Origin of the sequence: Micromonospora sp. NPDC005254 (assembly GCF_042872525.1) — a bacterium.
Classification (GTDB): Bacteria; Actinomycetota; Actinomycetes; order Mycobacteriales; family Micromonosporaceae; genus Micromonospora.
Window position 1 is genome coordinate 114,976 of sequence record NZ_JBIAKM010000012.1, and the last position, 56,025, is coordinate 171,000.

Here is a 56,025-nt window from a genome sequence, read left to right on the forward strand (position 1 = left end):
GGGTCGTCGAGTAGACGACTTTGTTCGCCGCCTTCCAGACGCTCGCGAAGTCGGCCGTGAGGTCAGACTGCGCGGCCAGAGCCGGGTTGGTCTCCCAGTGGGCCATCGATTCGTACAGGCGCCGGCCGTAGAGGAACGTGCCCACGGACCGCAGGAGGTCGGTGTAGAGCACGAATAGCTCATCGTCCATCGGCAACCAGTTGAACGCGCCGCTTTCGTCCTCGATGTAGCCGTCAAGCGATACGTTGTTCACGTAGATCAGCTTCGCCATGCCTCTACCCCTCAATGATCAGCTGCAAGGACCTGGACATTCGCCAACGCGGCGTCCAGCTTGGTGAACGCCTGGCGCCAACCCTCCTCGCTGGGCTGTGTCAGGTGCTCGGGCAGCCACTGGCGGATCTCCAGTCGCGTCCGCCCGTCGGATTCGTCGTGGAACTCGACCCGCAACCTCGTCTCGAACGGCTCGATGCCCTCCTGCAGCCGGCCACTGACGTGCATGACGCCTTCGAGCAGTTCGCCGTCGGCGACGTCGGTGAGGTCGACGTGGACGTGGACGCGAAGGTCGGGTGTGGCCGCATTGATCTCCGTCCACCGTTGAAAGCCCCCGGGGCGTACGTCGAACTCGATCTCGTCGCGCGGTAGTGAGTTGCCGATCGGGCCCCACCACGCCGCCAGGTGGTCAGGGTCGATGAAGGCTTGGTAGACGAGCTCCCGTGGCGCGTCGAACACGCGAGAGATGACGAGCTGCGGAGTTTCGGCGTTCATTCGAGCTCCCGGGAGTCGTCGGCCATCTGATCCGTTGCCCGTCCGGCGGCCTGCATCGCGGCAAGGTGGGCATCGAGGCGGCTGAGGGACGAGTCCCAGAACCGCCGGTAGTGCTCGATCCAGTCGGCCGCCTCGCGCAGCGGGGCAGCCTCGAGGCGGCTCTCGCGCCACTTGCCCGACCGCGATCGCGAGATGAGCGCGGCGCGTTCGAGCACCTTCAGGTGCCGGGACACCGCTGGCATCGAGATGGAGAAAGAAGCGGTCAGATCGGTGACCGTGGCGTCGCGTTCGGCCAGCTCGGCGAGGATCGCGCGTCGAGTCGGGTCGGCGAGCGCCGAGAACACCGCGCTGAGCTGATCGGTGCCACCCACCCGAACCGCCTCCCTTCACTTAACGAACCTGTTAAGCGTATTGAGGTGCCGATGATGTTGTCAACGGATTCGTTCGCCTGGGCCGGCCTCGGCTCCCGCCACCAGCGCTGACGTACGCCGGACGCGGACAGCCCCTTCAGTAGAGGTGGCGACTCCTGCGTGAGGATCAGCTGTCCGAGTTCCTGGGTGCATCGGGTGAGCGCGACGTAGAGGCCGTTCCAACCGCGCGGCTCAGCGGCGATGCCCTGGGGTCAATGAGGAGCGTCGCGTCCCATTCCAATCCCTTGGACTGGGTCGCGGTGAGCACTGGCACATCACTCAGCACGGCCAGGAGTTCGGCGATGCGGTCGGCGGGAGCGATGACGCCGACCGTGCCGCCGTGCCACCGCTGCTGCAGCTGCCGCACTGCTTCGGCGGCAGCACCAGCAAGATCAGCGGGTGCGACCGTGAGCTCCCAGGGGGCGATGCCGGAGGAGCGTACCGCCCGTGGCGGCCTGTTGTGGCTGCCAGCCTTCTTCAAGACCGGTTCGGTGAGGTCCATGACCTCGCGCGGGGTCCGGTAGCAGATGGTGAGTTCCGCGGCGGTCCAGCGTTTCCGAAAACGGCCCGCACCGCTTGTGCCCAGCTGGTGTGCCGGTGGGCTGCCTCCGCCTGGTCGATGTCACCGACGGCGGTGATGGAGCGGCTGGGACAGCGCCGCAGAACCATCTGCCACTGCATCTCGGACAGCTCCTGCGCCTCGTCGATGACGACGTGGCCGTACACCCAGCCACGCTGCCGGCGAGCGCGGTCGGCAACGAACTCGCCCTGTGGTTGCGGGGCGTCGACCTCGCCGAGCAGGTCGGCAATGGTGTCGAGCAGGGGAATGTCGCTTGATGCCCATCCGGCGGGCTCGGCCGCGACGGCGGTGATCTCCTCGGGGGACAGCTGCGGGGCGAACCGGGCCAGCAGGGTGCGGTCGGTCAGGAGATCACCCAGCAGGGTTTCCGGGTCGAGGGTGGGCCACCATGCCTCGATGAACCGGGCGATGGTGGCGTCCTCGGCGATACGACATCGCGCAACTGTTCGGTCTCCTCCTCGGAGAGCAACCCGTCGATGTCACTGCCGGTGGACGTCCGGGCGGAGTGGTGGTCATTCCCCATGTCCCTGTCGACGCGAGCGAGGATGTCCTCGAAGCCCTCCTCCATCTCGTCCATCAGCGCCTCGCGCTGCTCGGCGACGACATCGGCGAGTAGGTGATGCAACTGCTCGGCGAACGCCGCGCGGGCGCGGTGGTAGGGGCGTCCCTGCACCGCCGAGGCGAGGGCGTGCGCCACAGTTGTGGCTGCGATGACGTAGAACTCGCCCTCCCAGCGCAGCTTCAGCTCGCGGGGCCGGGGAAGCAGCGACGTGACGTAGTTTTCGAGCGCGGGCTGCCAGAGGGCGCGGCCCTTGATCTCGGCGAGAGGCCGGCTCTCGTCGCGGCCCACCTGAACGTCGGTCAGCAGGGTGTCGCAGGTCGCCGAGACGACGGCGGTCTCACCGAGCGCGGGTAGCACCTGGGCGATGTACTTGAGGAACCGCGGCGAGGGGCCCAGAACCAGGACCGCCTGGTCGGCCATCTTGCGGTGGGTGAACAGCAGGTACGCGACGCGGTGCAGGGCGACAACGGTCTTGCCGGTGCCGGGACCGCCCTGAACGATCAGTGGGCCGGTCGCCTCCGCCCGGACGATGTCGTCCTGTTCGCGTTGCAGCGTGGAGATCGCTGTCGACATGCGACCGGTGCGCCGCTGGTCGAGGGCGGCCAGGAGAGCGCCTTCGCCGACGAGTTCCGCCGTCGTGGTTCCGTCCAGAGGCTCGTCGTCCACGCCGACGACGACCGATCCCGTCGTACGGATGTGTCGGCGCCGTGCCTGACCCTGTGGGTCGACAGCCGTCGCGGTGTAGAACGGCCGAGCTGCGGGAGCGCGCCAGTCCACCAGCACTGGCTCGCTGCCCTCGCCGTCGTCGCGGAGACCGACACGGCCGACGTGGCGCACACGGTGCCGTCAAGACCGTCGAGGCGGCCGAAGACCAGCCCTTCCTCTGCTCGCTGGAGCTCGTCGAACTGCTGGCGGAGCATGCGCTGCCGGGCCAGCGCCAATGCGTCCAGCGCCTCCGACGAAAGCTCGACCTGTAGCTGGTCGACCAGCTTGTCGCGCCGGGCCGTGGCCACGTCGAGAAACGCCTGTTCCTCGCTATCGCGGATCGGCGCGCGACGCCCTCCGCGGTAGAGGTCGGTGGTTCGCTGACGCCAGCAGTGCCGTTGTTCAGAGCAGACTTCCGGCGCATTCGCAAGTCCTTGTATGGGTGTCCCTCGGCCCGGACGAGCCGCAGTGCGGTCGGCGGCAAGCATAGGTTTGTGTTTCCGTCATCGGCCAGGAAATCCGCCGGCAGGGAGGGGAATCTCAATACCTTGCAGTTCGGGTTCGCGTGTGCCCTCAATGAAGTGATCTCAGCAAAGGGTTGGACGGCACTGACGCTTCGCGAGCTGCTCGTCTTCGGGGCTGGTGGAGTCTGGCCGTGGGCCGGACTGGAGAGACGCTGCTGGTGACATCGGGCATGCTGTGGGTATGACTGAGGAACTGAGAGATCGTTCCGTGCCGTCCGGCGACACGGTGTCCGCTTCGCCATCAGTGATCTCTGTGATGCTGATCGTCCCGGATGCTGACGCTGCGGTCGCCTGGTACAAGGCTGCGCTGGGCGCGACAGAGCTGTGGAACCTTGGTGGCGTCGCCGGCCTTGAAATCAGTGGCGCGGCCTTCTTCCTCCATGAGGTCAATCCCGAGAACCCCACAGAGACCAGTCCCGGCCAGGCGGGGGTCACGAGCACCCGCATTGAGGTGTTCGGCGATGATCCCGACACCTTTATCGAGCGCGCCGTGGCCGCGGGCGCGATCGCCGGAGCGGGAATCGAGGATCACCACGTGCCCTGGGGGACGCACCGTCAAGGTGGCTTCACGGACCCGTTCGGCCACAAGTGGTCAGTAGGCGACAAGTCACCTCTGGGTCCGTTCCCACGCTGATTGGGCCGGCCCTTCGAATGCGACGCAGGATCGCGTACGGCGGCATGGCCTGCGGTCTGGCCAGCTCTTTAGCGAAGTGTCAATGCCGGAGCTGGAGTCCGGAAATGGGTCGACACGGAACCAACCGTCCAGAGCGGACGGTGCTGGACTCGGCGTGGAGTCCTCGGTAGAAGAAAGTCTGCCAAGATCTACTTCACCAGTCAGGACTCCACGTGATCGCTTATCGTGCCATGCTCGACGTCCCCAAGGGAACTCGTGCATCACCTTGCCCGGCTGCTGGCCACCGAACGCCGCGCCCGCGGCACCCGAAAGGGCACCAGGGCGATGACCTGCTTTCGTCAGGCGCTGATGGCGCTGGTCTGGTTCCGCAAAGGCGGGGACAAGACCCTGCTCGGCGCTGGATTCGCCGTGTCGAGGGCCACGGCGTACCGCTACATCGCCGAGGCCATCACGGTCCTGTCCGCTCAGGCCCCGGACCTACACACCGCCCTGCGGCGGGTCGCGGACGAGGGCTGGTCCCACGTGATCCTCGACGTCGGCGACATCGTCCGCGCCAGCCTCGTATTGACCCATTTCGAACACCGATACCTGCCCGATTCCCGCTGAGATCACCTCAATCAATCTCGATTCGTTCATTGACAGTCCGAGGGTCATCTGATCTCGCAGGAGTTTTACGGCACGGACGCCTTCGGCCGCAGCCTGGGCTACCTCAGCCAGCGGCCTGTGTAGCCACCGCGACCCACTCGGTACGGCCCGGCGGGTAGCCTGACACCGCAGCGCCCCTGTCCCTCGAAACGGGTCAAGCCCGTCAGCCGATCGTGGAAAGAACACTGGAGGTTCCGTGGCCAAGGGCTACTGGGTCAGTGCCTACCGCACCATTTCAGACCCTGAGAAGCTGACTGCCTACAACAAGCTGGCCGCTCCAGCCGTCCAGGCCGGGGGCGGGCGGGTCCTCTCCCGCGGCGGTCGAGTCGTCGCACACGACGCCGGAATCGCCGAGCGCACCGTCCTGATCGAGTTCGACAGCTTCGAACAGGCCGTCGCGGCACACGAGAGCGAGGCCTACCAGGAGGCGCTGGTCGCCCTCTCCGACGGCGTCGAGCGCGACTTCCGCATCATCGAAGGCATCGACTGACCGGGGCGACCGCGCCAACGCCAGCGATTTCACCTTTCTGAACGACTCCTGCGCTTGCCAGGCGTCGTTGCGGCGGGATGAGGGCTGACGCAACTCCTCTGGCGACCGGCTCGTTGGTGACACGGGGCGGACGGAGGCGGACGATGGCGGCGGGGCGGGGTGCCGAGCTGCTGCGCCCTCCCACCAGTTCGGGCCGTGCCACTTTCCTGGAGCTGTTCTTCGATCTGGCCTTCGTCGTTGCCCTCACCCGGGTCTCGCAACGATTCGCCACCTTGAGCGATGACACTGGCTGGGCGCTCGTCACCGGGTTCGGACGTACCCTGCTGCTCTTTCTGGCGCTCTGGCTGGTCTGGTCGCACACCGCCTGGATCACCAGTCGCTACGAACCAGAGCAACCGATCATTCAAGCCGTCGTGGTCGGCACCATGTTCGCCGGCCTGATCATGGCGGTGACGTTGCCACGCGCCATGGAGGAGCGAGCGCTCCCGTTCACGGCCGCGTACCTGATGGTGATGGTGGTGCGGCCAGTGGTGATCGCCGCCGCGCTGCGTGGCCACCCGCGACGGCTGGTGCCGATCCGACTTGCCGTGTGGGCCTCGGCGAGCGCGCCGCTGTGGCTGGCCGGCGCGCTGGGCCCGGACCGACTCCGCCTGCCGCTGTGGGCTGCCGCACTCGCCGTCGACTACCTCGCCTGGGCCCTGGGCTGGCCGCTGCCGTGGCTCGGGGTGTCGAAAGTAGGTCGGTGGCGGATCGAGGGGACCCATCTCGCGGACCGTTATCAACAGATGTTTCTCATCGCACTCGGTGAGTCGATTCTGGTTATCGGCGTGGTCTTCAGCGGCGCGGACTATTCCGCGGAGCGGGCCGCCGCCTTCGCGGTCGCGTTCGTCACCAGCGCGCTGCTCTGGCGGATCTACTTCTACCGCGCCGGTTTGCTGTTGACGCAGGCGTTCGGCCGAGCGGGTATGCCGGGCCGGCTGGGCGCGGTGTTGGAACGGACGCATCTGTTGATCGTGCTAAGCGTGCTCGTCACGGCGGTCGGCTACGAGCTGGTGATCGATCATCCGTTCGGGCAGCCGCGGCCCAGTTGGCTGCTGTTCGTGGTGGGCGGTCCGATGCTCTTCCTCGTCGCCCGTATGCGGCTGGAGTACGAGGTCTTCGGCCGGGTTTCCCGACCCCCCATGATCGGCTTGGTGGCCCTGCTGCTGTTCACGCCGGCGTTGGCCCGTTGGACGCCGATGGCCGGGCTGAGCGTGGTGGCCGGAGTGCTGGCCCTGGTCGCGCTACTCGACGCGCTGCGAAGCCGGGGGCAGCCGCTGGAGGGTCCCGCCTCGCCGATCGGACGGGAGACGTCCGGAGATCGCGACTCCGAGGCGTGACGCGGCGGTCCTGCGCACCTGCTGCGCGGGCGGAACCACGTGGCGAGGACGGCGGCTGACGCGATCTCCGTGTCCAACACCGCCACGGCCGAAGCGGAGGCGAGGCGGTCGATCGCCGCGATGACCCGTGTCGCCGGGTAATCGCCCGGCGTGGCACGCACCGGGCGCGGATGCCGCACCTGCGCTGCTGTCACGGGTAGTGGCGAGCCCCACTCGATCAATAGTGGCCAGATAGAACGGTCGGTCTTGACGGCGGAAGTGTCGGTCGGTACGGTTCTCAGGGACAGAACGTTCGTTCCACCTGGCGCAGCCGGGTGCGCGGCTGTCCCTGAAGGAGAGCGCCATGCCTACCAAGATCACCCTCGTTATCGGTAATCCCGCCGACCCTGCCGAGTTCGAGAAGGTCTACGCCGACGTGCGTCGGGCCGCGGAGACATTCCCGAAGGTTCAGCGGGTCGAGTCAGCCAAGGTGTGGCCGAAGAAGGACGGCACGCCTACTCCCGCGTACCGGACGCTCGACCTGTACTTCGCCAGCTACGAGGACGCCTCCGCCGCGGTCGCGACGCCCGCTGCCGGCGCCGTCTTCGGTGGGCTCCAGGGCGTGCAGGTGGAGATCACGGGGCTGTTCTCCAACATCGAGTAGCACCGCCGTCTTGTCCCGGCGGTGGCCCGCACCCGCTGGGCGTCCCTCCGCTCCGGAATCACCGAGAGGATGACCATGACCACCCTTGCCGTTCCCGGCATCTCGACGACGGCCGCTGCCTTGCGGCGGTTGTATTTCGGCCGCTTCGCCTTCGCAATCGTCTGGGCTGCCGTGACGTTTCCACTCGCCCAGCACCTCAACCCCCTCACCGTCGCGCTGCTCGTGCTCTACCCGCTGTTCGACGTGGCCGCCGCCATCGTCGATGTCCGCGCGTCGCGGGCCACCGGATCGCCCACCCTGCTGTACGTGAACGTCGCGATCAGCCTGCTCGCCGCGGTGGGCCTGGGCATCGCCGGCGCGTCCGGCATCCCGGCGGTCCTGCGTGTCTGGGGCGCCTGGGCGGTCGTGGCCGGGCTGGTTCAGCTGATCGTGGGCGTCACCCGCCGCAAGATGGGTGGCCAGTGGCCGATGATCATTAGCGGTGGCATCTCCGTCATTGCCGGTGGATCGTTCTTCGCGGCTGCCTCCGCGGACAACCCGGCGCTGACCAACGCGATCGGCTACGCCATCCCCGGCGCTATCTTCTTCCTCATCGCAGCCATCCGCCTCGGCCGCGCCGCGAAGGGGAACTGACGTGCAGAACGCCACGTACGACGTCATTGTCATCGGCGCGGAGCCGGTGGGGGAGAACGTCGCCGACCGCGTCGTGCGGGGCGGCCTGACCGCCGCGATCGTCGAGCGGGAACTGGTGGGTGGTGAGTGCTCGTACTGGGCCTGCATGCCGACCAAGGCGTTGCTGCGCAGCCAGACGGCGCTCCGGGCGGCTCGTCAGCTGCCCGGAGCGCGCGAGGCGGTGACCGGCGATCTGGACGCGGCGGCCGTGCTGCGCCGCCGGGACTCCTTCGCCTCGCACTGGAAGGACGACGGCCAGGTGTCCTGGCTGAATTCGGCGGGGATCGCGCTGTATCGGGGCCAGGGGCGGATCAGCTCCGACCGGTTCGTCGAGGTGACCGGCGCGGACGGCGCCCCGACCTCGCTCACCGCCCGACACGCGGTCGTCATCGCGACCGGAAGTAGCGCGCTGGTGCCGGACATCGCCGGCCTGCATGAGGCGGCGCCGTGGACCAGCCGTGAGGCCGCCGCCGCGAGCGAGGTTCCCGGCCGGCTCGCCATCATCGGTGGTGGCGTGGTGGCCGCGGAGATGGCGACGGCGTACGCCGGCCTCGGATCGTCGGTGACGGTCCTCGCGCGGGACGGAGTGCTCACGCTGGCGGAGCCGTTCGTCGGCGAGCGGGTCACGCAGTCCCTGCGAGAAGCCGGCGTGTCCGTCCAACTCGGTGCCGAGGCCACCTCGGTGAGCCGCGACGGCGACGGCACGGTGCACATCACGCTCACCGACGGCGACCAGGTCGAGGCCGACGAAATCCTCGTTGCGATCGGCCGTACGCCGAACACGCACGACGTCGGCCTCGACCGGATCGGCCTGAAGCCGGGCGCCTGGCTCACGGTCGACGACACCCTGCGAGTGGTCGACGGTGCCGGCGCGTTGATCGGCGACGGATGGCTGTACGCGGCCGGGGACGTCAACCGGCGGGTGCTCCTGACCCACCAGGGCAAGTACCAGGCTCGAGCGGTGGGCGACGTGATCGTGGCGCGGGCCAGGGGCGAAGCGCCAGACGAACGCCCGTGGGGTCGGCACGTCGCCACCGCCGACGCGCGCGCCGTGCCGCAGGTCGTCTTCACCGACCCGGAGGTCGCGTCGGTGGGGCTGACCGCAGCCGCCGCCGAGGCCGCCGGGCTGCGGACCCGGGTCGTCGACTACGACCTGGCCGCCGTCGCCGGGTCCGCGCTGCATGCCGACGGCTACCAGGGGCATGCCCGGATGGTCGTGGACGAGGACCGGCGGGTCATCGTCGGCTTCACCCTCGTCGGCCCGGACGTCGCGGAACTGCTCCATGCCGCGACGATCGCCGTCGTCGGTGAGGTCCCCCTGGAGCGGCTGTGGCACGCCGTTCCCGCGTACCCGACCGTCAGCGAGGTCTGGCTACGTCTGCTCGAGGCGTACGGCCGCTGACCCGAGCCGTTCGGCCGTGCTCGCCACCGCCGGCCGGGCACCCGTTGCGACGAGGCTCACGAACGGGCTCAACCGGTGGTGGCAACACGAAGGAGCTGGGTCATCCCCTCACCGGGGGTGGCCCAGCTCGACGTCGTGCGGCAACGGTCGCGCGAGGACTAGCGGGCCGACTCTGCCGACTGACGCTCCGAGTTGATCCTGAGGAGTCCTTCGACACCGCGCAGGAAGGTCTCGGACACCAACGTGGGGTCGGAAAGGCATCCGGCTGCCATGGCGCCGTCCCGGAGCATGACGAAGTGGCGTGCCGCGGGATCCGCCGTTTCTTCGTGGACCTGTGCCATGAGCATGGTGATGGTGTCCAGGAACCATTGCCGGTGGGCCGTGAGTTCTTGGTGCACGGGATGGTTCGTGTCGGGGTATTCCGCTGCGGCGTTCAGAAAGGCGCACCCGCGAAACCCGGGGGACTGGATGTTCTGAGCGATGGAACCCGCGATGGCCAGGAGTGGATCGACCGGCGATCGGTTGGCGGCGATGGCCTCGTCGACCATGCCGCGCTCCAGCTGATGCACCTTACGTAGGTAGGCCAGGATGAGGTCGTCCTTGCTGGGGAAGTGCCGGTAGAACGTGGCCCTGGTCACCTTCGCCTCGGCGATGATCCGGTCGACGCCGACGGAGTGAATGCCCTCCGCGTAGAAGATTCTGATCGCCGTGCGGAGAAGCCTGAGCCGTGCCTCAGAGGGCCGGGCATCGGGTTCGTCGCGCGTCATCCCACCATCTTAGCGACAGAACGTTCGGTCTGATCTGTGCCTGCGATATTGGACGAGGCCCTCCGTTCGTCGATCCCACTGACGGCGCCCTCGTCGATGCGGGATTCTGGATGCGGCAAGCCGGAGCCGGGATCGCGGGCTGACGCGTATTGCCGGGGAAATGCTCCGTTGACCGTCCTTGTCGGCCCGGTCTGCGTATCGCCGGCGGTGGGCAGTGCGGCCTCTCGTGGCTGGCGGTCTGGCACTCTGTGCGGATGCGACGGGTCACCGTGCTGGGCTCCTCTGGCGCCTTCCCCGAGCCGGGCCGTGCCTGTAGCGGTTTCGCGGTGGACTGGGACGGCTACCGCCTGGTGCTCGACCTGGGCTACGCCACGCTGCCGCGGCTGCTCGGGCACTGGCCAGACGGTGCGGTCGACGCTGTCGTCATCACCCATGAGCACCCCGATCACTGCGTCGACCTGCACGGACTGTTCCGGATGCGGTTCTACGGATCCTCTGCTGAACCACGGCTGGCGTTGTACTGCCCGCCGGGCGTGCTCGACCGGATCAGCGGCCTGGAGCCGGACGTCGACCTGCACGCGGTCTTCGACGTGCATCCGCTGCCCGGCACCTACCGGGTGGGACCCTTCGACCTGACCGGACTGTCCCTTCCGCACCACGTGCCCAATGCGGGCATTCGGATCGAGGCCGACGGGACAGCGGTGGCCTACTCCGGGGACACCGGCCCGACCCCCGTGCTGGCCGAGCTCGGCCGCGACGCCGATCTGTTCATCGTCGAGGCCACCGACCGCGACGGCGAGACCGACCGACCCACCCGCCATCTGATGACCTCCACCGAGGCCGGTCACTGGGCTCGCCGGGCGGGCGCCCGCCGCCTGCTGCTCACCCACTTCTGGCCGGGCAACGACCGGGCAGCCGCAGTGGCCGCCGCACAGCTGGAGTTCGACGGGCCTGTGCTGGCGGCCGAAGAAGGCCTCACCGTCCTGCTCGGCACACCAGATCCGGTGACGACCGGAAGCAGGTAGCCGGGATGAGTGCTCGTACGGTGGGATTCATCGGGCTCGGCATCATGGGCGTGCCCGTGGCGACGAACCTCGTCAACGCGGGCGTCGACGTGGTCGTCTGGGCACGTACGCCCGGGCCCGTCGCGGAGCTTGTCGCCGCCGGAGCGCGCGCGGCCGACGACCTTCCGGGAGTGTTCGACGCGGCTGGGACGGTCATCCGAGGTCGAGGGCGCGACAGCGCGTAGTTCGTCGCACCGTGAAAGGGGTCCGGCGCGCTGCGGGCTCGCCGAATAGGCTTTGGCCATGAGTGGCGTGCTGAACCCTCCGCGCGACGCGGTGAATCCCCTTCGTCAGTTCACGATCGACCAGCTCCGGCAACGGACGAGCCTCAAGTGGCGGGAGTACCCCGACGACGTGCTGCCGCTCTGGGTGGCCGAGATGGACGTGCCGTTGGCCGAGCCGGTCGCCACCGCGATCACCGACGCTGTCGCGCGCGGCGACACCGGTTACACCGCCGGCACGGCGTACCCGCAGGCGCTGGCGGAGTTCGCCCGGCGGCGGTGGGGTTGGGACGGGCTGGCGGTGGAACGTACGGCGCTGGTGCCCGACGTGATGCACGGCGTCGTCGAGGCGTTGGGGTTGGTCACCGAGCCGGGGGACGCGGTGGTCGTCAACTGCCCGGTCTACCCACCGTTCTACGAGTTCGTGGCGCACGCCGGCCGCCGGATCGTGGAGGCACCGCTCGGCGGGGACCTGCGGATCGACCTCGGCACGCTTCAGGACGCGTTCCGGCAGGCTCGTTCCGGTGGGCGGCCGGCGGCGTACCTGCTGTGCAGCCCGCACAACCCGACCGGCGTCCTGCACACCGCGGACGAGTTGGCCGCCGTCGCCCACCTGGCCGAGCGGCACGGGGTGCGGGTGATCGCCGACGAGATCCACGCTCCGGTGGTGCTCGGGGGAGCGCGCTTCGTGCCGTACCTCTCGGTGCCGGGCGCCGAGAACGGCCTGTCGCTGATGTCCGCCTCCAAGGGGTGGAACCTGGCCGGCCTGCGCGGTGCGCTGCTGATCGCCGGCCCGGCCGCGGCGGGAGACCTCGCCCGCGTTCCGTTCGGGGCCAGTGTCAGCACCAGCCACCTCGGCGTGATCGCTCACACCGCCGCCTTCCGCGACGGCGGCGAGTGGCTCGACGCCCTGTTGACCGGCCTGGACGACAACCGTCGGCTCCTCGCGGCGCTGCTCGCCGAGCATCTGCCCGCCATCGGCTACGAGCCCGGTCAGGCCACCTATCTCGCCTGGCTCGACTGCCGCGCGCTGGGCCTCGGTGACGACCCCGCGGCCGTGTTCCTCGACCGCGGCCGGGTGGCGCTCAACTCCGGTACGGCCTTCGGCACCGGGGGCGGCGGTCACGTCCGGCTGAATCTGGCCACCGCGCCGGAGTTGATCACCGAGGCGGTACGCCGAATGGCCCTCGCCGTCGCGGGATAGGCCACCCGCGACGCGGCCGACCGGAGGGTGCCCGTGCTACCGGCGGTTGCGGGCCTCGGCCTCGGTGTCGAGCAGGTCGTTGAGTGTCAGCGCGGAGTTGATCAGCGACAGGTGGCTGAACGCCTGGGGGTAGTTGCCGATCTGCTCCCCGGTCACGGCGATCTCCTCGGCGTAGAGGCCGAGGTGGTTGCTGAAGGTGAACATCTTCTCGAACGTGAGTCGGGCGTCGTCGAGGCGACCGGACCGGGCCAGCGCCTCGACGTACCAGAAGGTGCACATGTTGAAGGTGCCCTCATGGCCGGGGAGACCGTCGGGGGAGTGGACCGGGTCGTACCGGTGGACCAGGCTGTCGGAGACCAGTTCGCGTTCGATCGCCTCCAGGGTGGACTGCCACAGTGGGTCGCTCGGCGTGACGAAACCGACGGAGGGCATGGCGAGCAGCGCCGCGTCCAGCACGCTCTCGTCGTACGCCTGCACGAAGGTGCCGCGCTCCCGGTTGTATCCGCGGGCCATGACCTGGTCGTAGATCCGGTTGCGCTGCTCGGTCCAGCAGGTCATGTCCCCGGGCCGGCCGGTGCGGGTGGCGAGCCGGATGGCCCGGTCCAGCGCCACCCAGGACATCACCCGCCCGAAGGTGTAGTTGCGGGGGTGGTGGCGGCTCTCCCAGATGCCGGCGTCGCGCTGATCCCAGTTGTGGCAGAGCCAGTCGACGAGCCGGACGGTGCTCTTCCACACCTGGTGCGAGACGCGGATGCCCTGTTCGTCGGCGAGGTGCATGGCGTAGAGCGCCTCGCCGTGGATGTCGAGCTGAAGCTGGTCGGCGGCGCCGTTGCCGATCCGCACCGGCCGCGAGCCGCGGTAGCCCTCCAGATGCTCGAGAACCTCCTCGTGCAGGTCGGAGGAGCCGTCCACCCGGTACATGAGCTTCAGGGGATCCTGGTGGTCGCCGGCTTCGCGGATCCGCTCGTCCAGCCACGTCATGTACCGGCTGACCTCCTCGGTGAAACCGAGCCCGAGCAGCGCGTGCACCGAGAACGACGTGTCGCGTACCCAGGTGTAGCGGTAGTCCCAGTTGCGGGTTCCGCCGACCAGCTCGGGCAGCGCCGCCGTGGGCGCGGCGATCATCGCGCCGGTCGGGGCGTACGTCATGAGTTTCAGCGTGATGGCGGAGCGCTCGACCATCTCCCGCCACCGGCCGGTGTAGCGGGAGCGTTCGACCCAGCGCCGCCAGTAGTCCCGGGTCCACTCGAACACGCCCTGGATCTCCTCCGCCGGGATGACGCGCGGCTCGGTGCCGGCGGTCTCCAGGACCACGCCGCCGGTGTCGCCCTCGTTCAGGGTGCCGTACCCGACGAGGTCGTCGCCCTCAAGGCGGATCTCGCCGCGTTCGGAGATCAACCGGCCAGTGGGGTCCACCGGGTTGAACGTCAGCGTCGCCGACCGGCTGCGAAAGACGTAGCCGTTGCGGTAGCGCTCCAGCTGATGCGCTTCCCGGGCGTAGTCGAATCGCGGCCGGCACTCCACGCGGAAGCGCATGCTGCCGCGGACCATGGTGACGATGCGGACCAGGCGGTGCACGTCGGTGACCCGCTCGCCCGTCACCGGCATGAAGTCCATCACCTCGGCCACGCCGTCCGCGCTGATGAACCGGGTGATCAGGATGGGCGTGCCGGGGAGGTAGAGCTGTTTGGTGACGTACCGGACGTCGTGTGGCGCGATGCGGAAGTAGCCGCCCTTGTCCTTGTCCAGCAGGGCCGCGAAGATGCTCGGCGAGTCGAAGCGCGGCGCGCAGAACCAGTCGACCGTGCCGTCACACGTCACCAGCGCGGCGGTCTGCAGGTCGCCGATGAGTCCGTGATCCTCGATCGCCGGATAGCTGTCCACGTCTCTCCCCGGTTTGGCTGCGTCCTGCGCATCGAACCTAGGGGGAGAACTGTCGGCTCAGGCGAGATTCACGTTCAGCCACCCTGTCGTGCGGGCAGGGGATCTCGGGCCCTGGGACACGGGAAGCCACCCCTCTCGCCAGGGCGGCCTGACCCCCTGGGCGGCGGCGTGCTACTCAGGGGCGGGGTCGTGGTGCGGGCCGAGGTGGCTGATCTCGTACCCGTCGGGGTAGCTCCTGGCTCTCATGCCCTCGGCGAACAGCGGTGTCGTCCGTGGCGACCCGCACCACCGCTGCAGCCGCGAGCGCGTCTTCAGCGCCACGTGCAGGCCGGCCCGGACTGGCCACGGCGGCGCGTCGACCCGCGTCGCGCGTCGCAGCGGCGCGTCGTACATGGCGCTGACCAGCGCGTCTCCCAGCGGTGCGAGCAGCCGGGGGAGCCGCGTGAGCAGCAACATCCGGGTCGCCCGCTCGATGGCCGCCGCCTCGTCGTTGGGCTGCAGGTGAACCTCGTCGTGCGCGTCGAACCAGGACTCGAACTCGGCGTACGACCCGGGGATGTCCGTGATGCCCATCCGCCGGCCCAGCTCCCGGTAGAACAGATACGTCGCCTGCCGCTCGTGGCAGCAGGGCGGGCGCCAGCCGTACTCCTGCAACCAGCGCGTCGGAATCACGACCAGGCAGCCGAGGACGTAGCGGAAGTCGTCGTTGCCGATGTCGTACGGGCGGTGGATCTGGTTGACGCGCCGCAGCGCGTCGCGGCCACGGGGTTGGTCGAAGCCGTTGAGCACCATCTCGTACATCAACAGGCCGGTGTCGTCGATGCGCTTCTGGGTGCGGTCGGTCAGCTCGCCGGTGGCGGTGTGCACGGCGGCGATGGCGGGGATGGAGAAGGACCGGTTGAAGGCGAGGTTGAGCCCGAGCTTCATGTCCCAGGGGAACTCGCGGCGCAGCATGGTCTGGTAGATGTCCAGGTAGTCACGCTGCGGTTCCAGCGTGCGGGTCCGCTTCAGGTTGTCGTAGCGGCCTCTCATCGGCGGGCCTCTCCAGACATCGGCACGGAACGTGAGTGTAAGCTCGCTCCAGTTTGGAACACAGACGGGCGGGGTGGGCATGGCGCACGGCGCCCGCGACGAGGTGCTCGGCCGCCTGGCCGAAGCGGTCGGGTCCGTCGCCGTCGCACACCCGACGCGGGTCGCCATCGACGGACCGCCCGCCGCCGGCAAGACCACCCTCGCCGACGAGCTGGCCGTCGTCCTGCGCGCACAGGGCCGCGACGTCATCCGCGCGACGATCGACGACTTTCTCTTCCCCCGGGCACAGCGCTATCCGCGCGGCGAGTACTCGGCCGAAGGCTGCTACTTCGACACCCACGACCACGAGGCGCTGAACCGGGTTCTGCTGGATCCGCTCGGCCCGGACGGAGACCGACGCTTCCAACACGCGGTCTACGACTCCACCACGGACACCGTGGTGTCCCCGCCGGTCGCGACCGCCTCGACCGACGCGGTGCTGCTCTTCGACGGCGTCTTCCTCATGCGCCCGGAACTGATCGACCGGTGGGACCTGCGCGTCTTCGTGTCGGTCGCGCTCGAGGCGACGGTGGATCGTGCCGTGGTCCGAGAGAGCCGGGTGTCATCCCGGGCCGACGTCGAACGGCGCTGGCGGGAGCTTTACATCCCCTCCCAGCAGCTCTACGACGCGACGGTCCGCCCGACCGATCATGCCGACATCATCGTGCACAACGACGACCCCCGGCAGCCGGTCTGGGAGACGCTGGACCGGTTCGCGAGCCGCTCTGAGCGCCCGCACAGTCGGTCAAGTCCTACGCCGGCACCACGCCGATAGTTGACTTGACGGCGGCGGCGCCGAGCCGCTGGTGATCTGACAGACGTGCCCCGGTCTGGCCCGAGTTTGCGTCAGTCCTCGTCCGTCGGGCTGGGGCGGTTCTTGGCGATCCAGGATCGAACAGCCTTGCCATCCCAGACGCGGCCCATGCTCAAGGTGGCGAGGGGGTCAGGGAATCCCTTGCGGCCCACGATGATCGTGGCACGCTGCTTGCTGATCCCGCCAAGCAAGTCGCGGATCTCATCCAGCCCAAGCAGCTCCACAATCTGACGGTATGAGCCCTGCGAATTGAACGAGGCCATACAGGGTGGAACAACGCCTTTAGGGGTTGCCCTCGTACAACCCCTTGTGATGCGATAGGTGAATACCCGACGCGTCACTTTTGCGGAATATCTGACGGCCGTTGCCCTGACCCTGGCTCGCAGACATAAGCCGGTGTGGTCGTGGATCAAGTGGCGCAACGTCTGCAAGTGCGGGAATGAGCTGCCCTGTCGAGCCAGGCACAAGGTTCCGACCAACCGGGGTCACTGGCCAGGTGAGAGCCGATGACCGCGCACGGACCGGTCCTCCCGCTGTGGCTGTGCGAGGCGTGTGACCGCCCCTGGCCATGTGCCATACGCCGGGTGGAACTGCTGGGGGAGTACGCCACGTCGCCGGTGGGTCTCCGGACTTACATGGGATCGCACCTGGTGGCAGCCGCGCTGGACATGTCCTGGGCTCCCACCGACGCTGTGTACCGCAGGTTCCTCGGATGGCTCGCATGAAGGCCGGCGACTTGTTGATCGTGGGGCGAGAAGCCAGCGTGCAGTTCATCCGCCCCATCCGGTTCCGCGTGATCCGCGTACTCGATTGGATCACCTACGACGGGTGGGTCTGGCTCGATGGGTACCAGCTCGACGATCGAGGCGACGCGGTGGCGCGACGGTCGATCTTCGTCATGGAGGAGGGGCTGCGATCCGCCCCGGCACCCGTCACGATCGGGCAACCGGGGCGGAAAAGGGTTCCCAACCGTCGCGTTACGGCCTGAGCCGTATCGCCGGGTGTTGATGGACAGGTCCGGGCGTCGGGGTCGCCTCCGGGCCGCCCTCAGTACGGATAGCCCGGGACGTTGAGCCGCACGCTGTAGAGGCCGGAGTCGCCCCACGCACCCGAGGTGATGTAAAGGGTCTGCCGATCGGGCCCACCGAAGGCCACGTTTGTCGTCCCGGAGAAGCCGGGCCGGATCGTGCCGAGCTGGGTGCCCGTGGGGGAGTAGACGTGGACCAGGGAGTCCGAGCCCGACGCCCAGTACACGTTGCCGGCGCAGTCGATCGTGACGCCGTCCGGACCGCCGATGTAGTTCACGAACACGCTGCGCGCGCCGGTGGTGCCATCGGGCTGGACGGCGTACTTGTAGATCTTGTTCTCGGAGTAGGCGCCCACGTACAGCGTGGATCCGTCCGGCGAGAGCGCGATGCCGTTGGGCTGGCGCAACTGGTCGTCCACCAGCGACACCTGCCCGTTGGAGACGCGGAAGACGCTGGTACGACCGGACATCTGGTCCGGGCGGTTGCCGCGCTGGAAGTTGGGGTCGGTGAAGTAGGTGACGCCATCGGACCGGACCGCGACGTCGTTGGGCGAGTTGAACGCCCGGCCCTGGTAGTTCGCCGCGACGGTGCTGCGGCTCCGGTCGCTCAACCGGTACGCGGACACGCTGCGCTGGTCGTGGGTGGCCGCGATGACCTGCTGGCCGTCGGCGCTGAGCGCCAGACCGTTGCTGCCGGCGTTGGCGATGAACGTGTCGAAGGTCGACGGCGGGGTGAACCGGCGGATCGTCGACGGCTGCACGTTGTACGGCCCGGTGCCGGCGGCCATGTCGGAGAAGAGCAGATAACCACCGTCGGCGACCCAGACGGGTCCTTCAAGGAAGTTGAAGCCGCTTCGGATCTTCGTCGCCGTCACGGAGCTGGACGGCAGCGGTGACCCGGACCCGGCCCCCGTCAGGCACGCTCCGGGCGGTGTGCCGGGCGGGCCGGCGAGCGCGACGGCGGCCGTGGTGTGAGCGCTCACAGGTGCGGCGGCGGGCAGCGGGGCGGCGCTGGCCGCGAGGCAGAGTCCGGCCAGGACGGCGATGGTGGGACGCCGGATCATCGGATGCTCCAATCGGCGTCGGCGGGTCGCGAGGACCGGCCGACGATCTCGGGGTCGCGGGGCGGGCACGGTGCTGGTGGGGCAGCCGGCCCGGTCCCGCTATTCCAGGTGGAAGGTGGCGGAGGCGCGTTCGCCGCTCGAACTGACCGCCTCCAGGTAGAGCAGACCGTCGCGGTGGCGGACGTAGCGCCCCGGGTAGTTCTGCGACTCCAACGAGAGCCCGGCGCTGTCCGCCAGGCCCGACCGGCGCTGGAAGCTCGCGTCGCTGGAGAAGACCGACGAGCCGTCGTTCCGCGCGATGGACAGGGCGAAGCCGTAGTGACGCAGGTAGTAGCCCGGGAAGTTGGTGGATTCCAGCGACACCGTTCCGCCGCCGGCCAGGCCGCTGACGATGCGGAACTGGCTGTCGGCGAGGTTGGTGACGTTCGGCTCGACTCGGGCCCGGTAGTCGTAGTGTCGGATGTAGCTGGTGGTCAGGTCGTGCGACCGCAGCCGGACCGGGGTAACCCCGTCGGGCACCGGGATGCCGAAGTTGGGGGTGCCGTCGGCGTTCCAGTACAGCTTCTGCACCCTGGTCCGTCGGTTCGGGTCGTTGAGCGGATCGCCGCTGATGTCCCGGTAGTTGCGGTCGTGATAGACCAGGATGTCGCTCTGCCCGTCCTCGGAGACGGTGAACGAATTGTGACCGGGACCGTACTGGCCGGTGGCCGCGCTGCTGGTGAACACCGGGTTGGGGCTCTTGCTCCAGGCGGCGGGGTCGAGCAGGTTCGCGGTGGCGGAGGCGCTCAGCATCCCGAGGCAGTAGTTGGCGTCGGTGGCGCTGGCCGAGTAGGTCAGGAAGAGGCGGCCGTTGCGCTGGATCACCGCGGGGCCCTCGGCGACCCGGTAGCCGCGGGTCTCCCAGTCGTACGTCGGCACGACGAGTCGGGTCACGGTGCCGGTGATCTGCCACGGGTTGGCGCCCATCCGGGCGAGGTAGACGTTCGAGTTGGTGGAGATGCCCGGCTCCTGCTGCGCCCAGGTCAGGTAGCGCACGCCGTTGGCCACGAAGGTCGAGGCGTCCAGGCTGAAGGTGTCCCAGGGTGTCGTGATCCGGCCGCGTTCAATCCACGAACCGGTCAGCGGATTCGCGTTGGCGTTCTCCAGCACGTACATCCGGATGCGCCACACGTCGTCGGTCCGGCCGGCGGCGAAGTAGACGTACCACCGGTTGTTGATGAAGTGGATCTCCGGCGCCCAGATGTGGGCGCCCATCTCTCCGCTGGTGTGCCGGCTCCAGATCGTCGTCTCCGCGGCCGTCGCCAACCCTTGCAGGGTGGTCGCACGCCGCAGCACGATCCGGTCGTACTGCGGCACGGTCGCGGTCAGGTAGTAGTAGCCGTCGGTGTGCCGGAAGATGTGTGGATCGGCCCGCTGGTTGGCCAGCGGGTTGGTGTAGCTCACGGCGGCTGCGGCGTGCGCCGGCCCGGCCATCGGCAGGCCGGCCGACACGGCGAGCACCACCAGCACCGCGGCCAGGACCGATCGGGGGCGTCGGGCGCCACCGCGGCCGGTACGCCCCGGGCCGGTGACTCGGCCGGCGGCGGCATCGGCTCGGTGGAGTCGCAGCGGCATCTGTCCTCCGTGACGTCTGTGCGCGAGAGCCGATCGGCCGCGAAAGCGGCGATCAACCCGCGGCACCCGCTGGGAAGGAACGCCCGCGGGCCGGGATCATGTCGAGCGCGTTGCGCCCACGTAACGGCCCTAAGTGTTGGCGCTAACATCGATGAGTGTCAAGATGTTCCGGACGCTGCGGCAGAGGGCGGTGCCGACCATGGCATCCAACGCGGCGGACAGATCACCACGATCGAGCGCGACGTGCGGCGGAACGGGACGTTTCGCGGTCGCGGAACGGGTAATCAGGCACGCCGGCGTGGCCGGCGGATGAACACTGTCACGGAGCAAGGGAGCGCGTGTCATGCCCGATCCGGAGCCCACCATCGTCCTCGTGCACGGCGCGTTCGCCGAGTCGGCGAGCTGGAACGGCGTGATCGAGCGGCTGGGCGCCGCGTACAACGTGGTGGCCGCCGCGAACCCGCTGCGCAGCGTCGCGGGCGACGCCGCGTACGTGCGGGACGTGGTACGTGGGATCGGCGGCCCGGTCGTCCTCGTCGGTCATTCGTACGGCGGCATGGTGATCACGCAGGCCGCGGCGGGCGACACAACGGTGCGGGCCCTGGTGTACGTCAACGCCTTTGCTCCGGACACCGGCGAATCGGCGCTGTCGCTGTCCGGGAAGTTCCCCGGCAGCACGCTCGCCGACACCCTGGTGCAGTACCCGGTGTCGACCGGCGGCAACGAGGTGGCGATCGGCCAGGACGCCTATCACGCGCAGTTCGCCGCGGACGTGTCGGGCGACCTTGCCGCGCTGATGGCCCGTACCCAGCGGCCGATCACCGAGCAGGCCCTGAGCGACGGGCTCTCCGGCGACCCCGCCTGGCGATCCCTGCCCAGCTGGTTCGTGTTCGGCGACGCCGACATGAACATCCCGGCCGCCGCGCACCGGTTCATGGCCGAGCGGGCCGCCCCGCGGGGCCAGCGCGAGATCGTCGGTGGCTCGCACGCGATGGCGGTGGCCCGGCCGGGTGAGGTCGCCGAGTCGATCATCGAGGCGGTCCGGGCCACCTGAGTGGCCGACGCGACGCGCGGGTCACGTCGTAGCGAGCCGACCCGGGCCGGGCGCAGCGACTGATCAACCGCCGGGACCGGTCGTCTCCCGGCTCGTCGTGGACGCATGGCGACGCCTCGGTGGGAAGGCGGCTATGGTGCCCGGGTGGTGATCGAGGGGTGGCACGGCTGGGTCGGCTCGTTCACCGGCGTCGTGCTCATCACGGTGGCCGCACTGCCGTTGGCCGCGCTGGCGGTGTGGGCTCTGGCCCGCCGTCGGCGTGCGAACGGCGCCCCGTGGGCGTGGCGAACGTCGTTGGCCGAGGTCGGCATCGTGTACGGGACGCTGCCGTGGGTCTGGATGATCATGTTGCCGGGCTCCCGGGCGGGTGCTGTTCCCGGGCGGCTGAGCCTGGTGCCGCTCCGTGACCTGTTCACCATCTTCTCCGACGGAGGGCTGCTGACACTGACGGGTCAGGTCGTCGGCAACCTCCTGGTGTTCGCGGCGTTGGGATTCTTCGCTCCGCTGCGGTTCGCGGCACTGGCGTCCGTACCACGGATCCTGGCGCTCGCCGCGGGCTGCTCGGTCCTGGTCGAGGCCGCGCAGTACGTCCTGCGGTTGGACCGGGTGACGTCCGTGGACGATGTACTGCTCAACGCCGCCGGCGCCGGGCTGGCCGCGCTCGCGGCGCGCCGCTGGTGGCGCGGCAGGGCCGACACGGCGTCGGATCGGCCGCGATCGGTCACGGCGTCGCCACGCTGACCTCCGGGATCCGCCCCAGCGAGCCTTCGCGCGCGATGGTTTCGTCGACGTCCAGGCCCCGTGCGCTCACCGGGACACTCCGCCGGAGCCCGCCGCCAGTACCAAGCGGATTTCGCGGCTTCACGCACCGCTGCCGCCGGTCGTCTCCCGGTAGGCAGCCGCGATCCCGGCCAGCCCGCGGCCCAGCTCGGGGCCGCGTACCCCGGCGTAGCCGACGACCAGCGCCGGCGGTCGGTCGTCCGCACGCAGGGCGTAGAAGCGGCCGCCGCGGACCAGCACCGACCGACGGCGGGCCGCCTGCACCAACGCCTCCTCGGCGCACCGCGCCGGCAGCACCAGGTACGCCTGGAGCCCGCCGTTCTGACCGAGGACGGTGACGTCGGGCAGGTGGCGGGAGACGAACTGCTGGACCGCCTGACGGCGTTTCTGGACGTCGGCGCCGAGTCGGCGCAGGTGCCGGTCGAACGCGCCGGTGTCGATCAGCCGGGCGAAGGCGAGTTGCTCCAGGCCGGAGCAGCCGATGTCCCAGCCGGCGCGGATCCGCTCGACGCGTGCGGTCAGGTCGGGCGGAGTGGCCAGCCAGCCGAGGCGCAGCGCCGGGGCGAGGACCTTGCTGGCGCTGCCGGCGTAGATCACCCGGTCCGGTGCGAGGCTCTGCAGCGCCGGCATCCGCTGCGCCGGGGCGACCAGGGCGGCGTCGAAGTCGTCCTCGACGAGGTAACCGTCCACCTCCTGCGCCCAGGCGACCAGGTGCGCCCGGCGTTGCGCGCTGAGCGTGACCCCGGTCGGGAACTGGCTGGCCGGGGTGACGAGCGCGGCGCGGACCCCGCTCGCGGCCAGCGCGTCGACCCGGATGCCGTCGCTGTCCACCGGGATGCCCACCGGACGCAGTCCGGCCTCGGCGATGAACTCCCACTCGCCCGGGTGCCCCGGGTCCTCCACCCCGATGGTGTCGTGGCCCCGGTCGCGCAACTCGCGGCAGAGCAGCGCGAGGCCCTGCGCGAAGCCTGACGTGATCATGAGGTGTTCGGGTCGGGTGCGGACGCCGCGGACCCGGCCGAGGTAGCCGGCGAGGGTGTGCCGGACGACGGGCAGGCCGGACGGTGGGGCGTACCCCAGCTCCCGGCGGCCGGCCGAGGTGACCACCGCGCTGACCGCCCGGATCCAGTCCTGGCGGGGGAAGGTGGAGTCGTGCAGGCCGCCGGTGCGCAGGTCGTGGACCGCCGCGGCGGGCGCACGGTCGTCCGGGGTGAGCGCCGAGCCGACGTCGGTACGCGTCGCCGCCACGGACGTGCCCGAGCCGTGCTGGGAGACGAGGTACCCCTCGGCGCAGAGCTGTTCGTACGCCTCGACGACCACACTGCGGGACACCCCGAGGTCGGCGGCGAGTTGCCGGCTCGACGGCACGCGGGTGCCGGGACGCAGCGTGCCCTCCTCGATCTGCGTACGAAATGCGTTACGGAGCTGCACCGCCAGCGTTTCACGTGATTGCGCATCTATTGACAGGCTTAGATTCAGGGACAAGTGGTCCGCTCCGAGATCGTCGAAGTGGTATGGACAGCGTGATCCGTGCCTGTGGAAAGTGTTGGCCGGGCGCGCAACCGCTCACTGACCGGCGAATCAGGGCGTACGTTCCGAGAATGTCCAATGCGGACGCCTCCACCGCCGGTGCCAGAGTGGTCGTGCGAGTCCTTTCGTCTGGGGGGAAGGGTCCGACCTGCCGCGTCGCCGGTGGGGTCAGCGCCAACGGTGGCGCGGAATCGGGCTGTTCAGAGGGGGTTCCGCAAGTGTCACTATTGTCAACAGAGCTCGCCACGTGGCCCATCCCGTCGCATTCGGTGGCGGCGGCGCATACACCATTGACCAACTCAATTCCCATAGAGGTGACATCTGTCACACTGCCGTCGATCGATCCTTTGTTGCTCTATACGGCACTCGCGGAAAGTTGCACTGACAACGATCTGTATCTCTTCGAAAGCCTGGACGGCCCGGCGCAGGACCGGTGTGCGGCAGCCGTCGGCTGGGGTCTTCTCGCCGAGGTGCGGTTCATCGCCGACCGGCTGGAGGTGACCGCCGAGGGTGCGCTCGGCGACGCCGTGGCCGCCGTGCTGACCGCCGTCCTGGGCGAGCCGGTCCGGCGCCGCGGCGCCCAGCGGGTCTGGCCGGTCGCCGGACCGAGCGAGGTGTGGGCCGCCGTCCGGGCCGTGCAGCGGGCGTTCGCGGTCCGCACCATAGTCCCCGCCGACAGCTTCGCCTTCGGTTTCCTCACCACCCTGGCGTACGAGGCCGCGCGGGACATGGACGAGCTCTGGATCGACCGGGTGGTCGACGACATCCCGCGCTGCACACTCGCGCTGTTCCGGCACACCGTCTGGTGGGACCTGCGCGCCGGCACGGTGCGGCAGCTCTGCGCCTCCGGCCCGCACCTGCCGCCGGACGACGCCGCCGCCCGGCTGCCGGACCTTCCCGGGCCGGCCGACGGCCACCCGGACGTGCCGGCCGCCCCGCCGCCCAGCCTGGTCCGGGACACCGTCGACGAGGAGACGTTCGCCGCCCGGGTGAAGCAGTGCCTGCGGCACATCGAGGTGGGGGACAGCTACCAGATCCAGATCGGCCACCGGATCGACGTCGAGACCACGCTCACGCCGCTGGAGGTCTACCGACGGCTGCGCCACCGCAACCCGTCGCCGTACATGTACCTGACCCCGTGGGCCGGCCAGACCGTCATCGGGGCGAGCCCGGAGCTGTTCCTGCGCATCGAACAGGGCCGACTGTCGATGCGGCCGATCGCCGGCACCGCGCCCCGGGCCACCGACCCGGAGACCGACCGCCGGCGGGTGGCCGAGCTGGCGGCCAGCGAGAAGGAACGGGCCGAGCACGTCATGCTTGTCGACCTGTGCCGCAACGACATCGGCCGGGTCTGCGTGCCCGGCACGCTCAGCGTCGACGCCATGTTCGACGTCGAGCCGTTCGCGTACGTGCACCACCTGGTCTCCACCGTCTCCGGCCAGCTCGCCGACGACGCCGACGTGTGGGCGGCGATCTGCGCCACCTTCCCGGCCGGCACCATGACCGGCGCCCCGAAGCTGCGGGCGATGGAGATCATCGACGGCTTGGAGGACGAGCCTCGGGGCGTCTACGCGGGCGCCGTCGGGCTCGTGGACGTCCGCGGGTACGCCGTGCTCGCGCTCTGCATCCGCACCGCCGTGCACGACGGCCGGTACTACCGCACCCAGGCGTCCGCCGGGGTGGTCGCCGACTCCACACCCGGCGACGAGTGGCGGGAGACGCTGGCCAAGATGAACGCCACGTTCTGGGCCCTGACCGGTGCGGAGTTGCTGTCGTGAAGGTCCTGCTCGTCGACGCGTACGACAGTTTCACCCACATCATCGACCAGTACCTGCGGACGCTCGGCGCGCGGACCGTGGTGGTCCGCTCCCGAACGCGGACCAGCGACCAGCTCGCGGCCCTGCGACCGGACGCGGTGGTGCTCGGCCCCGGGCCGGGTCATCCCGCCGAGTCCGGGCACGTGGAGCTGGTGCACGCCTTCGCCGGCCAGGTCCCGCTGCTCGGCGTCTGCCTCGGTCATCAGGCGATCGGCCTCGCGTACGGGGGGACGGTCGCGGTCGCCCGGCACCTGATGCACGGCAAGACCAGCGTCGTCACGCACGACGGTCGAGGGGTCTTCGACGGCGCGCCCGCCCCGCTCACCGTGACCCGCTACCACTCGCTCATCGTCGCGGACCCGGCGCCGCTGGCCCTGCACGTCACCGCGCGGTCGTCCGACGACGGCTACGTGATGGGGGTACGACACCGGGCCCTGGCGGTCGAGGGGGTGCAGTTCCACCCGGAGAGCGTGCTCACCGAGGACGGGCTGCGCCTGTTCGACAACTTCCTGCGCAGCGCGTCGGCGACGCTGACGGCGGGTTCGTCATGACCGACCGGTCGGCACCCCTCGCCGTGGTCACCGGCGCGGCGGGCGGCATCGGTCGGGCCGTGACCGCGGCCCTGACCGAGTCCGGGCACCGCGTGCTCGGCGTGGACGTCGACCCGGCTGTCGACCCGGCGGCGTACGCCTCGCTGGTCGCCGACGTGGCCGTGCCGGAGCAGGTCGAGCAGCTCTTCGCGGAGATCCGCGAGCGGTACGGCCTGCCGGAGGTGCTGGTGAACAACGCCGGGGTCTACCACGCCCGGGCCTTCCTCGACTACGACCCGAAGACGTACGCGCAGGTGTTCGACGTCAACGTGGGCGCCGCGTTCTTCTGCACGCAGGCGTTCGCCCGCGCCCTGATCAGCGCCGGCCGGCCCGGCACGGTGGTCAACGTCGCCTCGATCAGCGGGCAGTCCGGCAGCCCGGACGCGGCGTACGGGGCGTCAAAGGGTGCGTGCATCGCGCTCACCCACAGCCTCGGCCGGTCACTCGCCGAGCACCGCATCCGGGTCAACGCGGTCGCTCCCGGCCTGGTCGAGACCCCGATGGCCGCCCGGATTCCGGCGCAGCGTCGCGACGACTACCGGGCCCGGATTCCCGTCGGCCGGTTCGGCACACCGGCCGAGATCGCCGCGGCCGTCGCCTGGCTCGCCGACCCGGCCAGCAGCTACGTCACCGCCACTGTGGTGGACGTCAACGGCGGCCTGCACTGAGCCGCGTCACCGCCCGAGCGCCGATCGCACCGCAGCCGGCTCACCCCTGGAGAGGATCCCGACCATGTGGCTTCCGACCACCGGACCGGCGGCCGACTTCGCCGTCGACTACCTGGCCCTGCACAAGGCCTTCTACGACCGCACCCTCGATCCCGCCGAGCTGAACGCGTGGCGGGAACGCCAACTGCGCACGGTGCTCGACCAGGTGACGACCGGCTCGCCGTTCTACGCCCGGCACCTGGCCGACGTCGACCTCGCCACGATCACCCCGGCGACCCTCGACCGGCTGCCCTTCACGACGAAGACGCACCTGCGCGAGGAGATGCTCGACGTGCTCAGCCGACCGCTGGCCGAGGGAATCTTCTTCTACGAGACGACCGGCACGACGGGCCGCGCGACCCCGTGCCCCCGCGACGGTCGGGAGGTGGTGGCCAGCAACGCCCACGTCACCGAGTCCTGGGCGTCGATCTTCCGCCACCACTTCGGCGACCACCCGCCGCGGATCGGGCTGATGGGCCCGACCGAGGTGCACTCCTTCGGCGACACCCTCGGTGACATCGCCCGCAACGTCGGCTCGCTCAACGCGAAGATCTGGCCGTACTCGCCGGTGATCGGGTTCGCCAAGGCGTTGCAACTCATGAAGGACCTGGAGCTGGAGGTCGTCTGCTGCACGCCGGGTGTGGCCATGATGCTCGCCAAGGCGGCCGAGCACTACGGCTACCGGCTGCGCGAGGACTTCGCCGTCAAACTGCTCTTCGTCACCGGCGAGATGTGCACCCCGGCGCTGGCCCGCAACCTGGAGTCCGTCTGGGGCGCGGACGTCTACAACATCCTGTACGGCTCGCAGGAGGCGTTCGTCATCGCCACCGCCTGCCGCAACAAGCGGATGCACCTCTCCCAGACCAACTACCTGATCGAGGTGGTGGACCCGGAGACGGGCGCGTCGCACGGCCCGCGCGGCAGCGGGGAACTCACCGTCACCATGCTGATCGACGGGGTGAAACCGCTGGTCCGCTACCGCACCGGCGACGCGGTGATCGTCGAGGCGTCCGACTGTGACTGCGAGATGGCCGGCGACCTCGTGCAGATCGTCGGCCGGACCCTGGACCGCATCGAGCTGGGCGGTCGACGCTTCACCGCCGGCCAGATCGAGACGGCCGTGTTGACCGGGGTCACCGGCTCCGGCGGCTACCAGGTGGTGATCGACCACGACCCGGCCGCCGGCGGCGACCGGCTGACCGTCCGCCTGGAACTGCTCAAGGACCTCGTCGACGATCCCGCCGGGGTGGCCGACGGCGTCCGGGAGCGGGCCGCCGCCGCGCTCGGCGTACCCGTCGAGGTGGAGCTGACCGACGGGCTCGACCCGATCGTCAGCACCGGCGCCTTCGTGAGCTGGAAGGCCGCCCGGATCGTCGACCGGCGGGTCGAGGCCGACCACGAGACCCAGGTGGCGCAGCGGATGGCGGGCAACCGTGGCTACACCACCTGAGACCGTCACCGACGAGCGGGTGCCGGCGCTGCCCGGGCCGCTCACCGAGGCGTACGGGCGGCGCTGGCGCAGCGTGGTGGACGGTTGGGCGAGCCGGCCCGGCACCACGCTGGCCACGCTCGGCCCGCCCGGGACGTCCAGCCACCTGACCGCGGTGTTCCTCGCCGAGCGGCACGGGCTGCGCGTCGAGCTGTCCGACACCTTCGACGCGGTGCTCGCGGCGCTGGTGGACCGGCGGGTCGACCAGGCCCTCGTGCCGAGCGCCTACCAGGGGCTCACCCGCTTCCACTGGCACCACGACCTGCGGCTGGAGGCCTACTTCGCCCAGGCCACCCCGGAGTACGGCATCGCGGCCCATCCGGACCGCGAGCCGGACGCCTCCGGTGGTCAGCTCGCCGTGGCCGCCCTCTGGGAGGTCCGGCGGATCTTCACCGACCTCGCGCCACCGGCCCTGCGGGACCGGTCGGTGCGGTGGGTCGACGCCGACTCCACCCAGCACGCCGCCGAGATCCTCGCCGCCGGCGGCGCCGACGTCGCCGTGACCAACGCGCCCGGGGTCGACGGCCACGGCCTGCGGTGGGTGGCCCGCCGTCCGGGCGCCGAGATCGTGTGGACCCTGTTCGGCCGCCGCTGAGACCAGACACCGAGAGAACCGGAGAGACGCCTCGTGTCCCGACGAATGCTGCTGCACCGCGCCACCGTCCAGGAAGGACTGGCTGTGCCCTCCCGACCGCGCCACAGCGTGCTGCTCGACGGCGAGCGCATCGTGGCCGTGCTCCCCGAGGCGCAGGCGCCCCTGCACGACCCGGACATCGACGTCCTGGACCTCGACGGCCGGACGGTCATGCCGGGAATGACGCTCGGCCACACCCACATCGCGTACCTGAACGTGCTCGACGGTCGGGAGATGCTGTTCAAGTACAGCATCCCGGAGGTGACCCTCGGGGCCGCCGCCAACGCGGCGGCGATGCTGCGGCTGGGCTACACCGCCTTCGTCGGCGCCGGCTCGGTGGCCGGCATCGACATGGCGCTGCGCCGGGCGATCGACGCCGGCCAGCTGCCCGGCCCGCGCATCACCCCGTGCAGCCGGGACCTGATGGTGTCCGGTCCGCCGGAGCGCCGCAATCCGGCGGTCAAGCAACGCATCCCGAGCGACCTCATGCGGCTGGCCGACACCCCGGAAGAGTTGATCGAGTACGTCGACACGGAGGTCAAGCAGGGCGCGGAGATCATCAAGGTCTTCTCCACCGGGGACGACACGTTCCCCAACGGCCGCTCCCACGAGCTGCTGTTCACCGCCGAGGAGCTGGTGATCGCGGCGCGGGCGGCGCACGAGCGGGGGGTCCGCATCCGGGCGCACTCGCGCGGGCTGGGCGGCATCCGCAACGCCATCGCCGCCGGGGTCGACGTGATCGACCACGCCACGTACGCCGACGACGCGGCCCTGGAGGCGATCGCCGAGCGGGGCATCTTCGTGGTGCCGAGCCTGCACCAGCCGTACCGGCTGCTCACCACCGGCACGCGACATGGCAAGACCCCGGACTACCTGGAGACGCTCGAGTTCCAGGCCGAGGTGGAGAACACCCTGCGCATCCTGCCGCTGATGGTGCAGATGGGCATCCCCATTGTGGCCGGCGACGACTTCGGGTTCGCCTGGACCCCGCACGGCCGGTACGCCGAGGAGCTGGAGACCTACGTGACCATGGCCGGCATTCCCGCGCCGGTGGTGCTGACCTGGGCCACGGCCAACGGCGCGCGGCTGGCCGGGCGCGGCGACGACGCGGGCACCGTGCAGCCGGGCCGGCTGGCCGACCTGGTCGTCACCGACGGCGACCCGGCCGAGGACATCACGGTGCTGGGCCGGCCGGAGGCGATCGAGCTGGTGCTGCTGGGCGGCCGGGTGGTCGCCGGGGACGCCGCCCGCTACCGCGCCGGGCAGCCGGCGGGAGTGGCGTGATGCGGCGGTCCGTGCCGGTCGTCCCGCTGCTCGCCGTCGGGGCGTTCGCCATCGGCACCGACACCTTCGTCGTCGCGGGGGTGCTCCCCGAGGTGGCCCGCACGCTGCGGGTGAGCGTCGCCTCGGCCGGGTGGGTGAGCACGGTTTTCGCCCTCGCGTACGCCGTCGCCGCCCCGGTGCTCGGCGCACTGGCCGGCCGGCTGGAGCGGCGTACCGTGCTGGTGATCTCGCTGGTCGGGTTCACCCTGGGCAACGTCGCCTCGGCGCTCGCCCCCGACCTGCCGCTGCTGCTGCTGGCCCGGGTCCTCACGGCGGTCAGCGCCGCGCTCTACGTCCCCGCCGCCACCGCGTCGGCGGCCGCGCTGGCCCCGCCCGAGCGGCGTGGCCGGGCCATGGCCGTGGTGCTCGGCGGCCTCTCCGCGGCCACCGTGGCCGGGGTGCCGTTCGGCACCTGGCTCGCCGCCGACCTGCAGTGGCGGGCCACCTTCTGGCTGCTCGCCGCCCTCGGCGCCGCCTGCGCGGTGGCGGTGCTGGTCGGCCTGCCGAGGCTGGCGCTGCCGCCCGGCCCATCGCTGGCAGCCCGGCTCGCCCCGGTGCGCGAGAGCCGCGTCGGGTTGGCGGTGCTCACCACCGCGCTCTTCATGACCGGCGGCTACCTCGCCCTGACGTACGTCGGGGCGCTGCTCGCGCCGGCCACCGACGGCGACGGCACCCTGCTCGCGGTGCTGCTGCTGATCTTCGGTGTGCCGGCGGTCGTCGGGACGGTGCTCGGCGGGCGGGCCACCGACCGCTTCGGTGGCCTGCCGGTCCTGGTGGTCTCGATCACCGGGCTCGCCCTGGTGCTGGTCACGCTGCCGCTGACCCGGCAGGCGCTGCTTCCGGCCGCGCTGGCCATGGCGGCCTGGGGCGTCACCGCGATGGCCACGCAGCCGGCCCAGCAGCACCGGCTCTTCACGATCGCGCCGACCTCCGGGCCGCTGCTGCTGTCCCTCAACTCCTCGGCCACGTTCGTGGGCATCGCCCTCGGCGGCTTCCTCGGCAACCGGTTGTTGCGCCACGGCGGCGCGGACGCCCTCGACCTGCTCGGGCCGGTCGGCGCCGCGCTCTGCGTCCTGGCGGTGGGCACCACGCTGCTCGGCGCGCGGACCCGTGCCGGCAGTCGCGACGACCGGCCACCGACCGCCGGATTGGCCACACCGGATCACCCCGGATTGGCCACACCCGGTGGTCGTCGCGCTGCGTACGGTCGGACCGACAATCGGACCCGAACCTCACGAGGATCACGATGACCCAGCTCAGCGACGGTGCGGACACCCTCACCGTCCGCATCGACGACCGGGTGCTGACCGCAGTGCCGGACTACGTCCTCGGCGTGCTCGCCCTGCCGGCGGTCGAGGTCGCCCCGGCGCCTCCCCGCGTGTCGGCGTTGCTGACCGCCGCCGAGGACGCGCTGCACGCGGCCGACCTGGACAAGGCGGGGGTGGCCGAGTTGCCGGGCATCGCCGCGTGGCGGGAGGCGTACCGGACGGTGGGGGTGAACCCGAACCGGTTCCCCTGCGCCGCCGAGTCGATCGCCCGACGGGTCGCCAAGGGCGACCGGCTGCCCCGGATCAACGCCCTGGTCGACCTCTGCAACGCCGTCTCGCTCGGCGCGGCGCTGCCGGTGGCCTCGTGCGCGGTCGACGGCATCACCGACCTCGTCGTCCGACCGGCCGACGGCACCGAGACGTTCCTGCCCCTTGGCGTGCCCGACGCGCCGGAGCGACCCGAACCGGGCGAGGTCGTCTACGCCGACGCCGACGGGCGGGCCCACTCCCGGCGCTGGAACTGGCGGCAGGGACACCTGGTCCGCACCGACCTGGGCCGGCACCGGCTGCTGCTCACCGTCGAGTCGGCCCACCCCGGCGGCCGGGCGGAGGTGGTGGACGCGCTGGCCCGGCTGACCGCCGCCCTCGACGACCTGTCCGACGCCCCGCGGCAGGAGGCGGTGCTCGACGCAGGAACGACAAGCGCCGTCCTGCGTACCGCAGGCCCGCTCAGCTCCGCCGGCAACCACCAGGGGAGTCGTCCGTGAACCGCGCGATCCTGGTGATCTACCGGCCGGCGGCCGGCCGGTACGCGGCCCAGTTCCGCAGCGTGGTCGCCGCCGCCGCCGAGCTGGGCGTGACCAGCGTGGCGCTGCTGCCGACCGGGCAGCCGGCCGCCGAAGCCGCCGGCCTGCCCTGCTACCACGCCGACCTCGACGACACCGAGGCCGTCCGCTCGGTCGTCGCGACGATCCTCGCCACGCACCCGGTGCGGCGCATCTTCCCGCTCTTCGAGGGTGACGTGCTGACCGCCGCGTACTGCCGCCGCGACCACGGCATCGACGGCCTCGACCCGGAGGAGGCCCTGACCTTCCGGGACAAGAACGTGATGCACCGCCGGGCCACCGAGCTGGGCGTGCCGGTGGCCCGTTCGTGCCGCCCGGAGACGGTGGGGGCGGTCGCCGAGTTCGCCGCCGAGGTGGGCTGGCCGGTGGTGATCAAGCCGTACGCCGGCTGGGCCTGCGGCGACACCCACCGGGTGGACTCCACCGAGGACCTGGCCCGGGTGTGGCCGCTGATCGCCGACGACCGGCACGACTACCGGGTGGAGGAGTACGTCCGGGGCGCCGAGTACCACGTCGACTCGCTGCTGCGCGACGGCGAGGTGGTCTTCGAGCAGCTCTCCCGCTACACGTACTCGGTCCTGGAGTTCCGCGACGAGCCCGGCGGCACGGTCTCCCGCAAGCACGATCTGACCCCTGCGGAGCGGCGCATCCTGGCCGCCAGCGCCACCGTGCTGCGCGGCTTCGGGATGCGTACCGGCGTGGCGCACGTGGAGTTCTTCCTCCGCGACGACGGCGAGGTCGTCTTCGGCGAGGCGGCCGCACGGGCCGGCGGCGGCTCGATCGTCCCCGCCATCCAGGCCGGTCGGGGGATCAACCTGGCGGGGGAGTGGTGCCGCCTGGAACTGGACCCGGAGCACGTGCCGGCGGCCACCCTCGGCCCGGAGATCGGCACCGAGTACCTCTGCTCCGACCGGTACGGCCGGATCACCGCGATCACCACGGCCGACGAGCTGCGGGCGCTGGACGCGGTGCGCGACGCGGACGTGTGGAAGACCGTCGGGGACGTGCTCGCCGTGCCGACCGCCTCCAACGACGTGCTCGGCTGGTACGTCTGCGAGGGCCGGGACTTCGACGACGTCCGCGCCCGGTTCAAGGTCATCCGGGACTCCTTCGAGGTGCGCACCGAGCCGGTGGGGGAGCCGTCATGTGGCTGACCCGGTTCCGGGCCCTGCCGCGCCCGCTGCGGATGCTGGTCTACGCCTCCTTCATCAACCGGGCCGGCATGTTCGTGTTCCCGCTGCTCGCGGTCTACCTCGTGCAGAGCCGGCACCTCAGCACCGGCGAGGCTGGCATGCTGATCTCCGTCGGCAGCACCGGTCTGCTCGCCGGCAGCCTGCTCAGCGGCCCGGTCTGCGCCCGGGCCGGCCGACGCGCCGCGCTGGTGTCGAGCCTGCTGCTCAACGCGGCCGGTTACCTGGGCCTCGCCCTGGTCAACGGTCCCACCTGGACGTACGCGGTGCTGCTCTTCGTCGCGCTGGTCGGGATGGGGATGTTCGCTCCGGCGGCGAACACGCTGATCGCCGACCTGACCGAGCCCGGTGAGCGGCCCTTCGCGTACACGGTCAGCTACCTCGCCAACAACCTCGGCATGGGGGTCGGCCCGCTGCTCGGCGGGTTCGCGGCGGCCTTCTCGTACCAGCTGATGTTCGCCGGGAACATCCTGCTCGGCCTGCTCGCGGCGGCGACCATCTGGCTCTTCGTGCCGGCGGACACCCGGCGTGCCCAGACGGCGTCGTCGACCGCGAGCACCGGACGGGCCGGGCTGCTGCGCGACATCGACGTGGCGGTGCTGGTGCTCGTCTCGTTCTGCTACGTCGCGCCGCTGATCGGTCTGGAATACACGCTGCCCCTCGCGGTCACCACAGTGCTGCACTCGTCGGTGGCGCTGGTCGGGGCGGTCTACACCATCAACAGCGTCGTCGTGGTCAGCGCGAGCCTGCTGATCGAGAAGCGGATCAAGGCGTACTCGACCCGGGTCCTGCTGATCGTGGCGGGCCTGCTCTGGTCGACCGGGATGGCCGTCCTGGTGTTCGCGTTCTCGCTGCCCGCCGTGCTGCTCTCCACTGTGGTCTGGACCCTCGGCGAGATCATCGCGTCGGTGGTGGTGCCCACCTACATCGCCGACCACGTGGCGGAGCACCGGGTCAGCGGCTTCATGGCCCTGAACGCCTTCGTGCTCAGCTCCGCCCGGTTGGTCGTGCCGATGGGTCTCGGCTTCGTCTGGCAGACCCAGGGACACCGTCCCGTTCTCCTGCTGCTCCTGCTGACCCCGGTGGTCGGCATGGTCGCGTTCGCAGCGCTGCGGATCCGACCGGCCGTCCGGCCCGTGCCGGCACTCGCCGAACCGGCCACCGCCAGTCCCTGACACCCCACCCCGCATCGGAAGAGGCCATGACCGCGACGAAGTTCGTGCTGCCCGAGAGTGACATCCCGACGACCTGGTACAACGTGGTTCCCGACTTGCCCAAGGGACTGCCCCCGATGCTGCACCCCGGCACCCGGGAGCCCATCACCGCGGCGGATCTCGAACCGCTCTTCGCCACCGGCATGATCGAGCAGGAGTTCACCACCGAGCGGGACGTGGACATCCCCGGGCCGGTGCTCGACATCTACCGGCAGTGGCGGCCCAGCCCGCTCGTACGCGCCCGTCGCCTGGAGCAGGCCCTCGACACGCCGTCCCGGATCTACTTCAAGTACGAGGGGGTCAGCCCGGCCGGCAGCCACAAGCCGAACACCGCCGTGCCGCAGGCGTACTACAGCAAGCTCGACGGCGTGCAGCGGCTGACCACCGAGACCGGCGCCGGCCAGTGGGGCAGCTCGCTCTCGATGGCCTGCGCGTACTTCGGCCTCGACTGCGAGGTCTTCATGGTGCGGATCAGCTACGACCAGAAGCCGTACCGGCGGGGGTTGATGGAGACGTTCGGCGCGTCGGTCACCGCGAGCCCGAGCGACCGTACCGGGGCGGGCCGGGCGGCCCTCGCCGCCGACCCGGACTCCACCGGCAGCCTCGGCCTGGCCATCTCCGAGGCGGTGGAGGCGGCGATGTCCAGCGGCGGCGCCGCCAAGTACGCCCTCGGTTCGGTGCTCAACCTGGTGCTGATGCACCAGACGATCATCGGGCAGGAGGCGCTGCTCCAGCTCGCGATGGCCGACGACTACCCGGACATCGTGGTCGGCGCGGCCGGCGGCGGCTCCAACTTCGCCGGGCTGGCCCTGCCGTTCCTGCGCCGCCAGCTGGGCGGCGGCCCGACGGTGCGGTTCGTCGCGGCCGAGCCGGCCTCCTGCCCGTCGCTGACCCAGGGCAGCTACGACTACGACTTCGGCGACACCGCCGGGCTCACCCCGCTGGCCAAGATGCACACCCTGGGCCACGACTTCCACCCGCCGGCGATCCACGCCGGTGGGCTGCGCTACCACGGCATGGCGCCGATCGTCAGCGCGCTGCGGGACATCGACCTGATCGAGGCGCGGGCGGTGCCGCAGACCGCCTGCTTCGAGGCGGGCGTGCTGTTCGCCCGCAGCGAGGGGATCGTGCCGGCCCCGGAGTCCACCCACGCGGTCCGGGTGGCGGTGGACGAGGCGCTGCGCTGCCGGGAGACGGGCGAGTCGAAGGCCATCGTCTTCTCCCTCTCGGGGCACGGCCACTTCGACATGCAGGCCTACATCGACTACTTCGCCGGAAAACTGACGGACTGACCTCGCAAGGGGGTGGGCGCCGCTGCGGCGTCCACCCTTCGCGACGAGCACCGGGGGTGCCATTGCACAGCGAAGCAGCGACCATCCTCGCCATCAACGGATCGGAACGGTCGGGCGGCAACACCGACCACGCCATCGCGTACGCGGGCAAGCTGATCGCCGAGCGGGGCGCGATCCTGCGCACCATCGCGCTACGCGAGCACCGCATCTCGCCGTGCAGCCCGTGCGGCGACTGCAACAGCCGTACCCTGCCCTGCCAGGTGGACGACGACGTCCCCGCCCTGGTGGAGCAGATGGCCAGCGCCGACGGGCTGATCTACGCGGCCCCGGTGCACGGCTTCGGCCTCGCCCACCTCATGCAGGTCTTCATCGAGCGGGCGGGCGTCGGCTATTTGCGTTTCACCCGGCCGCTGGCCGACAAGGTCGGCGGCATCATCGTCACCGGGCGCCGGTACAGCGACTCCTCGGTGCACAACCAGATCGTCAACAACCTGCTGCTCAACCGGATGATTCTGGTGGGCAGCGGCTTCCCCGTCCTACTGCGCAACACCACCGGCGCTCCCGGCCTGACCGACGTCGAGGGCGTCGACGCGCTGGAGCGGATGGTGCACCGGATGCTCGACATGGTGCAGCTGCTCAAGCGGCACCAGCGGGTCGACGGCGGTCCGGTCCTCCCGCGCCGCGACCGCAACGAGCGTGTTCCGCGACCCCGCCGTACCGAAACCGCCCCAACCAGAGGAGATATCGAGAATGTCCACTGAGCAGGTCGCCGCGCCGGTCGGCATCGACTTCCCGGCCACCGAGTGGGAGAGGTGGGACAAGCCGGGAGCCGAGGGGCGCGTCAAGATCTCGTACGTCGGGGGTCAGCGTCTGCGCCTGCTGGAGCTGCCGCCGGGCTTCGACGAGCACCACTGGTGCCTGCGCGGGCACACCGGCTACGTCCTGCAGGGCGAGTTCACCATCCACTTCCGGGACCGGTCGGTGCCGTGCCGCCCCGGCATGGGCTTCGTCATCCCCGACGACGAGGAGCACCGGTCCCAGGGCGGCGACGCCGAGCCCACCGTCGTCTTCGTGATCGACCAGGTCCCGCAGCCGTGAGCGATCAGCACCGGATCGCGCCGCCGGCCGGCTCCCCGCCGGTCGGCGGCGCCGACGGCCCGGCGCGGATCGCCGAGCTGCGGGTCGCCATCGACGCGCTCGACCAGCGGATCATCGCCCTGCTGGCGGAGCGTACCCGGGTGGTGCAGGAGCTGACCGCGCACAAGACGGACGAGGCGACCGTCCGATCACCCGACCGGGTACGGCAGGTGCTCGGCCGGGTGCACGACCTGGCCACCCGGCACGGCATGCCGCCCGAGGTCGCGGTCGGCACCTACCGTGCGCTCATCGACGAGCTGACCCGGATGCAGCTCGACATGCTGGCAGCCCGCCGTGCCACCGCGTCACTGGCGGAGGAGTGATGAGCCACCGCCCGCCCGTCGACCTGCGGCACGCCCTGGCCAGCCTCGACCCGCTCCCGGGCGAGCTGGTCCGCGTCGCCACGGAGCTGCCCGCCCGCTACGGCGTCTCCGCCCACTACGCCCGCTGGGCGGGTGCGCCCGCCGCCCCGCCCACCGGCGCCGGCCCGGCGGTGCTCTTCGACCGGGTACGCCCCGACCACGGCCCGACCCGGGCGGTGCTGATGGGCCTCTACGGCACCCGCCGGCGTGCCTCCGGTCTGCTCGGCTGCACGCCGGCCGAGCTGCCGCACCGGCTGCTCGCCGCGGTGGCCGCCCCCCGTCCGCCGGTGCCCGCCCCCGACGCGTCCCGCTGGCCGCGCGAGACGCTGCCGTTGGATCTGACCGCGCTGCCGGTGCCGGTCCTCACCGACGAGGACGCCGGGCCCTACCTGACCCTCGGCGCGGTGCTCGCCACCGACCCGGACACCGGGGTCCGCAACCTGTCCGTGCACCGGATGTGCGTGCAGGGGCCCGACACGCTGACCATCTGGATGGTCCCCGGACGGGACCTGGAGCTCGCGCACCAGGCCGCTCTGCGTCGGGGGCGTCCGTTGCCGATCGCGATCCACCTCGGGCTGAGCCCGGCGGTGCTGCTGTCCTCCTGCTGCCCGACCTCGCTGGTCCCGCCGGACCTCGACGAGCTGGCGGTGGCCGGCGCGCTCGCCGGTCAGCCGGTGGAGCTGCTGCCCTGCGCCACGGTGGACGCCGAGTTCATCGCGCACGCCGAGTACGTCATCGAGGGCGAGTTGCTGGCCGACCGGGTGCCGGAGAGCGCGCACGGCACGGTGGCCACGCCGGAGTTCCTCGGCTACCAGGGTCGGGCGCATCCCTCGTTGCCGCTGATCCAGGTCACCGCGATCACCGCCCGGGAGAGCCCGATCCTGCAGGCGGTCTCCGGGCCCGGGCACGAGCAGTCGGTGCTGCTCGGCTTCGGGATGGAGGCCGCGGTGCTGGACCTGCTGCGCCGCCGGGGGACGCCGGCCCTGGCGGCGCACTGTCACACGGCGGGCGGCGGTCAGCTCATGGTGGTGCTCAAGTGGCCGGCCAAGCGCGGCCCGTCCGACGACGCCGCGGTACGCGCCGCCGCCGAGGCGGTGCTGGAGCAGTTCCGGATGGCCAAGCTGGTGCTGTGCGTGGGCGAGGACGTCGACATCGAGTCCGATCAGGACCTGTGGTGGGCGATGGTCACCCGCTTCCAGGCCGACCAGGACCTGCTCGTGCTGCCGGACCGGGAGGGCTTTCCGCTCGACCCGAGCCAGCACACCGGCTACTCCCCGTCGCTGTCGGCCGACGGGCGCACGGCGAAGGCGGTCTTCGACTGCACCGTCCCGTACGCCCAGAGCGCGCGCTTTCACCGGCCCCGCTTCACCGAGCCGTCACGTCCCGCACCGCGGCGGCCAGCAGCGCCACTCCCTCGGTGATCCTTGCGGTGGGCAGCGCCGCGTACCCGATCAGGAAGGTCGGCTCGGTCGGCGGGCGGGTAACGAAGTAGCCCGAGGCCGGGTAGACCCGTACGCCTCGCGCGGCGGCGGCGCGCACGATCTCGGCCTCGCCGACGTCGGGCGCGCCGCCCAGGGTCACCAGCACGTGCAGCCCGGCCGCCGTGCCGGAGATCCGCACCCCCGCGCCGAAGTGTTCGTACAGCGCCTCCAGCAGCCGGGCGCGCCGCTGCCGGTAGAGGCGGTCCATCCGGCCGATGTGCCGGGCGTACGCGCCGGAGGAGATGAACTCGGCCAGCGCCTCCTGGGTCAGCGTCGGGGTCAGCCGGTCGGTGATCCACTTGACGCCCAGGAACGACCGGACGAGATGTGGCGGCAACACCGCGTACCCGATGCGCAGCGAGGGGAAGAGGGTCTTGCTGAAGCTGCCGACGTAGACCACGTCGGCGTCCTGCGGGTCGGCGGCCAGCGACGGCAACCGCTCCTCGGCGAAGGTGAACTCGTTGTGGTAGTCGTCCTCCAGCACCGTGGCCCCGTGTTCGCGGGCCCAGCGCAGCAGCGCTCGTCGCCGCCGCTCGGACATGATGAACCCGGTGGGGAACTGGTGCGACGGGGTGACGTAGACCAGGCGTACCCGGGCCGGGTCGAGGCCGTGCGCGCGGACCTGGCACTCGATCTCGTCGACCCGCAGGCCCTCCTCGTCGACACCGACCGGCACCACCGCGGCCCGCGAATAGCCGAAGATCTGCCGCAGCACGGTGTGGCTCGGGTCCTCGATGATCACCACGTCGTCGGGGCCGACGAGCAGCCGGACCAGGATGTCCATGGCCTGGGTGGCGCCGCTGGTCACCACCGTGTTCTCGCGGGTGGCGTCCAGCGCACGACTGCGCCGCAGCAGGGCGGTGATCTGGGCACGCAACGACAGCGCGCCCTCGGCCGGGCCGTAACCCAGGGCCACCGCGTCGGCCCGGCTCACCGCGTCGGCGAGGGACTGCCGCCACCGGGTCACCGGGAAGCTGGCCAGCGCCGGGGTGCCGTGCCGGAAGTCGTACGTCCCGTCCGGCCGGTGCATCGGCGCCGGTTCCCACGGCTTCCACAGCGGACTGCCGGCGTCGGTGGGAAGTGGGGGTTCGGGTCGCAGGTGCGCGCGGGCGGCGCGGGGGGCGGGTGGCGGCGTGTCGGTCAGGGCGGCGCTGACCCGCGTGCCGGAACCGCGCCGTGAGGTGAGCACCCCGTTGGCCCGCAGCAGCTCGTACGCCCGGGTCACCACCGTCCGGGAGACCCCGAGCTGGTGCGCCAGCTCGCGGCTGGGCGGCACCGCGTCGCCCGGGCGCAGCCGGCCGGCCCGCACGGACCCGCTGATCTGGTCGCAGAGCTGCTGCTGCAACGGAACCGAACTGTCCCGGTCCAGCGTGACGAGGAGCTGGTCCGAACTCACCTGGACATGCTCCTCTGGACCCCGACGCGTACGTTGGCGAGCCGCAGTGCGTCAGCATCCGCGCTGGTGCGGCGGCAGGGGAGGTCGCTGCCGTCGATCCGGATCCGCATACCGCCGACTCTAGTTTTCCGATCTGCAAAAAAACTTGGGCTGGGCTGTCGAAGTGGGGTCTGGTCGTTCGAGGGAGTGGTGAAGGGCCGGACAAGCCGACCCACCGCGAAGGGCAATGACGATGACCGAGCAGATGACCACCACCACGTCGGCCGCGACGACCTGCGACCCGGCGGTCCGGGTCACGAAATCCCTCCTGGCCTACGGCGTCATCGCCGGCCCACTGTATGTCGCGGTGTCGCTGATCGAGGTGTTCACCCGGGCTGGTTTCGACCCGACGCGGCACGCGTGGAGCATGCTCAGCAACGGCGACCGCGGTTGGGTTCACATCACGAACTTCCTGGTGAGCGGCCTGATGACCATCGCGTTCGCGGTCGGGCTGCGTCGGGTGCTGGGGACCGGGGCCGGGGCGCGCTGGGCGCCGAGGCTCATCGGCGGGTACGGCGTGAGCCTGATCGCCGCCGGTCTGCTGCGCGCGGACCCGGGTTTGGGTTTCCCGGTCGGCACCCCGGACGGCCCTGGCACGATCAGCTGGCACGGCTACGGTCACTTCGCTGCCGGTGCCATCGGGTTCAGTTGCCTGATCGCTGCGTGTTTCGTGCTGGCCCGCCGCTTCGCCGCCGAAGGCGCTGCCGGTTGGGCGTGGTCCTCGCGGGTCGTCGGCGTGGTGTTCGGCGCCAGCTTCCTGGGTCTGACCGCCGGTGCTGGCGCGTCCTGGAGCCTGCTCGCCTTCACTGGCGCGGTGCTGCTGGTTTCCGGTTGGCAGGCGGCCGTCGCGGTCAATCGCTACCGGCGCGCGTCGCACTGATTCAGCTCATCCGATGGACACTCGTTCCGATCCAACCCGCACTGACTACGACCAAGAGGAGAAGGCAATGCGTTATCTGGTGATTCTCAAGGCAGCCCAGCCCGACACCCCGCCGCCCGCAGAGCTGATGGAGGCCATCGCGAAGCTCGGCATGGACGCGACGAACGCCGGCGTGATGCTCGACATGGGCGGTCTGGCTCCCACCGTGGACAGCGCCCGGATCGACGTCACCGCCGGCGGGCTCAGCGTCGTCGACGGTCCTTTCGCCGAGGCCAAGGAGCTGATCAGCTACGTGGTGTACGACGTCCGTTCCAAGGCGGAGGCTGTCGAGTGGGCCGGCCGGTTCATGCGCCTGCACCGGGACCTGTGGGAGGGCTGGGAAGGCGAGGCTGAAGTCTCCCGGGTCTTCGGGCCGGAGGACTTCGCACCCCAGGGATGAGCAGGCGAGCACCTCGATGGTGGTTGGATCGGTAGCCATGACGGCTACCGATCCACATCGCGTTGTCGAGGCGGTCTGGCGGATCGAGGCGGCTCAACTCATCGCGAGTCTGACCCGGATCGTGCGCGACGTCGGCCTGGCCGAGGAGATCGCCCAGGACACCCTCGTCATCGCGCTGGAGCAGTGGCCGAGGCAGGGCGTACCGCGAGATCCAGGGCCATGGCTGATGGCCACCGCCAAGCATCGGGCGATCGACCTGGTCCGGCGCAGAGTCCGGTACGGCGAGAAGCTCGCGGAGATCGGCCGGGACCTGGAGATCGCCCCGGTCGACGAGCAGGAGGCCGTGGACGACGCGTTGGACGATCACGTCGGCGACGACCTGCTGCGGCTGATCTTCATTTCCTGCCATCCGGTGCTGTCGACGGAGGCGCGTACCGCGCTCGCCCTGCGGGTGCTCGGTGGCCTGACCACCGAGGAGATCGCCAGGGCCTTCCTCGTCGCCGAGCCGACCGTTGGGCAACGGATCGTGCGGGCCAAACGCACCCTGGCCGCCAAACGGGTGCCGTTCGAGCTCCCGCCACCGGATCAGCTCGCCCAGCGGCTGACCTCGGTCCTGGAAGTTCTCTACCTGATCTTCAACGAGGGATACTCGGCGACCGCCGGCGAGGACTGGATGCGACCGGACCTCTGCCGGGAGGCGTTGCGGCTGGGCCGAGTCCTGGCCGGGCTGATGCCGGATCAGGCCGAGGTGCACGGGCTGGTGGCGCTGATGGAAATCCAGTCGTCGCGAACGTGGGCGCGCACCGACGAGGCCGGTGCGGCGATTCTGCTCGGCGACCAGGACCGGGCCCGCTGGGACCGACTGCTGATCCGGCGTGGCCTCGCGGCACTGGCCCGGGCCCAGGAGATCGGCGGCGCGCTCGGACCGTTCGTGTTGCAGGCCGAGATCGCCGCCTGTCACGCTCGGGCCCGGTCGGCGCAGGAGACCGACTGGTCGCGAATCGCGGCGCTCTACCTGGTGCTGTCCTATGTCTGGCCGTCGCCGGTCGCCGAGTTGAATCGGGCGGTCGCGGTGGGAATGGCCCAGGGAGCGGCCGAGGGTTTGGACATTGCCGACAAGGTGCAGGCGAGTGGCGCGCTGGATCAGTACCCGCTGCTCCCCGCCGTACGAGCTGATCTCCTGGCGAGGCTCGGCCGGACTGCCGAGTCCCGGCAGGAGTACGCGCGGGCCGCCGCGCTGACCCGCAACGCCAAAGAACGGGAGATCTTCCGCGCTAAGTCGGAGGGCTGACCACCTCGTGCGCGGTTGTCGGGAGGGCCAGTCACCTCTTTTTAGGTGTCCAATGACATGCTCGACGCGGAGTGGCTGTGACGAGTGCCGTTTGCGGGCCGCGTCGTGCGTGGCGATCACCCCGGCGGTGGCCCACTGCCGCGCGCATTTGATGTGGTCCGGGTCGATCCGGTGGGTGTCTCCCAGCCCCGCCACCCGTTGCAGGGTCGCGGCGCTGACCGGGCAGGCGGCCTCGACGGTGGTGATCGGCGTGGCGGGCGCCGCGGTGCGGGTCGGTGACGGCACGCCGGGGTTGGTCGACGCCACGCCGGAGGCGGTCGTGGTGCCGGGGGTGGGTGACGGGCTGCCGGCCCCGGCCACCGGGCTGGGGTCGGCAGTGGCGCAGCCTGCCAGCCCCGCCAGGAGGGTGAGAGGCAGGAGCACGCGTGTGGTTGTCGGTTCATCGTTCCTCAAGGTCCGGTGCGAGCGGCGACATGCAGCCACACGTCCTCCGACCGAAGAGGTTGCGCCAGCCGCCAGGGCCGACGCCCGGATCGGACGGTCTCACCACCGGGCGGCTTCGGCGCGACGTCATCCGACGGGTGACGCCGCGCCGGACGGGAGGTCAGGTGCGGGAGCGGCGCAGCGCCAACCCGCCGAGGCCGAGGGCGGCCACCCCTACCACGAGGGCCACGTACGCACCGCCGCGTCCGTTGCCGGTGCCGATCCCGCCGTCCGAGGTCGCCACCACCAGCGCGCCGAGGGCGACGCCGATCAGCCCGGCCGCCAGGGCCACGGTGGCCCCGAGCAGCCCGCTGCCGGTGCCGACGCGGCTGGCGGGCCGGGCCAGGGCCAACGCGCCGACGATCACCCCCGCCAGGCCCAGCAGACCGCCCACGATCGCACCGAGTCGCCCGGCGCTCATGGTGGTGACGCTGGCCGCCAGCGGTGCGGACGAGGTGTACGCGGCGGCCGGCGCGGCCAGCCCGAATCCTCCGGCCACGGCGGACGCGGCAGCGGTGAGCACCAGTCGGGCCCGCGTCGGCCTTGCTGAGAGCAACATGTGCTTCTCCTTCGTCGTACGTCTCGTTGGTTGTCGTTCGATCCTGTCGCCGCTTCGACCGTCGGTCGTCCGGCAGCCGGAGGCATTCCGCGCTGCCGCCACCGGCGCAGGCGACTGCCGCGCACGGCGCGGATGGCGCCCGACTACCGCAGGTGCGGTAGGCGCCGGTCGTCCGCGCGCAGGAGTCGCCCGGGGCGTACCTCGGGCTAGGGTGCGCCCATGAGCACAGGGCGTGCCGGTGTCCAGGACTGGGCCATCGCCGTCGGCGTGGCGGCGGTGCTGCTGGTCGCCGGGCTGTCCGCGGACCACTCCACCCTCGACAGCGACCTGCTCGGTTATCCGCTGCTGGCGGCCAGCGGTCTGGCGCTGGCGGCGCGTCGTCGGTGGCCCGTCGCCGTCCTGGCCGTCACCGGGCTGTGCGCCGTGGGGTACCAGGCGGTCGGTTTCGACGTGCCGGCCGTCGCCTTCCTGTTCGCGGTCTACACCGGCGTGCGGGCCGGCCACCGTGTCGTCACGGTCGTCGCCGCCGTGCTGATGCTCGTCGCTCTGCCCCTCACGGCTCTCGCCCCGCCGCAGGACCTCCCGCTGGGCGAGGCGCTCGCACGGGCCCGGGGCGCGCTCGAGGTGGCGTGGCTGATCGCCGCAGGCGCCGCCGGTGAGGCGTTGCGGCAGGCCGAGCGGCGGGCCGACGAGGCCGAGCGCACCCGGGAGGAGACCGCGCGCCGCCGCGCCGACGAGGAGCGGCTGCACATCGCGCGGGAGCTGCACGATTCCCTCACCCACCAGATCTCGATCATCAAGGTGCAGGCCGAGGTGGCCGTCCACCTGGCCCGCCGACGCGGCGAGGCGGTGCCGGAGGCGCTGCTGGCGATCCGGGAGGCCGGCCGTGAGGCGAGCCGGGAGTTGCGCGCGACCCTGGAGGCCCTGCGGGACGACGGCAGGAACCCGCCGCGCGGCCTCGAACACCTGCCGGAGTTGGTGCAGCGGGCCCGGATGGCCGGGCTGGACGCGACGTTGACGGTCGAGGGCGAACGACAGGCCGTGCCGGCGGCGGTGGACCGGACGGCCTACCGGATCGTGCAGGAGTCCCTCACCAACGTCGCCCGGCACGCCGCCGCGGCCACGGCGTCGGTCCGCGTCGACTACCGTCCGGACGCCCTCGCGATCCGCGTCGACGACGACGGCACGGCCACGCTGGCCACCGTGCCAAAGCCCGGAGTCGGGCTGCTCGGGATGCGCGAACGGGTCACCGCCCTGGGCGGTCGCCTCCACGCGGCGCCGCGGGACGAGGGTGGCTTCACCGTCCACGCGGAACTTCCCGTCGGTCCGCCCGGATGATCCGCGTCCTGCTGGTCGACGACCAGGCGCTGCTGCGCAGCGGCTTCCGCGCGCTCCTCGACATCGAGGACGACATCGAGGTGGTGGCCGAGGCCGCCGACGGCCGGGAGGGGGTCGCCCTCGCCCGGCGTCACCTGCCCGACATCGCGCTCATCGACATCCAGATGCCGGTGCTGGACGGCATCGAGGCGACCCGGCTCATCGCCGCCGACCCGGCCCTGGCCGGGGTGCACGTCGTGATCCTGACCAACTACGGCCTCGACGAACACGTCTTTCACGCGCTGCGCGCCGGCGCCGCCGGCTTCCTCGTCAAGGACATCGAGCCGGAGGACTTCCTGCATGCCGTACGCGTCGCCGCGCGGGGTGACGCGCTGCTCGCGCCGTCGATCACCCGCCGGCTCATCGACCGGTACGTCGCCGAGCCGCGCCACCTGCGGGCCCCGACCGGCCTGCGGGAGTTGACCACCCGGGAACGCGAAGCCGTCGTCCTGGTCGCCCAGGGCCTGTCGAACGACGAGATCGCCACGCGGATGGTGATCAGCCCACTGACCGCCAAGACCCACATCAACCGGGCCATGGCCAAGCTGCACGCCCGCGACCGCGCCCAACTCGTGGTCGTCGCGTACGAGTCCGGCCTGGTGGCCCCGCGCCAGGACTGACCCTCGGCGGCTCGCCGCGGACCAGGGGCTGCGAGCGGGCTTGCCGCGCGGGGTCCGGTCCGGCGCGTGCCATGATTGCGCCCATGGGCAAGCAGCAGCACGTCGGCGGGGCCGACCGGGACAGCGGGTCGGGCACGGCGGCCGACCGTCCGACCGGTGATGGGGCGGACGCGCGGCTCGCCGTCGCACACGACCCCACAACGCCACAGATGACCCTCATCGACCTGGCGTCCGACGCGTCGGTCGCGGTCCGCAAGGCGGTCGCGGCCCGGCCGGACGCGCCCGCGCAGGCCCTGCGGTCGTTGACCCGCGACCATGATCGTCATGTCCGGGAGGCCGTGGCGCGCAATCCCGCGACCTCGGTCGGCAATCTCCTGCGTCTGGTCAAGGACGCGGACCGGTGGGTCCGCTGGGCCGTCGCCGGCAACCCGGCCTGCGACGAGTCGGTCCGCCGGGTGATGGCAGCCGCACCAGACAAGGAGCTTCGGGGCCTGCTCGCCGAGACCCGCGAGTTGGAGCCCGAGCTGGCGGCCCAGCTGGTCGACGACGTCTCACCCGAGGTGCGGGAACGACTCGCCACGCACACCCACGATCCGGACGTCATCGTCGCCCTGCTGGCCGACCGCACCGTCCGCGTCCGCAAGGGGCTCGCCCGCAACCCGCGGACCACCGCCGCGCAGCGCAGCGCCCTGGCCAGGGACCCGGCGGTCGACGTGCGGGCCGCGCTGGTCCGCGCGCTGGAGCTGGACGAGGAGGATCTGGCGGCCCTGGTCGACGACCGTTCGGTGCAGGTCCGGCTGGCGATGGCCACGTCGGAGATCATCCCGGCGCACGTCCGGCGGACGCTCGAAGGCGATCCCGACGACATGGTGGCCGCCGCGGCACGGGACTTCCGCCCCGGAGCCGGCAGCTCCCCGGTGGTGCGGGCTCCCCGCATCGGTTCCCGGCGCTCCGGCACCGGCCCGGGTCGCCCGGGCCGCGCCACGCGCTGAGGCCGGCTGCGTCCCGCGCTGAGGCCGGGTCGCGTCACCGTGCTGAGGCCGGCTCGCGCCGCGCGCTGAGGCTGGCTGCGCTACGCGCTGAGGCCGGCGGAGTTGCCGCGCGCTGAGGTCGGCCGGCCCTGCGGCGCCCGTCCGATCGAGCTACCGGCGGGACGCACCTGCCTGCGACGGGGAGGGCGGGGTGGCGTCGGAGCCGGTCGTGGACGGCGACGCCCCCTCGACCGGGAGGTCGCGGCCGGCGAGGCGGCGGAGAAGCTCCCGGATCTGGCGCTTGTCCGCGGCGGAGACCGTGTCGTCGAGCAACCGCCGGCGGATGCTGCCCATGTCCGCCTCGACCTCCGCCAGCACCCGGGGCGTCACGGCGGCGTTCGGCATCGCGAGCGGCCGGATCGCGGCGGCGATGGAGAGGTCGAGGGTGGCGCAGAGGCTGCGCACCTTCGCCAGCTCGGGGTAGCGCTGCCAGTCACCGGCGAGCCAGCGGAACAGCGTCGAGCGGCTGACGCCGGTGTGCTGCGCGATGTCGCCGACGGTCCAACCGTGCTCCTCGCGGGCGTCGTCGACGGCCTGGCGGACGAACTGCGCGAAGGCCATCTGAGGGGTCATGGGGTAGCTGTCCATCTCAGCCGTGCCCTCCCACCCGGAATCGCCTCGGTGTACCCGGCTCGATGGTCAGTTCTGCTTCCCCATTCCCGTGACGGCGGTACCCCTGATCGTCCACCAGCTTCTGTGGTGGCGCAGCGGTGGCCGGCACGACGGCTTACTCGTTCGAGGTGGGTCGGGTACTCAACTGCCGTTCGTCGCGGCGGAGCGGGCCGGGCCTCGGGTCACCGGATGACGGCGGACGGTCGGGGTCCGCTGCGCCCCGTCGTCCCGAACGTGTCCGCCTGTCCCGTTCACGGGCTGTGATGGACACCGCAGCACGACCGCTACGCCCCGTGATCTGGGTACCGTTCGTCGAATCAGGTACCGTCCCCTGTCACACCGTCTTCGCACCAACCTGGCTGCCCGTCACAGGGGAGCCGAACCGGAGGGACACTCGTGAGAGTCCGTAGCGCAGTCCGTCAGGCCGGCCTTGTCGCGGCGGTCGCCGCTCTGGCGTTGAGCGCGGGATGCGCCAAGAAGGATGACAGCGAGGTCCAGGCCAGCGGGGTCAAGCTGGTCGAGGCCGGCAAGCTGACCGTCTGCACCCACCTGCCGTACCCGCCGTTCCAGTCGAAGGACGCCAGCGGCAAGGTCACCGGGTTCGACGTCGACGTGATGGACCTCGTGGCCAAGGAGCTTGGCGTCGAGCAGACGATCATCGACACGCCGTTCGAGGGGATCAAGTCCGGTCAGGACCTGAACACCGGCAAGTGCGACGCGGCGGCCGCCGGCATGACCATCACCGCCGAACGCCAGAAGGTGATGAACTTCTCCGACCCGTACTTCGACGCGACGCAGGCGTTGCTGGTCAAGACCGGGAAGCCGTACAAGTCGCTCGACGACCTGCGGGGCAAGAAGCTTGGCGTCCAGGCGGCCACCACCGGTCGTGACTACGCCCGGAAGTTCGAGAAGGAGAAGGGCCTGCAGCTGGTCGAGTTCGAGGATCTCGCCGCCCTGCAGCAGGCCGTCGCCAACGGCCAGGTCGAGGCCGCCGTCAACGACCTGCCGGTGTGGACCGAGTACCTCCGCAAGAACCCGGGTGGGTTCGAGGTGACCGCCGAGTTCGACACCGGCGAGCAGTACGGGTTCTCGGTGAAGAAGGACGGCAACCCGGAACTGCTCAAGAAGATCAACGAGACGCTGGCCAAGGCCAAGCAGGACGGCTCGTACGACGCGATCTACTCCAAGTGGATCGGCAAGCGGCCGAGCGCCTGATCGAAGCTCAGTGGGGAAGGGCGCGCGCGACGCGCGCCCTTCCCGTCGGCACACTCCGGGAAGGCAACGAGCCAACGTGAAGCTGCGACGCCGCCAGCGGGAACGACTGTCCCTCGGCATCCAGTACCTGGTCTTCGTCGCGATCATCGCCGCGGTGCTCTTCGCCGCGGACTGGGGCAGGCTCAAGGACGCGTTCTTCCGCGTCGACATCATCGAGTCGATGTTCCCGACGATCATCACCGTGGCGCTGCGCAACACGATCCTCTACACGTTGGGCGCGTTCGCCTTCGGCCTCGTGTTCGGCACCGTCCTCGCCCTGATGCGGCTGTCCCGGGTGGCGCCGTACCGCTGGCTGGCGACCGCGTACATCGAGCTGTTCCGGGGTCTGCCAGCGCTGCTGATCCTCTTCCTCGTCGGGTACGGCATCCCCATCGCCTTCCCGGAGCGGGAGATTCCCGGCGGCGTGTTCGGCTCGATCGCGATCGGTCTCGGCCTCACCGCCGCCGCGTACATGGCCGAGACCATCCGGGCCGGCATCCAGGCCGTGCCGAAGGGGCAGATGGAGGCGGCCCGCACCCTCGGCATGTCGCACTTCACCGCCATGCGCACCATCGTCATTCCGCAGGCGTTCCGGATCGTCATCCCGCCGCTGACCAATGAGCTCATCCTGCTCACCAAGGACTCGTCGCTGGCCTACGTGCTGGGCGTGACGGCGCAGACCATCGAGGTCACCAAGTTCGGCCGGGACATGCTCAACGACCGGGTGAACGCCACGCCGCTGCTGGTGGCCGGCCTCGCCTACCTGGTCATCACCCTGCCCCTGTCCCAGGTGGTGCGCCGCCTCGAACTCCGCTACGCCAAGGCCCGGTGACCCGCATGACGACCACCCCGTCCCGTCCCGCCGTCGAGATCCGCGACCTGCACAAGTCCTTCGGGCCGCTCGAGGTGCTCAAGGGCATCGACTTCCAGGTCGGCCAGGGCGAGGTCGTCTGCGTCATCGGGCCGTCCGGCTCCGGCAAGTCGACGCTGCTGCGCTGCGTCGACCTGCTGGAGGAGCCGACCGCCGGCACGATCTGGGTGAACGGCGTCGAGATGACCGACCCGGACGTCGAGATCGACGCGGTACGCCGGGGCATCGGCATGGTGTTCCAGTCGTTCAACCTGTTTCCGCACCTGACCGTGCTGAACAACCTCACCATCGCCCAGCGGCGGGTGCTGCGGCGCGGTCGCGCCGAGGCCGAGCGGATCGCGCGGGCCAACCTGGAGCGTGTCGGCCTGACCGACAAGGCCGACGCGTTCCCGGCGCAGCTCTCCGGCGGGCAGCAGCAGCGGGCCGCGATCGCCCGGTCGCTGTCGATGGAGCCGAAGCTCATGCTCTTCGACGAGCCGACCTCGGCGCTCGACCCGGAGCTGGTCGGTGACGTGCTCACCGTCATGCGGGGGCTCGCCGAGGACGGCATGACGATGATGGTGGTCACCCACGAGATGGCGTTCGCCCGGGACGTGGCGGACCGGGTCGTGTTCATGGACGGTGGCGTCGTGGTCGAGCAGGGGCCGCCGCAGGAGGTGCTGGGCGCGCCGAAGCACGAGCGGACGCGCGCGTTCCTCGCCCGGGTCCTCGACCCGACCCGGGTGGAGCGGCTCGGTCAGCCTGACCAGTCGCCCGAGCCGCCCGAGGCGCCCGGCCTGCCGACGGACGGCCGGCACACCGTCTGAGCACTCCACATCGCCTGGTCAATCGACGTACGGCGTGATCTCGCGGTAATCTTCCTGCAATCAGACCTGTACTTTCGTCGATGGATTACATAAGTTGGGTGCATCCATCGAAAGTTCTGAGTCTTCCGAGCGAAGTCCGCGACGATCCTCACCTCAGTCGTGCTGCCGCCTTGTGCTCGGCGGTCGATGCACCCTGCCCTCGTCGCGTCTTCGCCCGGTCGGGAACGGAGACCCATGGACGATCACGCCGTTGGCTCCCATCGTCACCTGTCCCGCCGATCACTGATCGCCACCGGGGCGCTCGCCGCCGGGGCGCTGGGCGCGTCCGCGCCCACGCTCGGCGGCGCGTTCGGAGGCAGCCCGGCCCGGGCCGCCGCCGGAGTGACCAGGAAGGTCACCATCTACGCCGAGCAGTTGCCCGGCGGGCTGTTCGGGTACGGCCTCGCACCCGGGCAGGCCACCGTGCCGGGGCCCGTGCTGGAGATCTACGAGGGTGACACCCTGGAGATCACCCTGGTCAACACCACCACCCAGCGGCTGTCCATCCACCCGCACGGGGTGGACTACAGCACCGACTCGGACGGCAGCCCGTTCAACGACTCGTTCAACAACCCCGGCGAGACCCGGACGTACGTCTGGCGCTCCCACGAGATGGTGGCCGCGTCGGGTCGCCGGTACATGCCGGGCAGCGCCGGCTACTGGCACTACCACGATCACGCCATGGGCACCGACCACGGCACCGCCGGAGTCGCGAAGGGCCTGTACGGGGCGCTGATCGTCCGCCGCCGCGGCGACCTCCTGCCGGAGAAGCAGTTCACTGTCGTGTTCCACGACATGACGATCAACAACCGGATGGCCCCGGACACGCCGATGTTCGAGGCGAACCTGGGCCAGCGGGTGGAGTGGCTCGCCATCGGGCACGGCAACCTGTTCCATACCTTCCACCTGCACGCGCACCGCTGGGCGGACAACCGCACCGGAATGCTGGAGGGACCGGCCGACCCGAGCCTGGTCATCGACAACAAGGACCTCAACCCGGGCAGCTCGTTCGGGTTCCAGGTGCTCGCCGGGGAGGGCGTCGGACCCGGCGCGTGGATGTACCACTGCCACGTGCAGAACCACTCCGACGGCGGCATGGCCGGGATCTTCCTGGTGCGCAACGCCGACGGCAGCATGCCCCCCGGCGCCGAGGAGGCGATCCACCGGTTCCAGGGCCACACCCACACGCATGGAAGCTGACCGAAAGTGGGGACGGGGATGACCAGAGACGTACGACGAGCCCTCGCCGCGGTAGCGGCCTTCGCCACACTGATTCCGGCCACGGCCACGGCCACGGCGGCGACCGCCGCGCCGCGACCCGCGGCCGCCGCCCAGGCGGCCCAGCCGCCCAGAACAGCCGTGCTCGTGTTCCACGGGCCGGTGGCCGAACAACAGGACCCGGTGTCGCGTGCCGTGGACACCATCCGACAGCTTGCGGCCAGTCATGACATCGATGTCACGGCCACCACGGACCCGGCGGTCTTCACCACGACCGGGCTCTCGGCGTACCGCAGCGTGGTCTTTCTCTCCGCGACGGGCGCCGCGCTCAACCGCGACCAGGAGTCGGCGCTCCAGGGCTACATGAAGGCCGGCGGGGGTTTCGTCGGCATCGCCGACGCCGCCCGCGCGCAGGTCGACTCCACCTGGTTCACCGGCCTGATCGGCACCCGCCCGGCGGGCGCCATCCCGGTTGCCGAGCCGGTGGCCGCGGTGACCGCCAGCGGCGAGAACCCGCCGAGCGAGACCAAGGAGAAGCTGACCGACGGCGACGCCAACACCAAGTGGCTGGTCCGCACCCCGACCGCGTGGGTGGCGTACCAGCTGGCCGCACCGAAGCGGATCACCGGGTACGCGCTGACGTCGGCCAACGACTTCGTCGGGCGGGACCCGAAGGACTGGACCCTGCAGGGCTCCACGGACGGCCAGACCTGGTCCGATCTGGACCGGCGCACCAACCAGACCTTCGCGGAGCGGTTCCAGACCCGGCGGTTCGACATCGCCACGCCGCAGGAGTTCAGCCGCTACCGGCTGAACATCACCGCCAACAGCGGCGAGCCGCTGATCCAGCTCGCCGACCTGCGCCTGTTCACCGGGACGGCCACCGCGCCGCCGCCGACCCCCGTGAACCGGGCGGTGGTCGACATCCTGGACCGTAAACACCCGGCCACCGCGTCGCTGCCGCTGACCCTCACCCGGTCGGACCGCTGGGACAACTGGGACCCGAACCCGATCGGCGCGGTGCACACCCTCGCCCAGGTCGAGGAACGGCACTACGACCCGGGGCCGGGCGCCAACGGCCCGTTCCACCCGGTGTCCTGGTGCCGGGACTACGACGGCGGGCGGTCGTTCTACACCGGCATGGGCCACACCGAGGGCAGCTACGGCGAGGAGGCGTTCCGCACGCACCTGACCGGGGCGCTGAACTGGACCACCGGCCGCGTACGCGGCGACTGCCAGGCGACGATCGCCGCGAACTACAAGGTGGAGCGGCTCACCGCGGCCAATCAGACCGGGCAGCTGGACCAGATCGGCGAGCCGCACGGGCTCACCATCGCGCCGGACGGCACGGTCTTCTACGTCGGCAAGGCGGCCTGCCCCAGCGGCCCGATCGCGGACTGGAACGACCCGAACGTCGGCCTGGGCTGCGGCACCATCCACTCCTGGGACCCGCGGACCAGGCAGGTGAAGCTGCTCACCACCCTGCGGGTGATGGGCAACCGGGGCAGCGGCTCAGAGTTGGTGAAGAACGAGGAGGGCCTGCTCGGCATCGTGCCCGACCCGAAGTTCGCCGAGAACGGCTGGCTCTACGTCTACTGGATGCCACACGAGTCGATCGACCGGGTGAAACGGGTCGGGCAGCGCACCATCTCCCGCTTCACCTACGACCGGGCGGCCCAGACCATCGACCAGGGCACCCGCAAGGACCTGCTGCAGTTCCCGGTGCAGATCCACAGCTGCTGCCACGCCGGCGGCGGCATGGCGTTCGACGCGAAGGGCAACCTCTACGTCGGCTCCGGCGACAACAACTCCTCCGAGGGGTCGCAGGGCTACTCCGGCAACAACTGGACCCAGGAGTACCAGGGGATCTCGTTCCAGGACGCCCGCCGTACGTCGGGTAACACCAACGACCTCGCCGGAAAGATCATCCGGATCCACCCCGAGGCGGACGGCACGTACACCATCCCGGAGGGCAACCTCTTCCCGCCCGGCACCGAGAAGACCCGCCCGGAGATCTACGTAATGGGCGTGCGCAACATCGCCCGCCTCCAGATCGACCCGGAGCACCAGTGGCTGACCGCCGGCTGGGTCGGCCCGGACGCCGCCTCGCCCAGCCCCACGCTGGGCCCCGCCAAGTACGAGACCGCCACCATCATCACGTCGGCCGGCAACCAGGGCTGGCCGTACTGCATGGGCAACCGGCAGCCGTACCGGGACCGCAGCAGCACCGACGCGACAGTGCTGACCGGCTGGTACGACTGCGGCAACCTGAAGAATGAGTCACCGCGCAACACCGGGCTGGTGGACATCCCGGCGGCCCGGGACAACATGATCTGGTATTCGCCGGATGGCGGCGGCCCGGTCTTCCCGAAGCGCACCGACGGCAGCGGCCTCCCGACGTACGTCGCGGCCGACGCCACCTACACGCAGCCGTACCTGCGCGGCGGCGGGCAGGCCATCATGTCCGGTCCCACCTACCACCGCGACCGGGTCGATCCGAACAGCACTGTGGCGTGGCCGGCGTACTGGGACGAGAAGTGGTTCATCGGCGACGAGTCGAACGCCGCCAACCGGGTCGCGGTCACCGTCGATCCCGCCGGCGTGCCGACGGCCACCCCGCCGGTGTACGCCGAGTCGCTGCGGGCCATCATCCCCAGCGGCAACGGCGACACCCGGCTGCAGAGCTGGATGGACGCCAAGTTCGGCCCGGACGGCGCGCTCTACCTGCTCGACTACGGAGGCGGGTTCTTCAGCCTGCACCCCAACCAGAAGCTCATCCGGATCACCTACACCGGTGGCGCGCCCACCCCGGCACCGGCGGCGAACTCCGTCGCCGTGCAGAACAAGCCGTTGACGATCGCCTTCACCGGCTCCCGGTCCGGCGGCGTGAGCCACCGGTGGGAATTCGGCGACGGTGCCACGTCGACCGAGGCGGACCCCCGGCACACGTACGCCAAGGTCGGCACCTACACCGCGAAGCTCACCGTCACGTACGCCGACGGCGAGACGGCGACGGTGCAGACCACCGTCACGGCCGGCTGCGCGGTGCCGGACTCCCGGGGCACGGTGTGGCTCGGCGACACGGACACCGGTGTGCCCAGCCGCACGGTCGGGCAGGGGTGCACGATCAACGACCTGATCGACGACGAGAGCACCTGGCCCGACCACAACGCCTTCGTCCGGCACGTGAGCGCGGTGACCCGTGCGTTGCAGGACGACGGCCTGCTCAACGCCCGCGAATCGGGCACGCTCACCCGCCTGGCCGCCGCGTCCGAGATCGGCCGGGACGGGCGCACCGGATACGAGCCGCTCTACGACGGCACCGCCGAGTCGCTGCGCGGTTGGCAGCAGGCGCCGACGGGATCGTTCAGCATCCAGCCGGACGGGGCACTGCGTTCCAGCGGCGGCCTCGGCATGCTCTGGCACACCAAGGAGTTGGCGGACTTCTCGCTCAAGGTGCAGTTCCGCGACATCGCACCGGGCACCGGCCGCGCCAACACCGGCGTCTTCATCCGCTTCCCGGATCTGCGAACCCCGCTGGAACAGCGGCCACCGGGCAGCTGCGGCACGGTCGGGTCGGCCCGGACCTCGCCGGCCTGGATGGCGATCTACTGCGGACACGAGATCCAGATCTACGACGGGGAGACCGGCGAGCCGCAGAAGACCGGTTCGGTCTACAACTTCGACCCGGTGCCGCTCGCCCAGGCCGGCGTCACGCCGAAGAACGTGTGGAACGACTACGAGATCCGGGCGGTCGGGCAGCACTACACGATGATCCGCAACGGCGTGGTGATCAACGAGTTCGACAACACGCCGGGCAAGCAGTCGTCGCGGGCCGGCGACCCGCCGACCGACCTGCGGCAGTTCCTGTCCGGCTTCATCGGCCTGCAGAACCACGGTGACAACGACCTGACCGAGTTCCGCAACATCCGCGTGCGGGAACTCTAGGAGAGACGATGATCCGACGACTCACGGCCGCGCTGGCGGCGCTCCTGCTCACGGTCACGCCGTTGGCCGCGCCACCCGCCTCCGCCGCCCCGCGCGCCGCCGCGGACCAGGTGCTGACCTGGACCGCCGACGACAACATCACCCGCTACAAGTCCGTGCCCACCCAGGCGGTGGCCGGCGCGGCGACGATCATCTGGGAGAACAGCGCGGCCACCGGCAACACGACCGGAATGCCGCACACCCTGACCTTCGACACCAGCACCGAGGGCTACAACCACGACGTCACAGTCAACATCCTGGCCAGCCCG

General features: G+C 70.9%; 56 protein-coding genes and 1 pseudogene (2 of these 57 cut by a window edge). 42 read left to right on the forward strand and 15 right to left on the reverse strand.

Features of this window, described 5'->3' with window-relative positions; translation table 11 throughout:
• The 4 genes from ACFYPR_RS29865 to ACFYPR_RS29880 all read right to left on the reverse strand — a co-directional run.
• Positions 1-271: the 5' end (the start) of a dihydrofolate reductase family protein gene (locus ACFYPR_RS29865; protein ID WP_354855652.1), read on the reverse strand. 293 nt of this gene lie to the left of the window's left edge; the window shows 271 of its 564 coding nt (coding positions 1-271); the start codon lies at positions 269-271; its stop codon lies off the left edge, out of view.
• Between the two features lie 11 nt (positions 272-282).
• Positions 283-765, reverse strand: coding sequence for an SRPBCC domain-containing protein (locus tag ACFYPR_RS29870; RefSeq protein ID WP_387263801.1), 483 nt, complete (start codon positions 763-765; stop codon positions 283-285).
• Positions 762-1,109, reverse strand: coding sequence for an ArsR/SmtB family transcription factor (locus ACFYPR_RS29875; protein WP_387263804.1), 348 nt, complete (start codon positions 1,107-1,109; stop codon positions 762-764). The genes ACFYPR_RS29870 and ACFYPR_RS29875 overlap by 4 nt, the downstream gene beginning before the upstream one ends.
• Positions 1,110-1,302: 193 nt before the next feature.
• Positions 1,303-1,677, reverse strand: a complete 375-nt coding sequence (locus ACFYPR_RS29880; protein WP_387263806.1) for a hypothetical protein — start codon at positions 1,675-1,677, stop codon at positions 1,303-1,305.
• 95 nt (positions 1,678-1,772) lie between these two features.
• Here ACFYPR_RS29880 and ACFYPR_RS29885 point away from each other — a divergent pair, with 95 nt between their 5' ends.
• On the forward strand, positions 1,773-2,012 hold the full coding sequence (locus tag ACFYPR_RS29885) for a hypothetical protein (protein WP_387263809.1): 240 nt from the start codon (positions 1,773-1,775) through the stop codon (positions 2,010-2,012).
• 86 nt (positions 2,013-2,098) lie between these two features.
• Here ACFYPR_RS29885 and ACFYPR_RS29890 read toward each other — a convergent pair whose 3' ends face one another.
• Positions 2,099-2,983 (reverse strand): UvrD-helicase domain-containing protein, encoded by an 885-nt coding sequence (locus ACFYPR_RS29890; RefSeq protein ID WP_387263811.1) that lies wholly within the window; start codon positions 2,981-2,983, stop codon positions 2,099-2,101.
• A gap of 744 nt (positions 2,984-3,727) precedes the next feature.
• Between ACFYPR_RS29890 and ACFYPR_RS29895 the strand changes: the two genes are divergently transcribed.
• From ACFYPR_RS29895 to ACFYPR_RS29925, 7 genes are all read left to right on the forward strand, one after another.
• Positions 3,728-4,180 (forward strand): VOC family protein, encoded by a 453-nt coding sequence (locus ACFYPR_RS29895; protein ID WP_354855647.1) that lies wholly within the window; start codon positions 3,728-3,730, stop codon positions 4,178-4,180.
• 255 nt (positions 4,181-4,435) lie between these two features.
• A complete protein-coding gene (locus tag ACFYPR_RS29900; RefSeq protein ID WP_355136564.1) occupies positions 4,436-4,786 on the forward strand; it encodes a transposase family protein in 351 nt (116 codons plus the stop codon).
• A gap of 235 nt (positions 4,787-5,021) precedes the next feature.
• Positions 5,022-5,315 (forward strand): DUF1330 domain-containing protein, encoded by a 294-nt coding sequence (locus ACFYPR_RS29905; RefSeq protein WP_354855645.1) that lies wholly within the window; start codon positions 5,022-5,024, stop codon positions 5,313-5,315.
• Between the two features lie 143 nt (positions 5,316-5,458).
• Positions 5,459-6,694 (forward strand): low temperature requirement protein A, encoded by a 1,236-nt coding sequence (locus ACFYPR_RS29910; RefSeq protein WP_387263815.1) that lies wholly within the window; start codon positions 5,459-5,461, stop codon positions 6,692-6,694.
• A 343-nt stretch (positions 6,695-7,037) separates the two neighbouring features.
• Positions 7,038-7,337, forward strand: a complete 300-nt coding sequence (locus tag ACFYPR_RS29915; RefSeq protein WP_387263818.1) for a hypothetical protein — start codon at positions 7,038-7,040, stop codon at positions 7,335-7,337.
• Positions 7,338-7,412: 75 nt separating this feature from the next.
• Positions 7,413-7,970 (forward strand): hypothetical protein, encoded by a 558-nt coding sequence (locus ACFYPR_RS29920; RefSeq protein ID WP_355065935.1) that lies wholly within the window; start codon positions 7,413-7,415, stop codon positions 7,968-7,970.
• A 1-nt stretch (position 7,971) separates the two neighbouring features.
• A complete protein-coding gene (locus ACFYPR_RS29925; protein WP_387263821.1) occupies positions 7,972-9,411 on the forward strand; it encodes a dihydrolipoyl dehydrogenase family protein in 1,440 nt (479 codons plus the stop codon).
• Positions 9,412-9,569: 158 nt separating this feature from the next.
• On the opposite strand, the gene ACFYPR_RS29930 is transcribed toward ACFYPR_RS29925, so the two are convergent.
• Complete coding sequence (locus ACFYPR_RS29930) at positions 9,570-10,178, reverse strand: helix-turn-helix domain-containing protein (RefSeq protein ID WP_354855640.1); 609 nt, start codon at positions 10,176-10,178, stop codon at positions 9,570-9,572.
• Positions 10,179-10,432: 254 nt separating this feature from the next.
• Here ACFYPR_RS29930 and ACFYPR_RS29935 point away from each other — a divergent pair, with 254 nt between their 5' ends.
• Genes ACFYPR_RS29935 through ACFYPR_RS29945 form a run of 3 tightly spaced genes read left to right on the forward strand, consistent with a single transcriptional unit; the run spans position 10,433 to position 12,667 of the window.
• Positions 10,433-11,203, forward strand: coding sequence for an MBL fold metallo-hydrolase (locus ACFYPR_RS29935; RefSeq protein ID WP_355065938.1), 771 nt, complete (start codon positions 10,433-10,435; stop codon positions 11,201-11,203).
• Between the two features lie 5 nt (positions 11,204-11,208).
• Positions 11,209-11,427, forward strand: a complete 219-nt coding sequence (locus ACFYPR_RS29940) for an NAD(P)-binding domain-containing protein (RefSeq protein ID WP_387263824.1) — start codon at positions 11,209-11,211, stop codon at positions 11,425-11,427.
• A 58-nt stretch (positions 11,428-11,485) separates the two neighbouring features.
• Positions 11,486-12,667, forward strand: coding sequence for an aminotransferase class I/II-fold pyridoxal phosphate-dependent enzyme (locus ACFYPR_RS29945; RefSeq protein ID WP_355065941.1), 1,182 nt, complete (start codon positions 11,486-11,488; stop codon positions 12,665-12,667).
• A gap of 36 nt (positions 12,668-12,703) precedes the next feature.
• Here ACFYPR_RS29945 and ACFYPR_RS29950 read toward each other — a convergent pair whose 3' ends face one another.
• Positions 12,704-14,551, reverse strand: a complete 1,848-nt coding sequence (locus ACFYPR_RS29950; RefSeq protein ID WP_387263827.1) for a glycoside hydrolase family 15 protein — start codon at positions 14,549-14,551, stop codon at positions 12,704-12,706.
• 171 nt (positions 14,552-14,722) lie between these two features.
• The gene (locus ACFYPR_RS29955) at positions 14,723-15,583 is read right to left on the reverse strand and encodes an oxygenase MpaB family protein (RefSeq protein ID WP_387183022.1); all 861 of its coding nucleotides are present in this window, start codon (positions 15,581-15,583) and stop codon (positions 14,723-14,725) included.
• Between the two features lie 79 nt (positions 15,584-15,662).
• On the opposite strand from ACFYPR_RS29955, the gene ACFYPR_RS29960 reads away from it, so the two are divergent.
• Positions 15,663-16,397, forward strand: a complete 735-nt coding sequence (locus ACFYPR_RS29960) for a cytidylate kinase family protein (protein WP_387263830.1) — start codon at positions 15,663-15,665, stop codon at positions 16,395-16,397.
• Positions 16,398-16,468: 71 nt separating this feature from the next.
• Here ACFYPR_RS29960 and ACFYPR_RS29965 read toward each other — a convergent pair whose 3' ends face one another.
• The gene (locus ACFYPR_RS29965) at positions 16,469-16,660 is read right to left on the reverse strand and encodes a hypothetical protein (RefSeq protein ID WP_354855634.1); all 192 of its coding nucleotides are present in this window, start codon (positions 16,658-16,660) and stop codon (positions 16,469-16,471) included.
• Positions 16,661-17,148: 488 nt separating this feature from the next.
• Here ACFYPR_RS29965 and ACFYPR_RS29970 point away from each other — a divergent pair, with 488 nt between their 5' ends.
• Entirely contained in the window at positions 17,149-17,424 is a 276-nt protein-coding gene (locus ACFYPR_RS29970; RefSeq protein ID WP_387263833.1) for a hypothetical protein, read from the forward strand.
• A 59-nt stretch (positions 17,425-17,483) separates the two neighbouring features.
• On the opposite strand, the gene ACFYPR_RS29975 is transcribed toward ACFYPR_RS29970, so the two are convergent.
• Positions 17,484-18,527, reverse strand: a complete 1,044-nt coding sequence (locus ACFYPR_RS29975) for an SMP-30/gluconolactonase/LRE family protein (protein WP_387263835.1) — start codon at positions 18,525-18,527, stop codon at positions 17,484-17,486.
• 99 nt (positions 18,528-18,626) lie between these two features.
• Positions 18,627-20,141 carry a family 43 glycosylhydrolase gene (locus ACFYPR_RS29980; protein ID WP_387263838.1) on the reverse strand — a complete coding sequence of 505 codons (1,515 nt, stop codon included), beginning with the start codon at positions 20,139-20,141 and terminating at the stop codon, positions 18,627-18,629.
• A gap of 343 nt (positions 20,142-20,484) precedes the next feature.
• On the opposite strand from ACFYPR_RS29980, the gene ACFYPR_RS29985 reads away from it, so the two are divergent.
• Together ACFYPR_RS29985 and ACFYPR_RS29990 are read left to right on the forward strand one after the other, a co-directional pair.
• Entirely contained in the window at positions 20,485-21,195 is a 711-nt protein-coding gene (locus tag ACFYPR_RS29985) for an alpha/beta fold hydrolase (protein WP_387263840.1), read from the forward strand.
• A gap of 144 nt (positions 21,196-21,339) precedes the next feature.
• On the forward strand, positions 21,340-21,936 hold the full coding sequence (locus ACFYPR_RS29990; protein WP_387263843.1) for a VanZ family protein: 597 nt from the start codon (positions 21,340-21,342) through the stop codon (positions 21,934-21,936).
• Between the two features lie 120 nt (positions 21,937-22,056).
• Here the strand turns inward: ACFYPR_RS29990 and ACFYPR_RS29995 are convergent, their stop codons facing one another.
• Complete coding sequence (locus tag ACFYPR_RS29995) at positions 22,057-23,406, reverse strand: PLP-dependent aminotransferase family protein (RefSeq protein ID WP_387263845.1); 1,350 nt, start codon at positions 23,404-23,406, stop codon at positions 22,057-22,059.
• A 569-nt stretch (positions 23,407-23,975) separates the two neighbouring features.
• On the opposite strand from ACFYPR_RS29995, the gene ACFYPR_RS30000 reads away from it, so the two are divergent.
• From ACFYPR_RS30000 to ACFYPR_RS30070, 15 genes are all read left to right on the forward strand, one after another.
• The gene (locus tag ACFYPR_RS30000; protein WP_387263848.1) at positions 23,976-25,283 is read left to right on the forward strand and encodes an anthranilate synthase component I family protein; all 1,308 of its coding nucleotides are present in this window, start codon (positions 23,976-23,978) and stop codon (positions 25,281-25,283) included.
• Positions 25,280-25,873 (forward strand): aminodeoxychorismate/anthranilate synthase component II, encoded by a 594-nt coding sequence (locus ACFYPR_RS30005; RefSeq protein WP_354855627.1) that lies wholly within the window; start codon positions 25,280-25,282, stop codon positions 25,871-25,873. Before ACFYPR_RS30000 ends, ACFYPR_RS30005 begins: the two co-directional genes overlap by 4 nt.
• On the forward strand, positions 25,870-26,580 hold the full coding sequence (locus tag ACFYPR_RS30010; RefSeq protein ID WP_354855626.1) for an SDR family oxidoreductase: 711 nt from the start codon (positions 25,870-25,872) through the stop codon (positions 26,578-26,580). Before ACFYPR_RS30005 ends, ACFYPR_RS30010 begins: the two co-directional genes overlap by 4 nt.
• 64 nt (positions 26,581-26,644) lie before the next feature.
• Positions 26,645-28,069 carry a phenylacetate--CoA ligase family protein gene (locus ACFYPR_RS30015; RefSeq protein ID WP_387263850.1) on the forward strand — a complete coding sequence of 475 codons (1,425 nt, stop codon included), beginning with the start codon at positions 26,645-26,647 and terminating at the stop codon, positions 28,067-28,069.
• On the forward strand, positions 28,053-28,703 hold the full coding sequence (locus ACFYPR_RS30020) for a prephenate dehydratase (protein ID WP_387263853.1): 651 nt from the start codon (positions 28,053-28,055) through the stop codon (positions 28,701-28,703). The genes ACFYPR_RS30015 and ACFYPR_RS30020 overlap by 17 nt, the downstream gene beginning before the upstream one ends.
• Positions 28,704-28,736: 33 nt before the next feature.
• The gene (locus tag ACFYPR_RS30025; protein ID WP_387263855.1) at positions 28,737-30,026 is read left to right on the forward strand and encodes an amidohydrolase family protein; all 1,290 of its coding nucleotides are present in this window, start codon (positions 28,737-28,739) and stop codon (positions 30,024-30,026) included.
• The gene (locus ACFYPR_RS30030) at positions 30,026-31,315 is read left to right on the forward strand and encodes an MFS transporter (protein WP_387263857.1); all 1,290 of its coding nucleotides are present in this window, start codon (positions 30,026-30,028) and stop codon (positions 31,313-31,315) included. The genes ACFYPR_RS30025 and ACFYPR_RS30030 overlap by 1 nt, the downstream gene beginning before the upstream one ends.
• Positions 31,312-32,100 (forward strand): B3/4 domain-containing protein, encoded by a 789-nt coding sequence (locus tag ACFYPR_RS30035; protein ID WP_387263860.1) that lies wholly within the window; start codon positions 31,312-31,314, stop codon positions 32,098-32,100. The genes ACFYPR_RS30030 and ACFYPR_RS30035 overlap by 4 nt, the downstream gene beginning before the upstream one ends.
• Positions 32,097-33,332, forward strand: coding sequence for an ATP-grasp domain-containing protein (locus tag ACFYPR_RS30040; RefSeq protein WP_387263862.1), 1,236 nt, complete (start codon positions 32,097-32,099; stop codon positions 33,330-33,332). Before ACFYPR_RS30035 ends, ACFYPR_RS30040 begins: the two co-directional genes overlap by 4 nt.
• The gene (locus ACFYPR_RS30045; RefSeq protein WP_387263863.1) at positions 33,323-34,543 is read left to right on the forward strand and encodes an MFS transporter; all 1,221 of its coding nucleotides are present in this window, start codon (positions 33,323-33,325) and stop codon (positions 34,541-34,543) included. Before ACFYPR_RS30040 ends, ACFYPR_RS30045 begins: the two co-directional genes overlap by 10 nt.
• Before the next feature lie 26 nt (positions 34,544-34,569).
• Positions 34,570-35,874 carry a TrpB-like pyridoxal phosphate-dependent enzyme gene (locus ACFYPR_RS30050; protein ID WP_387263865.1) on the forward strand — a complete coding sequence of 435 codons (1,305 nt, stop codon included), beginning with the start codon at positions 34,570-34,572 and terminating at the stop codon, positions 35,872-35,874.
• A gap of 56 nt (positions 35,875-35,930) precedes the next feature.
• Entirely contained in the window at positions 35,931-36,635 is a 705-nt protein-coding gene (locus ACFYPR_RS30055; protein WP_387263868.1) for a flavodoxin family protein, read from the forward strand.
• Entirely contained in the window at positions 36,625-36,972 is a 348-nt protein-coding gene (locus tag ACFYPR_RS30060) for a cupin domain-containing protein (RefSeq protein ID WP_387263871.1), read from the forward strand. The genes ACFYPR_RS30055 and ACFYPR_RS30060 overlap by 11 nt, the downstream gene beginning before the upstream one ends.
• Positions 36,969-37,334 carry a chorismate mutase gene (locus ACFYPR_RS30065; RefSeq protein ID WP_387263873.1) on the forward strand — a complete coding sequence of 122 codons (366 nt, stop codon included), beginning with the start codon at positions 36,969-36,971 and terminating at the stop codon, positions 37,332-37,334. The genes ACFYPR_RS30060 and ACFYPR_RS30065 overlap by 4 nt, the downstream gene beginning before the upstream one ends.
• The gene (locus tag ACFYPR_RS30070) at positions 37,334-38,794 is read left to right on the forward strand and encodes a UbiD family decarboxylase (RefSeq protein WP_387263876.1); all 1,461 of its coding nucleotides are present in this window, start codon (positions 37,334-37,336) and stop codon (positions 38,792-38,794) included. Before ACFYPR_RS30065 ends, ACFYPR_RS30070 begins: the two co-directional genes overlap by 1 nt.
• On the opposite strand, the gene ACFYPR_RS30075 is transcribed toward ACFYPR_RS30070, so the two are convergent.
• Entirely contained in the window at positions 38,739-40,250 is a 1,512-nt protein-coding gene (locus tag ACFYPR_RS30075; protein WP_387263878.1) for a PLP-dependent aminotransferase family protein, read from the reverse strand. The genes ACFYPR_RS30070 and ACFYPR_RS30075 overlap by 56 nt on opposite strands.
• Before the next feature lie 232 nt (positions 40,251-40,482).
• Between ACFYPR_RS30075 and ACFYPR_RS30080 the strand changes: the two genes are divergently transcribed.
• The 3 genes from ACFYPR_RS30080 to ACFYPR_RS30090 all read left to right on the forward strand — a co-directional run bounded on the left by ACFYPR_RS30080 (position 40,483) and on the right by ACFYPR_RS30090 (position 42,899).
• Positions 40,483-41,169, forward strand: coding sequence for a DUF998 domain-containing protein (locus ACFYPR_RS30080; protein WP_387263880.1), 687 nt, complete (start codon positions 40,483-40,485; stop codon positions 41,167-41,169).
• 67 nt (positions 41,170-41,236) lie between these two features.
• Entirely contained in the window at positions 41,237-41,608 is a 372-nt protein-coding gene (locus ACFYPR_RS30085) for a YciI family protein (protein ID WP_355065982.1), read from the forward strand.
• A 37-nt stretch (positions 41,609-41,645) separates the two neighbouring features.
• Complete coding sequence (locus ACFYPR_RS30090; protein WP_355065983.1) at positions 41,646-42,899, forward strand: RNA polymerase sigma factor; 1,254 nt, start codon at positions 41,646-41,648, stop codon at positions 42,897-42,899.
• Between the two features lie 604 nt (positions 42,900-43,503).
• Here ACFYPR_RS30090 and ACFYPR_RS30095 read toward each other — a convergent pair.
• Entirely contained in the window at positions 43,504-43,941 is a 438-nt protein-coding gene (locus ACFYPR_RS30095) for a DUF6223 family protein (protein WP_355065985.1), read from the reverse strand.
• Positions 43,942-44,160: 219 nt separating this feature from the next.
• On the opposite strand from ACFYPR_RS30095, the gene ACFYPR_RS30100 reads away from it, so the two are divergent.
• The 3 genes from ACFYPR_RS30100 to ACFYPR_RS30110 all read left to right on the forward strand — a co-directional run bounded on the left by ACFYPR_RS30100 (position 44,161) and on the right by ACFYPR_RS30110 (position 46,930).
• Positions 44,161-45,279, forward strand: a complete 1,119-nt coding sequence (locus ACFYPR_RS30100) for a sensor histidine kinase (RefSeq protein ID WP_387263882.1) — start codon at positions 44,161-44,163, stop codon at positions 45,277-45,279.
• Positions 45,276-45,938: a response regulator transcription factor gene (locus ACFYPR_RS30105; protein WP_355065988.1), complete on the forward strand. Its 663-nt coding sequence runs from the start codon at positions 45,276-45,278 to the stop codon at positions 45,936-45,938. Before ACFYPR_RS30100 ends, ACFYPR_RS30105 begins: the two co-directional genes overlap by 4 nt.
• Positions 45,939-46,021: 83 nt before the next feature.
• Positions 46,022-46,930, forward strand: coding sequence for a hypothetical protein (locus ACFYPR_RS30110; RefSeq protein ID WP_387263884.1), 909 nt, complete (start codon positions 46,022-46,024; stop codon positions 46,928-46,930).
• A gap of 234 nt (positions 46,931-47,164) precedes the next feature.
• Here the strand turns inward: ACFYPR_RS30110 and ACFYPR_RS30115 are convergent.
• Positions 47,165-47,557 (reverse strand): annotated as a pseudogene (locus ACFYPR_RS30115) (multiprotein-bridging factor 1 family protein); the annotation flags it as partial.
• A gap of 420 nt (positions 47,558-47,977) precedes the next feature.
• Between ACFYPR_RS30115 and ACFYPR_RS30120 the strand changes: the two are divergent.
• The 6 genes from ACFYPR_RS30120 to ACFYPR_RS30145 form a co-directional block, all read left to right on the forward strand.
• Positions 47,978-48,796, forward strand: a complete 819-nt coding sequence (locus ACFYPR_RS30120; RefSeq protein WP_354862520.1) for a basic amino acid ABC transporter substrate-binding protein — start codon at positions 47,978-47,980, stop codon at positions 48,794-48,796.
• 76 nt (positions 48,797-48,872) lie between these two features.
• Positions 48,873-49,667, forward strand: coding sequence for an amino acid ABC transporter permease (locus ACFYPR_RS30125; protein ID WP_354862518.1), 795 nt, complete (start codon positions 48,873-48,875; stop codon positions 49,665-49,667).
• Between the two features lie 5 nt (positions 49,668-49,672).
• Complete coding sequence (locus tag ACFYPR_RS30130) at positions 49,673-50,512, forward strand: amino acid ABC transporter ATP-binding protein (RefSeq protein WP_387263886.1); 840 nt, start codon at positions 49,673-49,675, stop codon at positions 50,510-50,512.
• 234 nt (positions 50,513-50,746) lie between these two features.
• Positions 50,747-51,751 carry a multicopper oxidase domain-containing protein gene (locus ACFYPR_RS30135; protein WP_387263889.1) on the forward strand — a complete coding sequence of 335 codons (1,005 nt, stop codon included), beginning with the start codon at positions 50,747-50,749 and terminating at the stop codon, positions 51,749-51,751.
• An 18-nt stretch (positions 51,752-51,769) separates the two neighbouring features.
• Positions 51,770-55,717, forward strand: a complete 3,948-nt coding sequence (locus tag ACFYPR_RS30140; protein ID WP_387263892.1) for a ThuA domain-containing protein — start codon at positions 51,770-51,772, stop codon at positions 55,715-55,717.
• 8 nt (positions 55,718-55,725) lie between these two features.
• Positions 55,726-56,025, forward strand: partial view of an OmpL47-type beta-barrel domain-containing protein gene (locus ACFYPR_RS30145; RefSeq protein WP_387263895.1) — the 5' portion only. 1,230 nt of this gene lie beyond the right edge of the window; the window shows 300 of its 1,530 coding nt (coding positions 1-300); it begins with the start codon at positions 55,726-55,728; the stop codon falls past the right edge of the window.

What these genes read in the sequence shown, in the direction of transcription:
- ACFYPR_RS29980 (WP_387263838.1), bottom strand. Translation starts at nt 20,141, where the DNA reads ATGCCGCTGCGACTCCACCGAGCCGATGCCGCCGCCGGCCGAGTCACC.
- ACFYPR_RS30100 (WP_387263882.1), top strand. Translation starts at nt 44,161, where the DNA reads ATGAGCACAGGGCGTGCCGGTGTCCAGGACTGGGCCATCGCCGTCGGC.
- ACFYPR_RS30130 (WP_387263886.1), top strand. Translation starts at nt 49,673, where the DNA reads ATGACGACCACCCCGTCCCGTCCCGCCGTCGAGATCCGCGACCTGCAC.
- ACFYPR_RS30045 (WP_387263863.1), top strand. Translation starts at nt 33,323, where the DNA reads ATGTGGCTGACCCGGTTCCGGGCCCTGCCGCGCCCGCTGCGGATGCTG.
- ACFYPR_RS30135 (WP_387263889.1), top strand. Translation starts at nt 50,747, where the DNA reads ATGGACGATCACGCCGTTGGCTCCCATCGTCACCTGTCCCGCCGATCA.
- ACFYPR_RS29930 (WP_354855640.1), bottom strand. Translation starts at nt 10,178, where the DNA reads ATGACGCGCGACGAACCCGATGCCCGGCCCTCTGAGGCACGGCTCAGG.
- ACFYPR_RS30105 (WP_355065988.1), top strand. Translation starts at nt 45,276, where the DNA reads ATGATCCGCGTCCTGCTGGTCGACGACCAGGCGCTGCTGCGCAGCGGC.
- ACFYPR_RS30070 (WP_387263876.1), top strand. Translation starts at nt 37,334, where the DNA reads ATGAGCCACCGCCCGCCCGTCGACCTGCGGCACGCCCTGGCCAGCCTC.
- ACFYPR_RS29870 (WP_387263801.1), bottom strand. Translation starts at nt 765, where the DNA reads ATGAACGCCGAAACTCCGCAGCTCGTCATCTCTCGCGTGTTCGACGCG.
- ACFYPR_RS29985 (WP_387263840.1), top strand. Translation starts at nt 20,485, where the DNA reads ATGCCCGATCCGGAGCCCACCATCGTCCTCGTGCACGGCGCGTTCGCC.
- ACFYPR_RS30140 (WP_387263892.1), top strand. Translation starts at nt 51,770, where the DNA reads ATGACCAGAGACGTACGACGAGCCCTCGCCGCGGTAGCGGCCTTCGCC.
- ACFYPR_RS30050 (WP_387263865.1), top strand. Translation starts at nt 34,570, where the DNA reads ATGACCGCGACGAAGTTCGTGCTGCCCGAGAGTGACATCCCGACGACC.
- ACFYPR_RS29935 (WP_355065938.1), top strand. Translation starts at nt 10,433, where the DNA reads ATGCGACGGGTCACCGTGCTGGGCTCCTCTGGCGCCTTCCCCGAGCCG.
- ACFYPR_RS29960 (WP_387263830.1), top strand. Translation starts at nt 15,663, where the DNA reads ATGGCGCACGGCGCCCGCGACGAGGTGCTCGGCCGCCTGGCCGAAGCG.
- ACFYPR_RS29920 (WP_355065935.1), top strand. Translation starts at nt 7,413, where the DNA reads ATGACCACCCTTGCCGTTCCCGGCATCTCGACGACGGCCGCTGCCTTG.
- ACFYPR_RS29895 (WP_354855647.1), top strand. Translation starts at nt 3,728, where the DNA reads ATGACTGAGGAACTGAGAGATCGTTCCGTGCCGTCCGGCGACACGGTG.
- ACFYPR_RS29910 (WP_387263815.1), top strand. Translation starts at nt 5,459, where the DNA reads ATGGCGGCGGGGCGGGGTGCCGAGCTGCTGCGCCCTCCCACCAGTTCG.
- ACFYPR_RS29975 (WP_387263835.1), bottom strand. Translation starts at nt 18,527, where the DNA reads ATGATCCGGCGTCCCACCATCGCCGTCCTGGCCGGACTCTGCCTCGCG.
- ACFYPR_RS30095 (WP_355065985.1), bottom strand. Translation starts at nt 43,941, where the DNA reads ATGTTGCTCTCAGCAAGGCCGACGCGGGCCCGACTGGTGCTCACCGCT.
- ACFYPR_RS29915 (WP_387263818.1), top strand. Translation starts at nt 7,038, where the DNA reads ATGCCTACCAAGATCACCCTCGTTATCGGTAATCCCGCCGACCCTGCC.
- ACFYPR_RS29940 (WP_387263824.1), top strand. Translation starts at nt 11,209, where the DNA reads ATGAGTGCTCGTACGGTGGGATTCATCGGGCTCGGCATCATGGGCGTG.
- ACFYPR_RS30015 (WP_387263850.1), top strand. Translation starts at nt 26,645, where the DNA reads ATGTGGCTTCCGACCACCGGACCGGCGGCCGACTTCGCCGTCGACTAC.
- ACFYPR_RS30080 (WP_387263880.1), top strand. Translation starts at nt 40,483, where the DNA reads ATGACCGAGCAGATGACCACCACCACGTCGGCCGCGACGACCTGCGAC.
- ACFYPR_RS30090 (WP_355065983.1), top strand. Translation starts at nt 41,646, where the DNA reads ATGACGGCTACCGATCCACATCGCGTTGTCGAGGCGGTCTGGCGGATC.
- ACFYPR_RS29955 (WP_387183022.1), bottom strand. Translation starts at nt 15,583, where the DNA reads ATGAGAGGCCGCTACGACAACCTGAAGCGGACCCGCACGCTGGAACCG.
- ACFYPR_RS29945 (WP_355065941.1), top strand. Translation starts at nt 11,486, where the DNA reads ATGAGTGGCGTGCTGAACCCTCCGCGCGACGCGGTGAATCCCCTTCGT.
- ACFYPR_RS29970 (WP_387263833.1), top strand. Translation starts at nt 17,149, where the DNA reads ATGGCTCGCATGAAGGCCGGCGACTTGTTGATCGTGGGGCGAGAAGCC.
- ACFYPR_RS30085 (WP_355065982.1), top strand. Translation starts at nt 41,237, where the DNA reads ATGCGTTATCTGGTGATTCTCAAGGCAGCCCAGCCCGACACCCCGCCG.
- ACFYPR_RS30060 (WP_387263871.1), top strand. Translation starts at nt 36,625, where the DNA reads ATGTCCACTGAGCAGGTCGCCGCGCCGGTCGGCATCGACTTCCCGGCC.
- ACFYPR_RS30110 (WP_387263884.1), top strand. Translation starts at nt 46,022, where the DNA reads ATGGGCAAGCAGCAGCACGTCGGCGGGGCCGACCGGGACAGCGGGTCG.
- ACFYPR_RS30010 (WP_354855626.1), top strand. Translation starts at nt 25,870, where the DNA reads ATGACCGACCGGTCGGCACCCCTCGCCGTGGTCACCGGCGCGGCGGGC.
- ACFYPR_RS30035 (WP_387263860.1), top strand. Translation starts at nt 31,312, where the DNA reads ATGACCCAGCTCAGCGACGGTGCGGACACCCTCACCGTCCGCATCGAC.
- ACFYPR_RS29880 (WP_387263806.1), bottom strand. Translation starts at nt 1,677, where the DNA reads ATGGACCTCACCGAACCGGTCTTGAAGAAGGCTGGCAGCCACAACAGG.
- ACFYPR_RS30030 (WP_387263857.1), top strand. Translation starts at nt 30,026, where the DNA reads ATGCGGCGGTCCGTGCCGGTCGTCCCGCTGCTCGCCGTCGGGGCGTTC.